At 69.1% G+C, this 54,868-nt stretch carries 58 protein-coding genes and 2 riboswitches (2 of these 60 cut by a window edge); of the genes, 24 read left to right on the top strand and 34 right to left on the bottom strand.

Translation table 11 applies throughout. The features are described 5' to 3' along the window. From V7Q42_RS02200 to V7Q42_RS02190, 3 genes are all read left to right on the top strand, one after another. A protein-coding gene (locus V7Q42_RS02200) for a M16 family metallopeptidase (RefSeq protein ID WP_333822126.1) crosses the window boundary here: on the top strand, positions 1-596 show its 3' end. Its footprint begins 673 nt before the window's first position; the window shows 596 of its 1,269 coding nt (coding positions 674-1,269); the start codon falls outside the window, past its left edge; it ends in the stop codon at positions 594-596. A gap of 13 nt (positions 597-609) precedes the next feature. Beyond that, the gene (locus V7Q42_RS02195) at positions 610-1,224 is read left to right on the top strand and encodes a GNAT family N-acetyltransferase (RefSeq protein ID WP_333822124.1); all 615 of its coding nucleotides are present in this window, start codon (positions 610-612) and stop codon (positions 1,222-1,224) included. Between the two features lie 123 nt (positions 1,225-1,347). Beyond that, on the top strand, positions 1,348-4,236 hold the full coding sequence (locus V7Q42_RS02190) for an EAL domain-containing protein (protein ID WP_442958156.1): 2,889 nt from the start codon (positions 1,348-1,350) through the stop codon (positions 4,234-4,236). A 125-nt stretch (positions 4,237-4,361) separates the two neighbouring features. On the opposite strand, the gene V7Q42_RS02185 is transcribed toward V7Q42_RS02190, so the two are convergent. The 8 genes from V7Q42_RS02185 to coxB form a co-directional block, all read right to left on the bottom strand. Further along, positions 4,362-5,111, bottom strand: coding sequence for an SURF1 family protein (locus V7Q42_RS02185; protein WP_333822123.1), 750 nt, complete (start codon positions 5,109-5,111; stop codon positions 4,362-4,364). Continuing rightward, positions 5,108-5,491, bottom strand: coding sequence for a DUF983 domain-containing protein (locus V7Q42_RS02180; RefSeq protein ID WP_333822122.1), 384 nt, complete (start codon positions 5,489-5,491; stop codon positions 5,108-5,110). Before V7Q42_RS02180 ends, V7Q42_RS02185 begins: the two co-directional genes overlap by 4 nt. Positions 5,492-5,686: 195 nt before the next feature. Beyond that, positions 5,687-6,559: a cytochrome c oxidase subunit 3 gene (locus V7Q42_RS02175; protein WP_333822120.1), complete on the bottom strand. Its 873-nt coding sequence runs from the start codon at positions 6,557-6,559 to the stop codon at positions 5,687-5,689. A gap of 20 nt (positions 6,560-6,579) precedes the next feature. Beyond that, positions 6,580-7,203 (bottom strand): cytochrome c oxidase assembly protein, encoded by a 624-nt coding sequence (locus V7Q42_RS02170; protein ID WP_333822118.1) that lies wholly within the window; start codon positions 7,201-7,203, stop codon positions 6,580-6,582. Between the two features lie 4 nt (positions 7,204-7,207). Continuing rightward, a complete protein-coding gene (locus tag V7Q42_RS02165; RefSeq protein ID WP_333822117.1) occupies positions 7,208-7,378 on the bottom strand; it encodes a hypothetical protein in 171 nt (56 codons plus the stop codon). Positions 7,379-7,393: 15 nt separating this feature from the next. Beyond that, positions 7,394-8,314 (bottom strand): heme o synthase, encoded by a 921-nt coding sequence (locus V7Q42_RS02160; RefSeq protein WP_333822116.1) that lies wholly within the window; start codon positions 8,312-8,314, stop codon positions 7,394-7,396. 290 nt (positions 8,315-8,604) lie between these two features. Beyond that, on the bottom strand, positions 8,605-10,245 hold the full coding sequence (ctaD, locus tag V7Q42_RS02155; RefSeq protein WP_333822115.1) for a cytochrome c oxidase subunit I: 1,641 nt from the start codon (positions 10,243-10,245) through the stop codon (positions 8,605-8,607). A gap of 61 nt (positions 10,246-10,306) precedes the next feature. Then, positions 10,307-11,215: a cytochrome c oxidase subunit II gene (gene coxB / locus V7Q42_RS02150; RefSeq protein WP_333822113.1), complete on the bottom strand. Its 909-nt coding sequence runs from the start codon at positions 11,213-11,215 to the stop codon at positions 10,307-10,309. 498 nt (positions 11,216-11,713) lie between these two features. Here coxB and V7Q42_RS02145 point away from each other — a divergent pair, with 498 nt between their 5' ends. Further along, positions 11,714-12,238: an invasion associated locus B family protein gene (locus V7Q42_RS02145; RefSeq protein ID WP_333822111.1), complete on the top strand. Its 525-nt coding sequence runs from the start codon at positions 11,714-11,716 to the stop codon at positions 12,236-12,238. Next, complete coding sequence (locus V7Q42_RS02140) at positions 12,235-12,783, top strand: GNAT family N-acetyltransferase (RefSeq protein WP_333822108.1); 549 nt, start codon at positions 12,235-12,237, stop codon at positions 12,781-12,783. The genes V7Q42_RS02145 and V7Q42_RS02140 overlap by 4 nt, the downstream gene beginning before the upstream one ends. Here the strand turns inward: V7Q42_RS02140 and V7Q42_RS02135 are convergent, their stop codons facing one another. Next, the gene (locus tag V7Q42_RS02135) at positions 12,784-13,392 is read right to left on the bottom strand and encodes a YqgE/AlgH family protein (protein WP_333822106.1); all 609 of its coding nucleotides are present in this window, start codon (positions 13,390-13,392) and stop codon (positions 12,784-12,786) included. Between the two features lie 260 nt (positions 13,393-13,652). Between V7Q42_RS02135 and V7Q42_RS02130 the strand changes: the two genes are divergently transcribed. After that, the gene (locus V7Q42_RS02130; protein ID WP_333822104.1) at positions 13,653-14,531 is read left to right on the top strand and encodes a protein-disulfide reductase DsbD domain-containing protein; all 879 of its coding nucleotides are present in this window, start codon (positions 13,653-13,655) and stop codon (positions 14,529-14,531) included. A gap of 110 nt (positions 14,532-14,641) precedes the next feature. Continuing rightward, positions 14,642-15,130, top strand: a complete 489-nt coding sequence (locus V7Q42_RS02125; protein WP_333822103.1) for a peroxiredoxin — start codon at positions 14,642-14,644, stop codon at positions 15,128-15,130. 55 nt (positions 15,131-15,185) lie between these two features. Here the strand turns inward: V7Q42_RS02125 and V7Q42_RS02120 are convergent, their stop codons facing one another. The 4 genes from V7Q42_RS02120 to ispH all read right to left on the bottom strand — a co-directional run bounded on the left by V7Q42_RS02120 (position 15,186) and on the right by ispH (position 18,628). Then, the gene (locus V7Q42_RS02120) at positions 15,186-16,112 is read right to left on the bottom strand and encodes a diacylglycerol/lipid kinase family protein (RefSeq protein ID WP_333822102.1); all 927 of its coding nucleotides are present in this window, start codon (positions 16,110-16,112) and stop codon (positions 15,186-15,188) included. Continuing rightward, positions 16,109-16,564, bottom strand: coding sequence for a ribonuclease HI (gene rnhA / locus V7Q42_RS02115; protein ID WP_333822212.1), 456 nt, complete (start codon positions 16,562-16,564; stop codon positions 16,109-16,111). The genes V7Q42_RS02120 and rnhA overlap by 4 nt, the downstream gene beginning before the upstream one ends. Positions 16,565-16,626: 62 nt before the next feature. Next, positions 16,627-17,619 carry a homoserine kinase gene (gene thrB, locus V7Q42_RS02110; RefSeq protein ID WP_333822101.1) on the bottom strand — a complete coding sequence of 331 codons (993 nt, stop codon included), beginning with the start codon at positions 17,617-17,619 and terminating at the stop codon, positions 16,627-16,629. Between the two features lie 4 nt (positions 17,620-17,623). Continuing rightward, on the bottom strand, positions 17,624-18,628 hold the full coding sequence (gene ispH, locus V7Q42_RS02105; RefSeq protein ID WP_333822099.1) for a 4-hydroxy-3-methylbut-2-enyl diphosphate reductase: 1,005 nt from the start codon (positions 18,626-18,628) through the stop codon (positions 17,624-17,626). 218 nt (positions 18,629-18,846) lie between these two features. On the opposite strand from ispH, the gene V7Q42_RS02100 reads away from it, so the two are divergent. From V7Q42_RS02100 to V7Q42_RS02060, 9 genes are all read left to right on the top strand, one after another. Further along, positions 18,847-19,479 (top strand): hypothetical protein, encoded by a 633-nt coding sequence (locus V7Q42_RS02100; protein WP_333822097.1) that lies wholly within the window; start codon positions 18,847-18,849, stop codon positions 19,477-19,479. 177 nt (positions 19,480-19,656) lie between these two features. Then, positions 19,657-19,773, top strand: a riboswitch (glycine riboswitch). Next, positions 19,774-19,901, top strand: a riboswitch (glycine riboswitch). Between the two features lie 57 nt (positions 19,902-19,958). Beyond that, complete coding sequence (gene gcvT, locus V7Q42_RS02095; RefSeq protein WP_333822095.1) at positions 19,959-21,083, top strand: glycine cleavage system aminomethyltransferase GcvT; 1,125 nt, start codon at positions 19,959-19,961, stop codon at positions 21,081-21,083. Between the two features lie 26 nt (positions 21,084-21,109). Further along, positions 21,110-21,478 (top strand): glycine cleavage system protein GcvH, encoded by a 369-nt coding sequence (gcvH, locus tag V7Q42_RS02090; protein ID WP_333822093.1) that lies wholly within the window; start codon positions 21,110-21,112, stop codon positions 21,476-21,478. Positions 21,479-21,728: 250 nt separating this feature from the next. After that, positions 21,729-23,069, top strand: a complete 1,341-nt coding sequence (gene gcvPA / locus V7Q42_RS02085; RefSeq protein ID WP_333822091.1) for an aminomethyl-transferring glycine dehydrogenase subunit GcvPA — start codon at positions 21,729-21,731, stop codon at positions 23,067-23,069. An 11-nt stretch (positions 23,070-23,080) separates the two neighbouring features. Then, positions 23,081-24,652 (top strand): aminomethyl-transferring glycine dehydrogenase subunit GcvPB, encoded by a 1,572-nt coding sequence (gene gcvPB, locus V7Q42_RS02080; RefSeq protein WP_442958155.1) that lies wholly within the window; start codon positions 23,081-23,083, stop codon positions 24,650-24,652. A 286-nt stretch (positions 24,653-24,938) separates the two neighbouring features. Then, on the top strand, positions 24,939-25,871 hold the full coding sequence (locus V7Q42_RS02075) for a ZIP family metal transporter (RefSeq protein WP_333822089.1): 933 nt from the start codon (positions 24,939-24,941) through the stop codon (positions 25,869-25,871). Between the two features lie 177 nt (positions 25,872-26,048). After that, positions 26,049-26,531 carry a Dps family protein gene (locus V7Q42_RS02070; RefSeq protein WP_333822087.1) on the top strand — a complete coding sequence of 161 codons (483 nt, stop codon included), beginning with the start codon at positions 26,049-26,051 and terminating at the stop codon, positions 26,529-26,531. A gap of 485 nt (positions 26,532-27,016) precedes the next feature. Next, a complete protein-coding gene (locus tag V7Q42_RS02065; RefSeq protein WP_333822084.1) occupies positions 27,017-27,595 on the top strand; it encodes a DJ-1/PfpI family protein in 579 nt (192 codons plus the stop codon). Positions 27,596-27,708: 113 nt separating this feature from the next. Continuing rightward, a complete protein-coding gene (locus V7Q42_RS02060; protein WP_333822083.1) occupies positions 27,709-28,038 on the top strand; it encodes a ribbon-helix-helix domain-containing protein in 330 nt (109 codons plus the stop codon). Positions 28,039-28,788: 750 nt separating this feature from the next. Here the strand turns inward: V7Q42_RS02060 and glyS are convergent. The 4 genes from glyS to V7Q42_RS02040 all read right to left on the bottom strand — a co-directional run bounded on the left by glyS (position 28,789) and on the right by V7Q42_RS02040 (position 33,038). Further along, positions 28,789-31,053 carry a glycine--tRNA ligase subunit beta gene (glyS, locus tag V7Q42_RS02055; RefSeq protein WP_333822082.1) on the bottom strand — a complete coding sequence of 755 codons (2,265 nt, stop codon included), beginning with the start codon at positions 31,051-31,053 and terminating at the stop codon, positions 28,789-28,791. A 159-nt stretch (positions 31,054-31,212) separates the two neighbouring features. After that, complete coding sequence (locus V7Q42_RS02050) at positions 31,213-31,452, bottom strand: CDGSH iron-sulfur domain-containing protein (RefSeq protein WP_333822081.1); 240 nt, start codon at positions 31,450-31,452, stop codon at positions 31,213-31,215. A 188-nt stretch (positions 31,453-31,640) separates the two neighbouring features. After that, complete coding sequence (locus V7Q42_RS02045; protein ID WP_333822078.1) at positions 31,641-32,579, bottom strand: glycine--tRNA ligase subunit alpha; 939 nt, start codon at positions 32,577-32,579, stop codon at positions 31,641-31,643. Between the two features lie 105 nt (positions 32,580-32,684). After that, positions 32,685-33,038: a DUF1304 domain-containing protein gene (locus tag V7Q42_RS02040; RefSeq protein WP_333822076.1), complete on the bottom strand. Its 354-nt coding sequence runs from the start codon at positions 33,036-33,038 to the stop codon at positions 32,685-32,687. 210 nt (positions 33,039-33,248) lie between these two features. On the opposite strand from V7Q42_RS02040, the gene V7Q42_RS02035 reads away from it, so the two are divergent. Together V7Q42_RS02035 and V7Q42_RS02030 are read left to right on the top strand one after the other, a co-directional pair. After that, positions 33,249-33,578 (top strand): hypothetical protein, encoded by a 330-nt coding sequence (locus tag V7Q42_RS02035; RefSeq protein ID WP_333822075.1) that lies wholly within the window; start codon positions 33,249-33,251, stop codon positions 33,576-33,578. Between the two features lie 272 nt (positions 33,579-33,850). After that, a complete protein-coding gene (locus tag V7Q42_RS02030; protein ID WP_333822073.1) occupies positions 33,851-34,150 on the top strand; it encodes a hypothetical protein in 300 nt (99 codons plus the stop codon). 6 nt (positions 34,151-34,156) lie between these two features. Here the strand turns inward: V7Q42_RS02030 and V7Q42_RS02025 are convergent, their stop codons facing one another. The 5 genes from V7Q42_RS02025 to V7Q42_RS02005 all read right to left on the bottom strand — a co-directional run bounded on the left by V7Q42_RS02025 (position 34,157) and on the right by V7Q42_RS02005 (position 37,676). Then, entirely contained in the window at positions 34,157-35,008 is an 852-nt protein-coding gene (locus V7Q42_RS02025; RefSeq protein ID WP_333822072.1) for an aminotransferase class IV, read from the bottom strand. Continuing rightward, positions 35,005-35,601: an anthranilate synthase component II gene (locus V7Q42_RS02020; RefSeq protein WP_333822071.1), complete on the bottom strand. Its 597-nt coding sequence runs from the start codon at positions 35,599-35,601 to the stop codon at positions 35,005-35,007. The genes V7Q42_RS02025 and V7Q42_RS02020 overlap by 4 nt, the downstream gene beginning before the upstream one ends. Then, positions 35,598-37,043, bottom strand: coding sequence for an aminodeoxychorismate synthase component I (gene pabB / locus V7Q42_RS02015; RefSeq protein ID WP_333822070.1), 1,446 nt, complete (start codon positions 37,041-37,043; stop codon positions 35,598-35,600). The genes V7Q42_RS02020 and pabB overlap by 4 nt, the downstream gene beginning before the upstream one ends. A 21-nt stretch (positions 37,044-37,064) precedes the next feature. Then, positions 37,065-37,244: a hypothetical protein gene (locus V7Q42_RS02010; RefSeq protein ID WP_333822069.1), complete on the bottom strand. Its 180-nt coding sequence runs from the start codon at positions 37,242-37,244 to the stop codon at positions 37,065-37,067. Positions 37,245-37,415: 171 nt separating this feature from the next. Beyond that, on the bottom strand, positions 37,416-37,676 hold the full coding sequence (locus V7Q42_RS02005; RefSeq protein ID WP_333822068.1) for a hypothetical protein: 261 nt from the start codon (positions 37,674-37,676) through the stop codon (positions 37,416-37,418). Positions 37,677-38,121: 445 nt separating this feature from the next. On the opposite strand from V7Q42_RS02005, the gene V7Q42_RS02000 reads away from it, so the two are divergent. Continuing rightward, positions 38,122-38,499, top strand: coding sequence for a hypothetical protein (locus V7Q42_RS02000; protein WP_333822067.1), 378 nt, complete (start codon positions 38,122-38,124; stop codon positions 38,497-38,499). A gap of 198 nt (positions 38,500-38,697) precedes the next feature. Here the strand turns inward: V7Q42_RS02000 and V7Q42_RS01995 are convergent, their stop codons facing one another. Next, complete coding sequence (locus V7Q42_RS01995; RefSeq protein WP_333822065.1) at positions 38,698-39,678, bottom strand: uracil-DNA glycosylase; 981 nt, start codon at positions 39,676-39,678, stop codon at positions 38,698-38,700. A gap of 224 nt (positions 39,679-39,902) precedes the next feature. On the opposite strand from V7Q42_RS01995, the gene V7Q42_RS01990 reads away from it, so the two are divergent. Then, on the top strand, positions 39,903-41,579 hold the full coding sequence (locus V7Q42_RS01990) for an electron transfer flavoprotein-ubiquinone oxidoreductase (protein ID WP_333822063.1): 1,677 nt from the start codon (positions 39,903-39,905) through the stop codon (positions 41,577-41,579). A 72-nt stretch (positions 41,580-41,651) separates the two neighbouring features. Here the strand turns inward: V7Q42_RS01990 and V7Q42_RS01985 are convergent, their stop codons facing one another. Both V7Q42_RS01985 and V7Q42_RS01980 read right to left on the bottom strand, forming a co-directional pair. Then, on the bottom strand, positions 41,652-42,281 hold the full coding sequence (locus V7Q42_RS01985; RefSeq protein WP_333822061.1) for a DedA family protein: 630 nt from the start codon (positions 42,279-42,281) through the stop codon (positions 41,652-41,654). 154 nt (positions 42,282-42,435) lie between these two features. Then, positions 42,436-43,125 carry a glycosyltransferase gene (locus tag V7Q42_RS01980; protein ID WP_333822060.1) on the bottom strand — a complete coding sequence of 230 codons (690 nt, stop codon included), beginning with the start codon at positions 43,123-43,125 and terminating at the stop codon, positions 42,436-42,438. 165 nt (positions 43,126-43,290) lie between these two features. On the opposite strand from V7Q42_RS01980, the gene V7Q42_RS01975 reads away from it, so the two are divergent. From V7Q42_RS01975 to V7Q42_RS01965, 3 genes are read left to right on the top strand one after another with little or no spacing between them, the layout of a single operon-like run. Further along, positions 43,291-44,535, top strand: a complete 1,245-nt coding sequence (locus V7Q42_RS01975; RefSeq protein WP_333822058.1) for a PA0069 family radical SAM protein — start codon at positions 43,291-43,293, stop codon at positions 44,533-44,535. A 14-nt stretch (positions 44,536-44,549) separates the two neighbouring features. Further along, on the top strand, positions 44,550-44,984 hold the full coding sequence (locus V7Q42_RS01970) for a VOC family protein (RefSeq protein ID WP_333822056.1): 435 nt from the start codon (positions 44,550-44,552) through the stop codon (positions 44,982-44,984). Next, positions 44,981-45,649, top strand: a complete 669-nt coding sequence (locus V7Q42_RS01965; protein ID WP_333822054.1) for a ribonuclease HII — start codon at positions 44,981-44,983, stop codon at positions 45,647-45,649. Before V7Q42_RS01970 ends, V7Q42_RS01965 begins: the two co-directional genes overlap by 4 nt. Before the next feature lie 126 nt (positions 45,650-45,775). Here V7Q42_RS01965 and V7Q42_RS01960 read toward each other — a convergent pair whose 3' ends face one another. The 9 genes from V7Q42_RS01960 to V7Q42_RS01920 form a co-directional block, all read right to left on the bottom strand. Further along, positions 45,776-46,432, bottom strand: coding sequence for a gamma-glutamylcyclotransferase family protein (locus V7Q42_RS01960; protein ID WP_333822052.1), 657 nt, complete (start codon positions 46,430-46,432; stop codon positions 45,776-45,778). A gap of 272 nt (positions 46,433-46,704) precedes the next feature. Further along, positions 46,705-47,196 carry a F0F1 ATP synthase subunit B family protein gene (locus V7Q42_RS01955; protein WP_333822050.1) on the bottom strand — a complete coding sequence of 164 codons (492 nt, stop codon included), beginning with the start codon at positions 47,194-47,196 and terminating at the stop codon, positions 46,705-46,707. Between the two features lie 10 nt (positions 47,197-47,206). Next, a complete protein-coding gene (locus tag V7Q42_RS01950) occupies positions 47,207-47,755 on the bottom strand; it encodes a F0F1 ATP synthase subunit B (RefSeq protein ID WP_333822048.1) in 549 nt (182 codons plus the stop codon). 113 nt (positions 47,756-47,868) lie between these two features. Continuing rightward, positions 47,869-48,093: a F0F1 ATP synthase subunit C gene (locus V7Q42_RS01945; protein ID WP_217931114.1), complete on the bottom strand. Its 225-nt coding sequence runs from the start codon at positions 48,091-48,093 to the stop codon at positions 47,869-47,871. 61 nt (positions 48,094-48,154) lie between these two features. Then, entirely contained in the window at positions 48,155-48,913 is a 759-nt protein-coding gene (locus V7Q42_RS01940; RefSeq protein ID WP_333822045.1) for a F0F1 ATP synthase subunit A, read from the bottom strand. A 126-nt stretch (positions 48,914-49,039) separates the two neighbouring features. Further along, positions 49,040-49,459: an AtpZ/AtpI family protein gene (locus V7Q42_RS01935; RefSeq protein ID WP_333822043.1), complete on the bottom strand. Its 420-nt coding sequence runs from the start codon at positions 49,457-49,459 to the stop codon at positions 49,040-49,042. A 360-nt stretch (positions 49,460-49,819) separates the two neighbouring features. After that, positions 49,820-53,278, bottom strand: a complete 3,459-nt coding sequence (locus V7Q42_RS01930) for an AAA family ATPase (protein WP_333822041.1) — start codon at positions 53,276-53,278, stop codon at positions 49,820-49,822. Between the two features lie 48 nt (positions 53,279-53,326). Then, a complete protein-coding gene (locus V7Q42_RS01925; protein ID WP_333822039.1) occupies positions 53,327-53,971 on the bottom strand; it encodes a DsbA family protein in 645 nt (214 codons plus the stop codon). 187 nt (positions 53,972-54,158) lie between these two features. Then, positions 54,159-54,701, bottom strand: a complete 543-nt coding sequence (locus tag V7Q42_RS01920; RefSeq protein WP_333822037.1) for a DUF721 domain-containing protein — start codon at positions 54,699-54,701, stop codon at positions 54,159-54,161. A gap of 94 nt (positions 54,702-54,795) precedes the next feature. On the opposite strand from V7Q42_RS01920, the gene mutY reads away from it, so the two are divergent. Further along, positions 54,796-54,868, top strand: partial view of an A/G-specific adenine glycosylase gene (gene mutY / locus V7Q42_RS01915; RefSeq protein ID WP_333822036.1) — the start only. The gene runs 1,019 nt beyond the window's last position; 73 of the gene's 1,092 nt are visible here — the first part of the coding sequence; it begins with the start codon at positions 54,796-54,798; its stop codon lies beyond the right edge, outside the window.

Below are 54,868 nucleotides of genomic sequence, written 5' to 3'. Positions count from 1 at the left end.
GCGACGTGCGCGAGACCCGCGACCTCTCCGAGGCGCAGATGACGCTCGCCTTCGAGGGGCGGCCCTATTCGTCTCCCGATCATCACGCCGCCCAGGTGCTGGCCACCGTGCTCGGCGGCGGCATGTCCTCGCGCCTCTTCCAGGAGATCCGCGAGAACCAGGGCCTGTGCTACTCGATCTCGGCCTTCCACTGGGGCTACCGCGAGACCGGCCTGTTCGGCATCCACGCCGCCACCGGCGAGGAAGACCTCGAGCGCATGATGCCGGGTATCGTCGCGGAAGTGGCGCGCCTCGCCGACGACCTCGACGAGACCGAGGTCGCCCGCGCCAAGGCACAGCTGCGCGCCGGCCTCTTGATGAGTCTCGAGAGCCCGGTGTCGCGGGCGAGCCAGATCGGCCGCCAGACCCTCATCTGGGGCCGTCCGCTGACCACCGCGGAAGTCCTCGCCAAGATCGCCGAGGTGGACGAGACCCAGGTGAAGCGTCTGGCGCGCGAGATCTTCGCCGGATCGTCGCCGACCATGGCCCTGGTCGGTCCGGTGGCCGCCGCGCCGAGCGGCGAAGAGCTGACGCGCCACCTCCGGGCGCGTGCCTGAGGAGGCCGGGGCGATGGGTTTCCTGCGCCTCGTCGCCCACGATCCCCTGCCGGTGCTGCGCTCGGCGCGTCTCCTGCTGCGCCCACCGGTGATGGGCGATCATCCGGCCTGGGCCGAGCTGCGCGCCCGCAGCCGCGCCTTCCTCGAACCGTGGGAACCGAACTGGCCCGAGGACGATCTCGAGAAATCGGCCTTTCGCCGCCGCATCCGCCGCTACGTCGGCGAGATGCGCGACGGTGTCGCCTTCCCCTGGTTCATCTTCGACGCACGCTCGCGCGAGCTTCTCGGCGGCGTCACCCTCGCCCAGATCCGTCGCGGCGTCACCCAGGCCGGCACTCTCGGCTACTGGATGGGTGCCCCCCACGCCGGCAAGGGCGTCATGACCGAGGCGGTCGGTCTCGTCGCCCGCCACGCTTTCTCGAGCCTGCATCTGCATCGCGTCGAAGCCTCCTGCCTGCCGGAGAACACGCGCTCCATCCGTCTCCTCGAAAAGGTCGGTTTCACCCGTGAGGGTGTCGCCCGACGTTATCTCTGCATCGCCGGCGACTGGCGCGACCACATCCTGTGGGGGCTCCTCGCCGACGACCCGCTCTTTCCGGTCTCGCCACCCGGTTCGACCGTGCTCTGAAGCGCTCGGATCGGTCCGGCCGGTGGGTTTCCCCGGCCGATGGCTTGTCGGGGGGCGAGGCAGCCGGTAACACTCGAATCGTCTGGCACGTTCGCGAACGTGTGCGTCGGGAAAGGATCTGATTTGAGGGGCCCGCGCGCCATCATCGCCGTCGTTCTCGCGACGCTGGTGCTCCAGCTCGGCGTCGTCGCCGCCCGCGCGGTCGAGCCGATCAACGTGCCCCTCGACGTCCCCGCCCTCGATCTCACCCACGCGGTCGAGATGCGGCTCGGCGCCGGCGAACGCCTCCAGGTGTCGACCGCCCCCGGCCTCGACGGCATCGTTCGGCGCATCGAGGTGCGCTCCAGCCAGTCCGGCGGCGGCGACTGGGTGGTCTTCGCGCTGAAGAACAACACCGACGAGCAGATCGACCGGCTGATCGTCGCGCCCTTCTTCCGCCTCGCCGATTCGGGCGTCCTCGCCCCCGACCTCGGCTCGTCGCGCATCCAGTCGATCTCGACCTCTCAAGGCAACGCCCCCGAGCGCCACGCCAGCCAGGAGGCCGACGTCTTCCTGGTCACCCTCGACCCGCGCTCGGTCGTCACTCTGGTGCTCGAACTGAAGACGCCGCGCCTGCCCAAGCTGGTGCTGTGGGAGCCAGACGCCTACAAGGACAGCGTCAACGCCTACACCCTGTTCCGCGGCATCATCCTCGGCATCTCGGGTCTACTGGCGCTGTTCCTCACCATCCTCTTCGTGGTGCGCGGCTCCGGCATGTTCCCGGCGACCGCCGCCATGGCCTGGGCGGTATTGGCCTATCTCTGCATCGATTTCGGCTTCTGGGACAAACTCTTCCGATTGGCCCCCGGCGCCGATCAGGTCTATCGCGCCGGCGCCGAGGTGATGCTGGCGACGACGCTGGTCGTCTTCCTCTACAGCTATCTCAACCTCAACCGCTGGCACGTGAGCTATTCCCACGTCACCGGCGCGGCGGTGGTGGTGCTGCTCGGTCTCGTCGGCGTCGCGGTCATCGATCCGGTGATCGCCTCCGGCATCGCCCGCATCGCGCTGGGCGTCCTCGCCGTGGTCGGCGCCGGCCTCATCGCCTATCTGGCGGCCCACGCCTACGACCGCGCCATCATGCTGATCCCGACCTGGATCCTGCTCACCGCGTGGCTGCTCGCCGCCGGCCTGACGGTCTCCGGCGGCATCGACAACGACGCGGTGCAGCCGGCGCTCGCCGCCGGCCTCGTCCTCGTCGTCATGCTGATCGGCTTCACGGTGATGCAGCACGCCTTCGCCGGCGGCGGCGTCGCGCAAGGGGCGACCGGCGAGGTCGAGCGTCGGGCGCTGGCACTGGTCGGCTCCGGCGACATGATCTGGGACTGGGACGTCTCCCGCGACCACATCTGGGCGTCGCCGGAAGTCGAGGACCTGCTCGGCCTCGAGCCCGGCGCGCTGGAGAGCGCAGCGCGCGACTGGCTGGAGATCCTCCACCCCAAGGACCGCGACCCGTTCCGCTCGACCCTCGACGCGGTGGTCGAGCAGCGCCGCGGTCGCGTCTCGGTGACCTTCCGCCTGCGCTCGCGCGACGGCCATTTCCGTTGGTTCAAGCTGCGCGCCCGGCCGGTGCTCGGCGCCGACGGCGAGGTGGTGCGCTGCGTCGGCACGCTGCTCGACGAGACCGACATCCACAACGCCGAAGAGCGGCTGCTCCACGACGCCGTCCACGACAACCTCACGGGGCTCCCCAACCGCGAACTGTTCTTCGACCGCATCGGCTCGGCCATCGTCCGCGCCCGCGCCGAGGGCATCGGCCGGCCGTCGATCATCATCGTCGACATCGATCGCTTCAAGAACGTCAACGACAGTCTCGGCCTGTCGATCGGCGACTCGATGCTGCTCACCGTCGCCCGTCGCCTCGCTCGCCAGATGAAGCCGCAGGACACGCTCGCCCGCATCGACGGCGATCAGTTCGGCGTGGTGGTCATCTCCGAGACCGAGCCGGAGCGCATCGCCGCCTTCGCCGACGGCATCCGCCGGGCGCTGAAGGCGCCGATCACGCTGGGCGAACGCGAGGTCTTCCTCACCACCTCGATCGGCGTCGCCATCTACGACATCGCCGCCAAGAAAGAGGACGATCTCGTCAAGGACGCCGAGATCGCCATGTTCCACGCCAAGCGCCTCGGCGGCGACCGCATCGAGGTGTTCCGCCCGAGCCTTCGCCAGCACGCCGTCGACATCCTGGCGGTCGAGAGCGACCTGCGTCGCGCCCTCGAGCGGGAAGAGATCAAGGTGCTGTTCCAGCCGATCATCCGGCTGGCCGACGAATCCATCGCCGGCTTCGAAGCGCTGGTGCGCTGGGATCACCCGAAGCGCGGCCGTCTCGGCGCCGGCGAGTTCATCTCCATCGCCGAACGTTCGGGCCTCATCATCCCGCTCGGCATCCTGGTGCTGGAGAAGGCGGCCCGCCAGCTCTCGGCGTGGCAGGAGGAGTTCGGCGCCGATCTCGGCATCTTCGCCTCGGTCAACGTCTCCTCGCGCCAGATCCTGCGCCACGACCTGATCAACGACGTCAAGGCGGTGCTGTCGCGGGTCGAGGTGGCGCGCGGCACGCTCAAGATCGAGGTCACCGAGAGCCTCGTCATGGAGAACCCGGAATACGCCGCCAAGGTGCTGGAGCGCATCAAGGAACTCGGTCCCTCGCTCGCCCTCGACGACTTCGGCACCGGTTATTCCTCGCTCTCCTACCTGCAGCGCTTCCCCTTCGACACCATCAAGATCGACCAGTCCTTCGTCCGCGGCAACGGCGGCACGACCAAGGACCGCCCGGTCCTGCTGCGCTCGATCGTCTCGCTCGCCCACGACCTCGGCATGGACGTGGTCGCCGAGGGCGCCGAGACCCGCGCCGACGTGTTGGAGCTTCGCGCGCTCGGTTGCGAATTCGCGCAGGGCTACGTCTTCGGCGAGCCGATGTCCGGCGAGGACGCCCGCCGCCTCCTCGCCCGCAGCTTCCGCAACGCCGCGCAGTGAACGGGGCCTTAGGGCGGAAAGAGCGAAGCGAATTCCGCCGCTCTCGACGCCCCATTTCGGAAATCCTGCTCTTTCGCCCCGGGGCTGGACCGGTGTGGTGCAATTCGCCTTCGGCTCTCTGCACCCTACGGAGCGCCTTTCCTCATCCGCCCTCGCGCGAACACCGCGAACACGCCGACGCAGGTCGCCGCCAGGCCGTACCAGGTGATGGCGTAGCCGAGGTGGTCGTTGGGGTAGGAGAGGCGGGTTTCGCCGGCTTGCGGTAGGCCCGAGGCCGGCGTCAGGCTCGCATCGGCGTCGATGGTGTAGGGCGCCACCTTCGCCGGATCGAGACCGGCGGCGGACGCCAGTACCGTGGGATCGCGCACGAACCACAGCCGATGGGCCGGATCGTCGGCCGGGGCGTAGGTGCCCCTCGGCTCGGCCCGCCGCAGGATGCCGGTGATCGTCACCTCGCCGGACGGGGCGGGCGCATGGGGCGCGAGATCGCGCTCCCGTCGCGGCACGAAGCCGCGATTGATCCACACGATCGATCCGTCGTCGCGCGCCAAGGGCGTCATCATCCACACGCCGGGACCGCCGAAGCGGCCGTGCGGTTCGCCGAGGATGGCGTGGACCGGCAGGTCGAGGCTCGCGAGAAAATGCCCGGTGAGCCGCACCGGCGTCCAATCGATCGCCTCCGGTGAGTTGGCCCGCGCTTCGGCGAGCGACGGCGCGGCGATCGGCGCGGCCCTGGTGCGCGCCGTCAGGGTGGCGATCAACTCGTTCTTCCAGGCGAGCCGGCCGACCTGCCAGGTGCCGAGCGACAGCAGGATCGCGGTGACCACCGTCGCGGCGATGCCGGGTCCGATCAGGCTGCGCGCCGCCGGGCTCATCGCCGCGTCTCCCGTTCGGCGAGGCGACCCTCGCGCGCCTTGTGGCGATATTGCAGGCCGATCATCGCCGTCTTCAGCGGTCGGAGGAGCCCCGGCGACAGGATCAGGATCATCGGCACCCACAGCACCGCGTGGACCCAGTAGGGCGGCGCGTATTTCACCTCGACGATCAGCGCCGCCGCCACCACCACGAAGCCGACCACCAGGATGACGAACACCGCCGGCCCGTCGCCGGAATCGACGAAGCGATAGTCGAGATCGCAAGCCTCGCAGCGCGGCGCCGGCGTCAGGAACCCGGCGAACAGCCGCCCCTTGCCGCAACGCGGACAGCGGCAGAAGAGGGCGGAGCGCAGCAGCGAGGGAGACGTCGCTTCGGTCATGGGTGGAACATAGCCTGATCGGGTCGGGTGTATGCGGGATTTCAGCGGCGTCGACGTGGCGCGCATCGCGCGCCCTCGAACCATCGCGCACGACGTCCGCCGATGGCGATGGCCGGCGCGCCGAACGACGAACCCTGAAAAACGCCACCGGCCCGGACGAGGCGCGTCCGGGCCGGTGAGTGGTCGATCGTCCGATCAGTGGCCCGCGACCATGCCGCGGCCAAGGACGTAGATGCAGACGAAGAGGAACAACCACACCACGTCGACGAAGTGCCAGTACCAGGTCGCCGCTTCGAAGCCGAAGTGCTGCTTCGGCGTGAAGTGGCCGGCCGAGGCTCGGATCAGGCAGACGGCGAGGAAGATCGTGCCGACGATGACGTGGAAGCCGTGGAAGCCCGTCGCCATGAAGAAGCTCGCGCCGTAGATCGACCCCGAGAAGCCGAAATGGGCGTGGGCGTATTCGTAGGCCTGCAGGCAGGTGAACAGGAAGCCGAGCACCACGGTGAGGCCGAGACCCTGCTTCAGGCTCTGCCGGTCGCCCTCGATCAGGGCGTGGTGCGCCCAGGTGACCGTGGTGCCGGAGAGCAGCAGGATCATCGTGTTGAGGAGCGGCAGGTGCCAGGGATCGAAGGTCTCCACCCCGTGCGGCGGCCATACGCCCCCGGTGAAGGCCGCGCGCATCACCTGCTTGGCCTCGTTCGGATAGAGCGCGGCGTCGAACCACGCCCAGAACCAGGCGACGAAGAACATCACCTCCGAGGCGATGAACAGGATCATGCCGTAGCGCAGGTGCAGGCCGACGACGGGCGTGTGATGGCCCTCGTGCGCCTCCTTGACCACGTCGGTCCACCACGCGCCCATGCAATAGAGCAGCACGACGAGCGACGCCACGAACAGCCACGGCTGGGCCAGATCGATCCCGCCGAGGACGAGCTCCTGGCCGACGCGCCACTTGAAGAGGCCGATGGCGCCGATCGCCAGGACGAAGGCGGCGGCGGAAGTGACGATCGGCCAGGGGCTGGGATCGAGGATGTGATAGTCGTGGGTCTTGCCGTGTGCCTCTGCCATGGTTTCCCCCTCGGCGGACGTCAATTCTGGGCGGTCGTCGCCGTCCCGGCGAGCGCCGCCGACGTGGCGCGCGCGGCCGGCTTCTCGGCGGCGAAGAAAGTGTAGGAGAGCGTGATCGCCGTGAGCCCCTTGAGGTTCTTGTCGGCGTCGGCGTCCGGATCGACGAAGAACGTCACCGGCGCTTCGATCACCTCGTGCGGCTTCAACACCTGTTCGGTGAAGCAGAAGCAGGCGAGCTTGTTGAAGTAGCCGCCGGCGAGATCGGGCGTGACGTTGAAGGCCGCTGTGCCGCGCGTCTCGCGATCGGAGAGGTTCTCGATCCGATAGAGGATCGTCGCCACTTCGCCGGCCTTCACCGTGATGCTCTTCGTCTCCGGCCGGAAATCCCAGGGGAGCCCGGCGTGGACGTTGGCGTCGAAGCGCACCTCGAAGACCCGGTCGATCACCCGGTCGGGTGCGATCGTGGCGACCGCCGGGGTTCCCGAATAGCCGGTCGTCCTGCAGAACCACGTGTAGAACGGCACCGCGGCGAAGGCCGCCCCGAGCATACCGCCGGTGAGCACGAAGAGCATCACCGCGACGCGGCCGTTGGCACGCGCCGACGCTGTCCCTCGCATGTCTCGGGCCGGGCGGGGTGCCGTCATCGTCTCAACCCTTGAACGGCAGGTGCAGGCCGAGCTTGGCCAGCGTCACCACGTAGAACAGGGCGACGAGCCCAGCGAGCGCCAGCCCGATGGCGCGGTTGCGCGAGCTGCGCGCGCGCCGTTCGGCTTCGGTGAGGCGGATGCCGGTCTCGGCGGGGATGGAGGTCGGCGTCATGTCGGTCTCCCGGGCTCAGAAGGCGGCGGCCACCAGCCGTTCACCGGCCAGCACCGCGAAGAGGGTGAAGAGATGGAGGATCGAGAAGCCGAAGAGCCGGCCGCAGGCCTTGCGCGCCGGCGCGCCCTCGCGGCGGACGAAGACCACCGCGGCGAGGCCGACGAAGATCGCGCCGCCGACGGCCGCGGCGATCCCGTGCACCGTCCCGGCGAAGCCGAGGCCCCACGGCATCAGCCCGACCGGGAAGAGCAGCAGCGAATAGAGCAGGATCTGCAGCCGCGTCGCATCCTCGCCGGCGACGACCGGCAGCATCGGCACGCCGGCCCGCGCGTAGTCTTCGGACTTCAGGAGCGCCAGCGCCCAGAAGTGCGGCGGCGTCCACACGAAGATGATGGCGAAGAGCACGATCGGCGGCCACGCCAGCGTCCCCGTCACCGCCGCCCAGGCGACGACGGGGGGGAGCGCGCCGGCCGCACCGCCGATGACGATGTTCTGCGCCGTGCGCCGCTTCAGTACCATCGAATAGACGACGACGTAGAAGAAGATGGTGAAGGCGAGGAGACCGGCCGCGAGCCAGTTGGCGGCGAGGCCGAGGGTCATCACCGAGAAGGCCGAGAGCGTCAGACCGTAGGTCAGCGTCTCCGCGCCGGTGACCCGTCCCGCCGGGATCGGTCGAGACCGGGTCCGGGTCATGATCGCGTCGATGTCGGCGTCCCACCACTGGTTCAGTGCGCCCGAGGCCCCGGCGCCCACCGCGATGGCGAGCAGCGACACGAGGCCGAGCACCGGATCGATCGGACCGGGCGCGGCGATCATGCCGACGAAGGCGGTGAAGACGACGAGCGACATCACCCGCGGCTTGAGGAGCCGCCAGTAGTCGCCGGGCTCGGCGAGCGAGATCCGAACTTCACTCTGGCGCCATCCGATGTCGGTCATGCGATCCGTCCTTCACCACGGGGAGCGCCCGGCTCCGATCGTTCGTCCATTCCGGCGCGGAGGCCTTCGTCGGTGGAGCCGCCGAGCCCCTCTCTGTCTCTCCCCCTCGAGGGGGGAGAGGACGATGGGGAGAGGGCCTTCGTCCATCGATCTCGGTGCAGGCAGCGCCCTCCGAAGGGGGCATTCCGTTCCGAAGGCCGGTTCCTCCTGCGTCCCCTCCCCCCGGCGGGGGAGGGACAGGGAGGGGGGCTCGGCGTCGCCGGATGCCACCGCCCCTCCGAGCCGATCCCTCAGTGCCCGTCGTCTTCGGCGATGACCGGCAGGGTCTCGAACTGATGGAACGGCGGCGGCGACGACAGCGTCCACTCGAGGGTCGTGGCGCCGACGCCCCACGGGTTGTCGCCGGCCGGGATCTTGTCGCGGAACGCCTTGATCATCCCGTAGAAGAAGATCAGCACCGCGACGCCCGAGATGTAGGAGCCGAGCGACGACACGTAGTTCCACCCGGCGAAGGCGTCGGGATAGTCGACGTAGCGGCGCGGCATCCCGGCGAGACCGAGGAAGTGCTGCGGGAAGAAGATCATGTTCACGCCGATGAACGCGACCCAGAAGTGCAGCTTGCCGATGGTCTCGGAGTACATGTAGCCGCTCATCTTCGGGAACCAGTAGTACCAGCCCGCGAAGATGGCGAAGACCGCGCCGAGCGACATCGTGTAGTGGAAGTGGGCGACGACGTAATAGGTGTCGTGCAGCACCCGGTCGAAGCCGGCGTTGGAGAGCTGCACGCCGGTGACGCCGCCGACGGTGAACAGGAAGATGAAGCCGATCGCCCAGTACATCGGGGTGCGGAACTCGATCGAGCCGCCCCACATCGTCGCGATCCAGGAGAAGATCTTCACACCCGTCGGCACCGCGATGACCATGGTCGCCGCGACGAAATAGGCCTGGGTGTCGACGTCGAGGCCGACCGTGTACATGTGGTGCGCCCACACCACGAAGCCGACGACGCCGATCGCCACCATCGCGTAGGCCATGCCGAGGTAACCGAAGATCGGCTTCTTCGAGAAGGTCGAGATGATGTGGGAGATGATACCGAAGCCCGGCAGGATCAGGATGTAGACCTCGGGGTGGCCGAAGAACCAGAACAGGTGCTGGAACAGGATGACGTCGCCGCCGCCCTCCGGCTTGAAGAAGGTGGTGCCGAAGTTGCGGTCGGTGAGCAGCATGGTGATCGCACCGGCGAGCACCGGCAGCGACAGCAAGAGCAGGAAGGCGGTCACCAGCACCGACCACGCGAACAGCGGCATCTTGTGCATGGTCATGCCGGGCGCGCGCATGTTGAAGATGGTGGTGATGAAGTTGATCGCGCCGAGGATCGACGAGGCGCCGGCGACGTGCAGCGCCAGAATGCCGAAGTCGACCGCCGGCCCGGGATGCCCGGCCGTCGACGACAGCGGCGGATAGGCGGTCCAGCCGCCGCCGAAGCCGTTGGAACCCGGCGGGCCCTGGACGAACATCGACAGCACCAGCAGCGTCAGCGCCGGCGGCAGCAGCCAGAACGAGATGTTGTTCATGCGCGGGAACGCCATGTCCGGCGCTCCGATCATGATCGGCACGAACCAGTTGCCGAAGCCCGTCAGTGCCGGCATCACCAGGAAGAACACCATGATCAGGCCATGGCCGGTGGTGAACACGTTGAACTGGTGGGTGTCGTGGAAGAACTGGACGCCCGGGTTCTGCAGCTCCATGCGGATGCCGATCGACAACAGGCCGCCGATGACGCCGGCGACCAGCGCGAAGATCAGATAGAGCGTTCCGATGTCCTTGTGATTGGTGGACATGAGCCAACGCCGCCACCCGGTCGGGTGATCATGGTGATGGGCGTGGGCTTCAATCGATTCGGTCTCGGAATAGGCGTGAACGTGAGCCATCGGAGGTCCCTCGGGCGCGGGTGACGGGGGCTCCTTCGCCGCGCCGTCGCGTGTGTCTTGATCAGCGGGCGGCGAGACGGGTCTGTTCGCCTTCGGCGTCGACCGCGGCGGCGAGCTGGCGATAGGCGGCGTCGAGGTCCGTCTTGGCGGTCTTCGCCCAGGCGTCGAACTTGTCCGGCGTCACCACGTTGACCGCGATCGGCATGAAGGCGTGGTCGCGCCCGCACAGTTCCGAACACTGGCCGTAGAACACGCCGGTCTTCTCGGCCTTGAACCAGGTCTCGTTGAGCCGGCCCGGATTGGCGTCCATCTTCACGCCGAACGCCGGCAGCGCCCAGGAGTGGATGACGTCGGCGCCGGTGAGCTGCAGGCGGACGACCTTGCCGACCGGGACGATCACCTCGTTGTCGACGGCCAGGAGGCGCGGCTGGCGCACCGGATCCTTGCGCTTGGTGTCGTCGAGCATCACCGAGTCGAAAGAGAGCGCCTTCTTCTTGTCGTCGACGAGGTCGGTGTACTCGTAGCCCCAGTACCACTGGTAGCCCGTGACCTTGATGGTCACGTCGGCCGGCGGCACCACCATCTCCTCGTAGAGCAGGCGGAAGGACGGGATCGCCAGCGCCACCAGGATGAGGATAGGCACCACCGTCCAGGCGATTTCGAGCCCGGTGTGGTGGGTGGTCTTGGAGGGAACCGGGTTCGCCTTGGCGTTGAACTTCACCATCACCCAGATCAGCAGGCCGAGCACGAACAACGTGATCGGGATGATGATCCAGAAAGTGAAGGCGGCGAAGCTCTCGATGTGATCGCGCACCGCCGAGGCGCCGGGCTGGAGCCCGATCTGCCAGGGCACCGGCTGCGACGCCGCGGCGAGCGACGTCGAGGCGGCGAGCCCGGCGGCGGCGGTGAGCCCGCCGACGAGCGTGCGGGCAGGCGAGGCGACGGACGGCACTGTCGTCTTCGAAATCATGTTTCGAGACCCCTTTTCCTCATCCGTCACCCGCTCGGCCGGTGAGCGCGAGGCGACGGTCGGCTTCCCCCTCGGGACCGTCGGCTCGTCGAAACGCCATCGTTTCGCGCGCCGATCGGTCGGCCTCAGTACGATTCCGCACTGCGACATCCCGCCCCATCACAATTGATGTAGATCAAGGACGAACACAGGATGTGCACAGCTCGCGACCGTCCGCAACCACCCCGTGGGGATGAACTGCGACATTTCATCCCCCCGTGACCGCTATTCGGCCGGCCTGCCCGAGGAACGCCACGATCGCGCGCGACGAACGCGATCGTGTGATCGGGCTCCGCGACGGCGGATTCGCGCCGACCCTCTGGTCTCCACACCACGGCTCGGGCAGGGTCGGAGGAGAGGGGGGCGAGACGATTCGTCGCGCCCCCGTGAAGCCCGGAGAATCATTAGGGTTTTTGCATGAATCGGTCGCCGGGGATCCCGGCCGCAAGGAGTGAGACGATGACCCATCCGACGATTTCGCCGCGCCGCGCCGGCTTCGCTCTCGCCATCGGCGCGGGTCTGGCGGCCGCGGTCGCCGCGGCGCCGGCCTTCGCGCAGGGAGCGGTCAAGTCGCAACACGCCGACTGGCAGATCCGCTGCGACACGCCGCCGGGGGCGAAGTCGGAGCAGTGCGCCCTCATCCAGAACGTCACCGCCGAGGATCGCCCCAACGTCGGCCTGTCGGTGATCGTGCTGAAGACCGCCGACAAGAAGCAGCGCATCCTGCGCGTCCTCGCTCCCCTCGGGGTGCTGCTGCCCTCCGGCCTCGGCCTCAAGGTCGACCAGACCGACGTCGGCCGCACGCCCTTCGTGCGCTGCCTGCCCAACGGTTGCGTCGCCGAGGTGGTCATGGACGACAAGCTCGCCGACCAGATGAAGAAGGGCTCCACCGCAACCTTCATCGTCTTCCAGACGCCGGAAGAGGGTATCGGCATCCCGATCGCGCTCAAGGGCTTCACCGAGGGTTTCGACAAGCTGCCGTGACCGACGCTCCCGCCGCCGACGGCCCGGTCGCCGTCACCGCCGCCGACGTCGCCGAAGACGGGGCGCTCCGCGACGCCCTCGTCGGCCTGAACAACGCCCATGCCGTCGAACTGTCGTGGCTCGAGCCGGATCGATTCGGTCGGCTGGTGGCGGAGGCTTTCGCGGCGATGCGGATCGGCGACGGCGACGCCCTGCTTCTCGCCTTCGACCATGACGCGGACTACGACAGCCCCAATTTTCTGTGGTTCCGGTCGCGCTTCGACCGCTTCGTCTACGTCGACCGCATCGTGGTCGCGTCCCGGGCGCGCGGTCGAGGTCACGCGCGCCGTCTCTACCGTCGCCTCTTCGACCGAGCCGCCCGCGCCGGACACGGCCGCATCGTCTGCGAGGTCAATTCCGATCCGCCGAACCCCGAATCGGACGCCTTCCACGCCGCCCTCGGTTTCGAGGTGGTCGGTGTGGCGACGATCCATGGTGGCGCCAAGACGGTGCGCTATCTGGTTCGCGATCTCCGCGCCGAGGATCGGGACGCGGTCTCGGGATGATCAGCCGTGCCCGGCGTCGCGGGACAGGAGGCCGATGTCGATGCCGAGCTTCTTCAGCGCCCGGTCGTATTTGGCGTCGAGGTCGCGGTCGAACACCAGAATCGGGTCGGCCGGGCAGTGCAGCCAGCCGTTCCACTGGATCTCGCTCTCGAGCTGGCCGGCGCCCCAGCCGGCATAGCCGAGCGTCATGATCGCGTCCTTCGGGCCGCGGCCCTCGGCGATCGCCTTGAGCACCTCGAGCGTCGTCGTCAGCGAGAAATGGTCGTCGATCGGCAGCGTCGCGTTCTCGATGAAATAGTCCGAGGAGTGCAGCACGAAGCCGCGCGTCGTCTCCACCGGGCCGCCGTTCTGCACCGTCATCGATCGGGCGAGCGGCGACAGAGTGCCGCTCTCGTCCTCGCCGACGATGTCGAGCTGGACCAGCAGTTCGGCGAAGGAGGACGCCGACGGCGCCGGCTGGTTGAGGATGATGCCCATCGCCCCGTCGCTCGAATGCGCACACAGATAGACCAGCGATCGGGCGAACCGCTTGTCCTCCATGCCCGGCATGGCGATCAGGATCTTCCCCGCCAGGGAATCGGGCTCGCGCGCCGTCTCTTCGTTCGACATCTCCGGCCCCTCGTCGTCCGTGTGTCTGCGACCCGGACCGCGGTACTCTCGTCCGTCGCCCCTCTCCCGTGAGTGGCGGCGGGTCTCACCTGATGCCGAAGATAGGGATGGCCGAGGCGTTTCGAAAGGGTGGTGTCGGACGATCGTCCGAATTCGGTGACGCCGATCACGCGCTCTCGAGGCTAAGGTGCACGACCGTGACGAGACGATCGGCGCACGAACGGCTAGTGTCGCGCCACCTGGAACCGATCGGGAAGTCCATGTTTCGTCGTCTCCGTGCGCACCCGTCCGCGGGTCGCCTCGCCCTCGTCGCAGCCCTTCTCGCCGGCCTACCGGCCGCGGTCGCCGCCGCGTCGACACCGTCGAAGCCCGGCGCCGCGGTGCGCCTCGTCGTCGCCGGCATCGTCGACGGCCGTCCCGAGCTCGGCATCGAGATCGCCCTCGAACCCGGTTGGAAGACCTACTGGCGCACTCCCGGCGACGCCGGCATCCCGCCGGTCGTCGACTGGTCGAAGTCGACCGGCGCGACCGCCTTCGACCTGCGCTTTCCCGCTCCCGTCCGCTTCGGCGAAGAGGGCGTCACCTCGATCGGCTACACCGGCCCGGTGGTCCTGCCGATCGACCTCGCCCTCGCCGATCCGACGAAGCCGGCGCAGCTCGATCTCGACGTCCAGATCGGCCTGTGCCGCGAGATCTGCGTGCCGGTGTCGGCGCATCTGACCGGCGCCGTCGTCCCCGACATGGCCGTCGATGCCGCCGCCCTCGACCGTCTGCGCGACGCCCGCAGCCGATTGCCGACGCCCGCGGTCAGCGGCACGGCCCCCTGGGTGATGTCGCTCGAGCGCGATCGCGACGGCGACAGCATCGCCGGCGCCGTCCTCGTCCGGGTGAAGACGCCGGAGGGTGCCGCCGCCGCGGAGCCGCGCGACGTGCTCGTCGAAGGGCCGACGGCGGAATGGGCGCTGCCCCTGCCGACCCGGGTCGGCGGCGGGTCCGGCAGCGAGGTCTGGCGCTTCGAGCTCGACGGCGTGCCGCGCGACGCGAAGCTCGAGGGCGCCGAGCTGCGCTTCACCCTGCGTCTCGGCGACCGCGTGGTCGAGCAGAACGTCACCCTCGACGCCACCGTCGCGAAGCCCTAGATCGGAAGTGATCCGTCCCGGCGCGTCGAGCGCCTCTTCCGTTCTCGTGCGTCCCGCGCCACTTCCGTTCCCGCGCGTCCCGCGCCTCATCGCCCGTCAGGAGACCACCCATGACCATCGCCGTCGGCGACCGCCTGCCCGCAGCCACCTTCAAGACCATGACCGTCGAAGGCGTGAAGGAGATCTCCACCGCCGACGTCTTCGCGGGCAAGAAGGTCGTGCTCTTCGCCGTCCCCGGCGCCTTCACCCCGACCTGCTCCAAGGCGCACCTGCCGGGTTATCTCGCCAATCGCGAGGCGATCCTCGCCAAGGGCGTCGACACCATCGCCGTCGTCGCGGTCAACGACGTCTTCGTCATGGACGCCTGGTCCAAGGCCAACGACGCCGACGGCAAGATCCTCTTCCTCGCCGACGGCGCCGCCGCCTTCACCACCGCGGTCGGCCTCACCCTCGATCTCACCGCCGCCGGCATGGGGATCCGGTCGCAGCGCTGGTCGATGCTGGTCGACGACGGCGTGGTGAAGGAGATCAACTTCGAAGAGAAGCCCGGCGTCGCCGACCTCACCGGCGGGTCCTGCATGCTGAGCCACCTCGGCTGACGGCGAAGGCGGGAGACCCGGCGCGGCCTCTCCCGCCGACCGTCCCCGGTCCGGTTCACGCTTCCGCGACGATCAGCTCGAGGACGTGCGGCGCGGCGTTCACCTCCACGGGTGTCGCGCCGTGCGGTTCGCCGTCGATCTGCACCGCGACGGGTCCTCCGTCCGCGGTGGTCACGGTGGCCGAGACGACGTCGACGACGGTCACGCCCGCCATGCGCTCGAGCCGTCGTGTCGCCACGCCCCAGGCGGCCCGCATCAGGGCCGCCGGGCGATCGTCGGCGAGCGCCACCAGCCTCAACCCCGGCCGATCCATCGCCACGCCGTCGACCAGGACGAACGGGCCGCCGTAGTGGCGCGCCTTGGTCACCACCGCCAGCGCGCAGTCGAAGGCGAGACGCTCGCCGCGCGCGGTGACGGCGGCGACGTGGAGCCGCGACCGCCGGCCGAAGCCGCGGCGCACCGCTTCGAGGGCGAAGACGACTTTCTTGAACCGGCGCGGAGACCTGTCCTCGACCGCCCGCACCACCTCGGCGTCGAAGCCGATCGAGGTCATCAGGAAGAACGGCCGTGGGCCTTCGCCGTCGAGCTGCGCCGTGCCGAGATGCAGCGGTCGCGTCCGTCCCCGGCTGATCGCTTCGGCGATCGCCTCGATGTGTCGCGGCAGCCGATATTCGTGGGCGAGAACGTTGGCGGTGCCGTCGGGCACGACCGCCAACTGCGGCATCCGTCCGGATCGGGCGACGAGCGCGCCCACCACCTCGTTGATGGTGCCGTCGCCGCCCGACACCGCCACCACGTCCGCCTCGACCTCGCAGAGGCGCTGCGCCAGATCGCCCGGCGATCGGCTGACCACCACCTCGGTCTCGAGGCCGCGCCCCACCAACGCCTCCGCCAATCGATCGAGCCTCGCCGGGTCGTGCCGCCCGGCGGCGGGGTTGATCAGCAGGGCGACGCGCCGGCGGGGCGGAGAGGCGGCGCTCATGACCCGATCGGGGCCTCGCCGCCGCGCCGTTTGAACGGCTCCATGCCCTCGCGCGCCAGCGTGTCGGCGCGTTCGTTCTCGACGTGGCCGGCGTGGCCCTTGAGCCAGTGCCAGGAGACGGTGTGGCGCTCCAGCGCCGCCTCCAGCCGCTGCCACAGATCGACGTTCTTCACCGGCTTCTTGTCGGCGGTCTTCCAGCCGTTCTTCTTCCAGCCGTGGATCCAGCCGGTGATGCCGCCCTTGAGGTAGTTGGAGTCGGTCCACAATTCGATGGTGCAGGGCCGCGTCAACGCTTCCAGCGCCGCGATCGCCGCCATCATCTCCATGCGGTTGTTGGTGGTGTCGGCTTCGCCGCCCTTCAGTTCCTTGACGTGGTCGCCCCACTCGAGCAGAGCCCCCCAACCGCCGGGGCCGGGATTGCCCGAACACGCCCCGTCGGTGTGGATCACCACCGTGCCCGAAGGGCGCTCGCGCCTCTTGCGCGCGGGGGAGGCGGGGGCGTCCGTCTCCTCGCTCACGGCGACACCTCGTAGGGTCGGCCGCCGAGGGCGAAGACATAGCCCGAGGCGTCGGTGACGCCGCGGTGGAAGCGCAGCTTGCGGTGATACTCGAGCGGGTCCTTCGGCTTCACCAGTGCCCCCGGCGGCACGTTGAGCCAGTCGTAGAGGCGGGTCAGCAGGAAGCGCAGCGCCGAGCCGCGGGCGAAGATCGGCAGCGCCGCCAGTTCCGCCGACGACAGCGGCCGGACGCGCATGTAGCCGTCGAGCAGCGCCTGACCCTTGGTCAGGTTGAACGACAGGTCCTGTTCGAAGCACCAGGAATTGAGGCAGATCGCCACGTCGTAGGCGAGGAAGTCGTCGCAGGCGAAATAGAAGTCGATCAGGCCGGAGAGCTCGCCACCGAGGAAGAAGACGTTGTCGGGGAAGAGGTCGGCGTGGATGACGCCTTGCGGAAGATCCTTCGGCCAGAGCGCTTCGAGCTGATCGAGTTCGGCTTCGATGTCGGCGGCGAGCCCCGGAGCGACTTCGTCGGCGCGCGCCCGCGACTTCTCCCACAGCGGCCGCCACGACGGCATCGACAGCGCATTGGGGCGGCGGATGTCGAAGTCGGCGCCGGCCAGATGCATCCGTGCCAGCGCCTCGCCGAGCAGCCCGCAGTGATGCGCCGTCGGTCGCCGCACCCACATGCCTTCGAGGAAGGTGACGACCGCTGCCGGCCGCCCGGCGAGCGTGCCGAGGCTTCGCCCCTCGCGGTCGTGGACCGGCAGCGGGCAGCCGAGGCCGTGCTCGGCGAGATGTTCCATCAGGCCGAGGAAGAACGGCAGATCGTTCGGGTTCACCCGCTTCTCGTAGAGAGTGAGGATGAACTGCCCCTCGCTCGTCCTCAGCAGGTAGTTGGAGTTCTCCACCCCTTCGGCGATGCCCTTGAAGGAGAGCACGTTGCCGATGTCGTAGCCGGCGACGAAGGCTTCCAGCTCCTCGTCGGAGACTTCGGTGTAGACGGCCATGATCTCATTTCCCCGCGTCGCCGCGCGGCTCCCGCACCAGTTTGCTCGTCGTCGTCGCCGCCACGTCGCGCAGCTCGCGCGGCAGGTTGAAGGCGACGGTCTCCTCGGCCGTGACGATCGGTTTCACCCGCACCTCCCAGCGCGTGGCGAAGGCCTCGATCACCTCTTCCACCAGCACCTCCGGGGCCGAGGCGCCGGCGGTGATGCCGATGCGCGAGAGACCGGCGAAGGCATCGAGATCGAGGTCCTCGGCGCGCTGCAACAGCACCGCCCGCGGACAGCCCTCGCGCTCCGCCACCTCGCGCAGACGCTGCGAATTGGACGAATTGGGCGCCCCGACGACGATCATCGCCTGAACTCGAGGCGCCACCTGCTTCACCACTTCCTGGCGGTTGGTGGTGGCGTAGCAGATGTCCTGCTTGTGCGGCGCGACGATGTCGGGGAAGCGCTCGGTCAGCACCGCGACGATGGCCGAGGTGTCGTCGAGCGACAGCGTCGTCTGCGTCGTGTAGGCGAGGGCGCCCGGCGGTGGGGTGACGGTACGGGCGTCGTCGGCGCTGGTCACCAGCGTCACCGCGCCCTCCGGCAACTGCCCCATGGTGCCGATCACCTCGGGGTGGCCGGTGTGGCCGATGAGCAGCACGTGGCGGCCGTGCTTGTGGTGGATCTGCGCCTCGCGATGCACCTTGGTGACCAGCGGACAGGTGGCGTCGAGCGAGAACAGCTTCAGGTCCGCCGCCGCCGCCGGCACCGACTTCGGCACACCGTGGGCCGAGAAGATCACGGGACGCGAGCGATCGGCGATCTCGTCGAGCTCCTCGACGAACACCGCGCCCTCCGCCTTGAGGCTCTCGACCACGAAGCGATTGTGCACGATCTCGTGGCGCACGTAGACCGGCGCGCCGTATTTGGCGAGCGTCAGTTCGACGATGCGGATCGCCCGATCGACGCCGGCGCAGAAGCCGCGCGGCGCGCACATCAGGATGTCGAGAGGGGGCTTCGCCGCCATGGGTCGGGATCGCCGCGAGAAGAGGACGGGGATCGTGGGAATAGAGGAAGGGGAGGGGGGAGTGTCAAGCACGCGCCGCCGCCTTTCTCTCGCCGCGAGGTCGCTTCACGCCGTCGTTCCGCCCGATTGGCCTGGAAGAAGCCGTGGCGACGGGCGGGAAACGCTGCTATGGATGGCGCTCTCCACCAGGATCGATGTCGGGAAATTCGAGGGATCTCATGGTTTGGCGCGTTTCGGGTCGGCCCGCCTCGGCCGCGGTCTTCGCTCACGGTCTGCGAGCGGCGGTTCTCGCCCTGCCGCTGGCCCTCGCCGGTTGCGGCGCCGCCGAGGGCATCGGCGGCAACATCATGAGCGTCGTCGCGCCCAAGCCGAAGGAGATGGATCCGGCCGTCTACGCCGCCACGCCCGTGTGCCCCAATGTCGAGATCCGTGACGGCACCGAATTCATGCCGGTGTTCAAGCCCGGCAAGTTCGGCGACCCCTCGCAGATCATGTACCAGGCTTCGGTGCAGCGCATCGCCCGCGATTGTGACATGGAAGGCGACATGCTGCGCGTCCGTATCGGCGTCGCCGGCCGTGTCCTCTCCGGCCCGACCGGCGCCACCGGCGCCTCGACCGTTCCGGTCCGCATCGCCGTCGTCGTCGGCGACAAGGTCACCTACTCCAAGCTCCATCAGGCCGCCGTCGACGTCCAGGCGCCCGACTATTCGGCCCTGTGGTCGGTGGTCGACGACGCCGTCCTCCTGTCGATCGCCGACAGCAAGGAGGCGACCATCTATGCCGGCCTCGACGGCAAGGGTGATCCCAAGGGCGGCAAGGACAAGCCGAAGAAGAAGACCACCAAGGGCTGAGACGGCGCATCGCCGCGCGCACGATCGCATCGCGAACTTGTGTGGACGGGCGCGAGCCGTGATGCAGCTCCGCCTTCGGATCGGTTGACGCTGTCGGGCGATCCATCTAACCATCGACGTGCCGGGTCGGAGTCGCGCCCGGTATGACGTGTGACGGGGGTCCCGCCGCGCGTCATCTGCTGCCCCGGCGGGAGAGCCCGGGCCGACGGTGGATCCCCGGGATCCACGATCGGTGCCGGCGCCGAAGGAGAAACCGCCCCGGAAACTCTCAGGTCCCAGGACCGCGGGGGCGAGCGACACTCTGGAAAGCGATCGGCGGCATCCGGCCGTCGATCCACCGAAGGAGCAACCGGCTCGTTCGTCGCGCCTCTCGCGGGACCGAACACCGGAAATCTCTCAGGTCTTCCGACAGAGGGGGCGCGAACGGATCGTTTCGATCCGGACGCCGCCACGCCTCGACCGGACCGGAGTGATCCGCCATGACGACCGACGCCACCCTCCGCACCCCCCTCTACGACGCCCACGTCGCCCTCGGCGCGCGCATGGTGCCCTTCGCCGGCTACGACATGCCGGTGCAGTATCCCGCCGGCATCCTCGCCGAGCACACGTGGACCCGTGAACACGCCGGCCTCTTCGACGTCTCCCACATGGGTCAGGCCTTCCTCGTCGGCCCCGATCACGCCACCACGGCGGCCGCGCTCGAGGCGCTGATCCCGGCGGCGATCGTCGAACTCGCCCCCGGCCGCCAGCGCTATTCGCAGCTGACCGACGCCGACGGCGGTATCCTCGACGACCTCATGGTCTCCCGACCGACCGACGCGCCCGACGGCACCCTCTTCCTCGTCGTCAACGCCGCCTGCAAGGACGCCGACTACGCCCACATCGCCGCCGCCCTGCCGGCGAACGTGAGCCTGCGCCCGCTCGACGATCGCGCCCTCCTCGCGCTCCAGGGGCCCGAGGCGGAAGCGGTGATGGTGGCGCTCGGCGCGCCGGTCGCGGCGATGAAGTTCATGGACACCGCCCCGGTGACCGTCGCCGGTCTCGACGTCCACGTCTCGCGCTCCGGCTACACCGGCGAGGACGGCTTCGAGGTCTCGGTCGCCGCCGCCGACGCCCCGCGCCTGTGGGACTCGCTCCTCGCCGATCCCAGGGTGAAGCCGATCGGCCTCGGCGCCCGCGACAGCCTGCGGCTCGAGGGTGGCCTCTGCCTCTACGGCCACGACATCGACACCACGACCAGCCCGGTCGAAGGCGCGCTCGAATGGTCGATCCAGAAGCGCCGTCGGGTCGACGGCGGCTTCCCCGGCGCGGCGCGCGTCCAGGCGGAACTGGCGAACGGTCCCGCCCGTCGCCGCGTCGGCTTGACCTTCGACGGCCGCCAGCCGGCCCGCGAGGGCGCCGAGATCGCCACGAAGGACGGCCGCATCGTCGGCCGCGTCACCTCCGGTGGCTTCGGCCCGACCCTCCAGGCGCCGGTCGCCATGGGTCTGGTCGAGACCGCATTCGCCGCCCCCGGCACCGAACTCGACGTCCTCGTCCGCGGCAAGGCGCTTCCCGCCCGCGTCGCGACCCTTCCCTTCGTCCCCGCCGGCTTCCGGCGCTGATCCCCGACAAGACCAGGAGAACGCCCGTGAAGCTCTACACCAAGGACCACGAATGGGTGGTGATCGAAGGTGACACCGCCACCTTCGGCATCACCGACCACGCCCAGAGCCAGCTCGGCGACATCGTCTTCGTCGAGGTGCCCGAGGTCGGCAAGTCGGTCGACAAGGGCGGCGAGGCCGCGGTGGTGGAATCGGTCAAGGCCGCGAGCGAGGTCTACGCGCCGCTCGCCGGCGAGGTGATCGAGGCCAACACCAAGCTCGCCGACGATCCCGGTCTGGTGAACCTCGAGCCGGAGACCGGCGGTTGGTTCGCCAAGCTGAAGATCGCGGCCGGCGCCGATACCTCCGACCTGATGGACGAGGCGGCGTATCAGGCCTTCGTCGCGAGCCTGTGAGGCGAGGGGGCGAGGCCCCGCGCGCCCACGAGATCGACGGAGGGCGGCATGGTCCGTCCTCTGCCGTCGTCCCCGGCGAGCGAAGCGAGGGAAGGGGACCCATGGACCCTTTCCCCGCGGCGAGGCTCCTGGATCCCCTTCCCCTTCGCTGCGCTTCGGCCGGGGATGACGGGGAGAGAGAGTGGCGAGCCCGCCGCCCCCGACCGGCTCCGCATCCAACATCCCGACCGATCGATCGAAAGGTCCCATCATGCGCTACCTGCCGCTGACCGACACCGACCGCGCCGACATGCTCGCCCGCATCGGCGTCGCGACCGTCGATGCCCTCTATGCCGACGTGCCCCTCGGCGAACGGCTGACCGGCCTTCTCGACCTGCCGAAGGCGAAAGGCGAGATCGAGGTCGAGCGGGCGATGTCGCGCATGGCGGCGAAGAACACCGTGGCGGGGAACGTGCCCTTCTTCGTCGGCGCCGGCGCCTATCGCCATCACGTGCCGGCGAGCGTCGATCACCTGATCCAGCGCTCCGAGTTCCTGACCTCCTACACGCCCTATCAGCCCGAGATCACCCAAGGGACGCTCCAGGTCCTCTTCGAGTTCCAGACCCAGGTCTCGGAATTGACCGGCATGGAGGTCGCCAACGCCTCGATGTACGACGGCTCGACCGGCGCGGCTGAAGCCGTGTTGATGGCCCACCGCATCACCAAGCGGAGAAGAGCGGTGCTCTCCGGCGGCCTCCACCCGCACTACGCGGCGACCATCGCCACCCTCTCCGATCTCGCCGAGGACAGGATCGACGCCCTCGCCCCCGACCCGACCGGCACCGAGGATATCCTCGCGGCGATCGACGCCGAGACCTCCTGCGTCGTCGTCCAGTCGCCGTCGGTCTTCGGCCATCTGATCGACCTCGCCCCGATCGCCGAGAAGGCCCACGCCGTCGGCGCGCTCCTCGTGGCGGTGGTCACCGAAGTCGTGGCGCTCGGCGCCATCGAGCCGCCGGGCGCGCAAGGCGCGGACATCGTCGTGGCGGAAGGCCAGAGCCTCGGCAACCCGCTCGGCTTCGGCGGCCCCTATGTCGGGCTCTTCGCCACCCGCTCGAAATACGTCCGCCAGATGCCCGGACGCCTCTGCGGCGAGACCGTCGATGCCGAGGGCAAGCGCGGCTTCGTCCTGACGCTGTCGACCCGCGAGCAGCACATCCGCCGCGAGAAGGCGACGTCCAACATCTGCACCAACTCCGGCCTCTGCGCGCTCGCCTTCTCGATCCACGCCACGCTGCTCGGCGAGGCTGGGCTCACCCGGCTCGCGGCACTCAACCACGAGGCGGCGGTCGAGACCGCCGAGGCGCTGGCGAACCTGCCGGGCGTCGAGGTGCTCAACGACACCTTCTTCAACGAATTCACCGTGCGCCTGCCGGTCCCGGCCGCACCTCTCGTCGAGAAGCTCGCCGCCGACGGCATCCTCGCCGGTGTTCCGGTGTCGCGCCTGCTGCCGGGCGCCGGCCTCGACGACCTGCTGATCGTCGCCGTCACCGAGACCGTCACCGCCGACGACCGCGCCGCGCTCGTCGCCGACATCTCCGCCGCGATCTGAGGAGAGACCCGATGCTCAACGACAAGGGCCGCCCCACCCGCCCCAACGCGCCGGAAACCGAGACGTCCGAGATGACCGCTTCCCCGACCTTCACCGGCAACCGTGGCCTCGACCAGGAAGAAGCGCTGATCTTCGAGATCGGCCGTGCCGAGACGACCGGGGTCGACCTGCCCGCGCCCAAGGGCACGAAGTCCCGCCTCGGCTCTCACGCCCGCAAGGCCGCGCCGAAGCTCCCGGGTCTCACCGAACCCGAGGCGGTGCGCCACTACGTCCGCCTGTCGCGCAAGAACTACGCGATCGACGCCGGGCTCTACCCGCTCGGCTCCTGCACCATGAAGCACAACCCGCGCCTCAACGAGAAGATGGCGCGGCTCCCCGGTTTCGCCGACATCCACCCGCTGCAGCCGACCTCGACGGTGCCCGGCGCGCTCGAGCTGATCGCCGAAGTCGGCCGCTGGCTCACCGAGGCGACCGGCATGAAGGCCGTCGCCATGTCGCCGAAGGCCGGCGCCCACGGCGAACTCGCCGGCATGGCGGCGATCAAGGCGGCGCTGCGCGCTCGCGGCGCGGACAAGCCGGTGGTGCTCGTCCCCGACAGCGCCCACGGCACCAACCCGGCGACCGCGGCGCTGCTCGGCATGGTGGTGAAGTCGGTGCCGGCGCGGCCCGACGGCACGGTGGGCGTCGCCGACGTCAAAGCGGCGATCGACGATCGCGTCGGCGCCATCATGCTGACCAACCCCAACACCTGCGGCATCTTCGAGCCCGAGGTCGCCGAGATCGCCGCCGCGATCCACGCCGCCGGCGGCTATTTCTACGGCGATGGCGCCAACTTCAACGCCATCGTCGGCAAGGTCCGGCCGGGCGACCTCGGCATCGACGCCATGCACATCAACCTGCACAAGACCTTCTCCACCCCCCACGGCGGTGGTGGTCCCGGTGCCGGTCCGGTGGTGCTGTCCGAGCGCCTCGCCCCCTTCGCTCCCTATCCCTTCGTGCGCATGGAGGGTGGCCGCGCCGTGCTGGTCGAGGACGAGACCGGGCTGGTGGCGGGCGAGCAGCCCTTCGGCCGCTTGACCGCCTTCCACGGCCAGATGGGCATGTTCACCCGCGCCTACGCCTACATGCTGTCGCACGGCTCGGACGGGTTGAAACAGGCTTCCGAAGACGCGGTGCTCTCGGCCAACTACCTGCGCGCCTGCCTGTCGGATCTGATGACGGTCGCTTTCCCCGATCACCCGTCGATGCACGAGGTGCTGTTCGACGATCGCTTCCTGGAGGGAACCGGGGTCACCACTCTCGACTTCGCCAAGGCGATGATCGACGAGGGTTATCACCCGATGACCATGTACTTCCCGCTGGTCGTCCACGGGGCGATGCTGATCGAGCCGACCGAGAGCGAGTCCAAGGCCTCGCTCGACCTCTTCGCCGCGACGCTGCGCGATCTCGTCCTGTCGGCCAAGAAGGGCGACACCGAACGCTTCACCCAGGCGCCGCGTTTCGCGCCCCGCCGCCGCCTCGACGAGACCCGCGCCGCCCGCGCCCCGAAGCTGCGCTGGGAGGCGCCGAAGCCGGTCGCCTGAGGCCGTCGAGGATCGGCGACGGCCCGACCGGGGACGCTCCGGGGCGCGGCACGAGAAGCCCCGCCCCGACTTCGGTCCTGCGCATCTCGATCCCCTGCGCCTCGGCCCTACGGGCGAAGCGCAGGGGCCGTTTGCTTCAGTTGCTATTGCAAATTAATCGCATTATGATCTTCGCGGTGTTCGGATCGTCACCGTCGTCGTCGGAAGCATCACCTCTCGAGTCGCCGACATGTGGAGGGGAGGGGCCACCGGCCGCCGTCCGTCTCGATCCGCGAGGAGATGACGCATGACCGCCGAAACCGCCCCGTCCCTGCCCGATCGTCGGGGAGCGCTCATCCGCCACATCCGCAGCCATCGACCGCAGGCGGTCGGGCTCACGCTGGCGATGGCGGCGGTCGTCGGCCTCATCCTTCTCTCCAACTGGCGCATCCTCACCGGTGAGCCGATCCCCGGCCTGGGTCTGGCGCTCGCCGGCGGTCTCGCCGCCTTCGCCGCCACCGCCCTCGGCGGCGTGCCGGCTCTGGCGGTGCGCGCCCTGCCGCAGAAGCTCGAGGACAGCCTGCTCGGCGCGGCGGCCGGCATGATGCTGGCGGCGAGCGCATTCTCGCTGATCCTGCCGGGCCTCGCGGCCTCGGAGAAGATCGTCGGCCACGGCGTCTTCTCCGCTCTGATCGTCGTCGTCGGCATGGCCTTCGGCGTGCTGCTGATGCTCGGCCTCGAGGCCTTCACCCCGCATCTCCACCCCGCCGCCGGGTCCTTCGGTCCCGGCGCCGAGCGCTGGAGCCGCATCTGGCTCTTCGTCTTCGCCATCACCCTGCACAACCTGCCGGAGGGCATGGCGATCGGCGTCGCCTTCTCCCATGCCGATCTCGGCGTCGGTGTGCCGCTGACCACCGCCATCGCGCTGCAGGACATGCCGGAAGGGCTGGCGGTGGCGCTCGCCCTGCGCGGCGGTGGCATGAAGCCGCTCGCCGCCGTGCTCGTCGCCGCGGCCAGCGGCTTCGTCGAGCCGCTCGGCGCGCTGGTCGGCATCGGGCTCACCGGCGGGCTGGCGATCGCCTACCCGATCGGCCTGGGGCTCGCCGCCGGCGCGATGATCTTCGTCGTCTCGCACGAGGTCATCCCCGAGACCCACCGCAACGGCCACCAGACCCCGGCCACCGTCGGCCTGATGTTCGGCTTCGCTCTGATGATGGTGCTCGACACCGCGCTCGGTTGAAGCCCTTCGGCCGAAGCCGCCGGCCGTTGAACGGGCGCGAAGAGGTCATATCTATCGGAAGTAGGAGGATTTCGCGCGAAGCCCCCGACGGTCGTGGCGATCGTCGGAACGCCGTGCTCGCGCTCCACCGCCGCGTCTCCCGAAGCGCGGCACCCACCCTCGAACCCGGAGTGACACATGAGCAAGAAATCGAAGATCGACATCGGCATCGACGAATCCGCCCGCAAGGCGATCGCCGACGGGCTCTCCGCCCTGCTCGCCGACAGCTACACCCTCTATCTGATGACCCACAACTTCCATTGGAACGTGACGGGTCCGATGTTCAACACGCTCCATCTGATGTTCATGGACCAGTACACCGAGCAGTGGAACGCCCTCGACCTGATCGCCGAGCGCATCCGCGCCCTCGGCTTCCCGGCGCCGGGCACCTACAAGGAGTTCGTCGCCCGCGCCTCGATCGAGGAAGTGGAGGGCGTGCCGAAGGCAACCGAGATGATCCGCCATCTGGTGAAGGCCCAGGAAGCCACCGCCCGCACCGCCCGCAAGCTCTTCAAGGTCGTCGACGAGGCCAACGATCAGCCGACGGCGGACCTCCTCACCCAGCGTCTCGACGTCCACGAGAAGACCGCCTGGATGCTGCGGAGCCTGCTCGAGGAGTGAGGAGTGAGGAGCGATCGGAGATCGTCACGGGCGATCTCCGACCAAGAGCTCCGGCGGACCTTTTCGAGCGACGAACGCCGGAGCGCGAGCGAAGGGCAGCAGCCGGTCACGGACGGAGATACCCCCTCCCACCATCGTCCCCGGCGAGCCCGTAGGGCGAGGGAAGGGGACCCATCTGCTGCGCGACCCGGCGAAAGGCGAGTGGATCCCCGTCCCCTCCGCGTCGCTTAGGCCGGGGATGACGGTCGCGGAGGCTCTGGAGGGCGACCGAGGATTCGTGGGCCGCGAGCGAAAGACGAAGGCCCGCCGGATCGCTCCGGCGGGCTTCATCGTCTCGTCCCCGCGCCGGGGCGAGGCGAGGGCGGGCGTAGTAGCCGGGTGTTACCTCGCCGTCGTCGTTTCGTCCGATCCTGCCGCACGACCCCCGGGGCTCGCCGCGACGCCGCGCGAGCCGACGAAAGAGGGGCATCCAGGGAGGAAACGACATGTCCAAGAAGATCCTGATGCTCGTCGGCGACTTCGTCGAGGATTACGAGGCGATGGTGCCGTTCCAGACGCTCCTCGCAGTCGGCCATCGTGTCGACACCGTCTGCCCGGGCAAGAACCCCGGCGATGCCGTCGCCACCTCGATCCACGACTTCGAAGGTCACCAGACCTATTCCGAGAAGCGCGGCCACAATTTCGCGATCAACGCCGCCTTCCCGGCCTCCGCCGCGAGCTACGACGCCCTCGTCATCCCCGGCGGCCGGGCGCCGGAGTACCTCCGTCTCGACGCCGCCGTGATCGCGCTGGTCAAGGAGTTCGCCGCGAGCGGTAAACCGATCGCCGCCATCTGCCACGGCGCCCAGATCCTCGCCGCCGCCGACGTCCTCGCCGGACGCACGGCGTCGGCCTATCCGGCCTGTGCGCCGGAGGTTCGCTCGGCCGGCGGAACCTATGCCGACATCCCCATCGACGGCGCGTTCACCGATGGTAATCTGGTGACGGCGCCCGCCTGGCCCGCCCATCCCGCGTGGATGGCGCAGTTCCTGGCGGTTCTCGGCACGCGGATCACCCACGCCTGAGCCGCCCACGGGCGCCACGACCGAGCGTCGGGTCTCGCGATCTTCCTCGGACCGTCCTCGGGACGGTCCGAGGTGGCGAGGGGCGACGCATCCTGGGAGGGAGGTCCAATCCCGTGTGCCACGTCTTCGCGTCCACCGATCCGGAACTCTTCGAACCACAGACACGCTCGGTGCGCATCGCCGGCGTCGTCACCAGCCTGCGGCTCGAGACCGCCTTCTGGCGCATCGTCGACGACATCGCCCGCGCCTCGGACATGACCACCGGGCGCTTCCTCTCCTCGCTCTACGACGAGGTGGTGGAGTTGCGCGGCGAGGTCGGCAACTTCGCCTCGTTGTTGCGCGTCGTCGCGCTCCGATGGGTGTCCGGCGAGGTCACCGGCGTCCCCCAACCGAGCCTCTTCGCCGCCGCGACCGAACCGGCACGGCGGACGGCCGACGCCTGAGCGGACCCTCGGCGACGGCGGTTCCGGAGGCGAACGTTCATTTTCCCCTACGAATTGCCGCCGCCGGAGGATGACGGCTCATGGTTCGATCGGCTTCACCGGCATTTCCGGATCCGCACGACGGCGCCGCCGGAGGATGACGGCAATCCGGTTCACGGCGGCGCGCGACGCGTGCCCCTCCCTTCTCCCCTTGCGGGAGAAGGTGGCCCGTAGGGCCGGATGAGGGGATCTGCCTCTCGGCACGGTAGAAACTCCCGGCTTCCCCCCGCGCGCCGTCGCGCGCACCCCCTCATCCGCCCTTCGGGCACCTTCTCCCGCGAGGGGAGAAGGGGAGGCTCCGCGCCGGTGGCGAGCCCGCCGACGACGGGGACGAGAAGCCGAGGCGACGCGCCCTCCGTGTCCGCAGTCGAGGCCAATTCGAGGTTCGTGCGATCCGGCGGGAGAACGGACCCTTCGCTCCGGACTCCGCCGTCGTCCCCGGCGAGCGAAGCGAGGGAAGGGGACCCATCGGCCTCTCGACCCGCTGAAAAGCCGATGGATCCCGTTCCCCGCCGCTTCGCGTCGGCCGGAGGATGACGGCTCATGGTTCGATCGGCTTCACCGGCATTTCCGGATCCGCACGACGGCGCCGCCGGCCGTCACGAGGTCTCGTGTCGGCGATAGGGATGGGTGCTCTGCCGGAACGCGAAACGCCCCGAGGTGTCCCTCGAGGCGCTCGCAGCATGCATGTTTCATGCGTTTTTGTGCTTGTCAGCCGATCCGCGAGAAGTCGGCGACGGCGTGGCAGGCGGCGCGGATCTGCGTCAAGAGCTTCAGCCGGTTCTCGCGCACCGCCGCATCGGGCGCGTTGACCAGGATCGCCTCGAAGAAGGCGTCGACCGGCGCGCGCAGGCTCGCCAGCGCCGACATCGCGCCGGCGAAGTCTTCCGCGGCGACCGAGGCCGAAGCGGCGGCTCGCGCCGTGGCGACGGCGGCGGCCAGCGCCTTCTCGGCCGGTTCGGCCAAGAGCGCCGCGTCGGGCTCGCCGTCGAACGTCTTGCCGTCCTTCTTCTCCTCCGCCTTGAGGATGTTGGCGGCGCGGGTGTAGCCGGCGAGCAGAGCCTTGCCGTCCTCGCTGCCGAGGAAGCCGGCGAGCGCCTCGACCCGCTTCACCACCAGCACGAGATCGTCCTGCGACCCGAGCGCGAAGACCGCGTCGACCAGATCAAAGCGCGCGCCGGCGTCACGCAGCTGTACCTTGAGGCGATCGGCAAAGAAGCCGAGGAGGTCGGCGCTTCGAGATAGCTCCCAATCCTGAGGGGGAACCATCTTATTGTCGCCTCCAAGCAATTCGGATGCGCTCTTTGAAAGCGCAACTAATTGCTGAACTTCTTCAGTCTTATAAATGTTCACTGCGGTTTCAAGAGATGCATTCATATCCGCCTTTAGCGCGGACTCAAGCTGGTCCGACATGATCTTTCGACCAGCGAATACCAGTATTTCCCTCAAAGGAAGCCGCACCCCGTTCTCGGTGAGGATACGGATGACGCCCAGCGCCGCGCGGCGCAGCGCGAAGGGGTCCTTCGAGCCGGTCGGCTTCTCGTCCACCGCCCAGAAGCCGACGAGTACGTCGAGCTTGTCGGCGAGCGCCACGGCGATCGACACCGGCTCGATCGGCACCCGGTCCGACGGGCCCTGCGGCTTGTAGTGATCCTCGATCGCCTGGGCGACGGCCGGATCCTCGCCCTGCGCCAGCGCATAGGTACGACCCATCAGGCCCTGCACCTCGGGGAACTCGCCGACGACTTCCGTCATCAGATCCGCCTTGGCCAGCGTCGCGGCGCGCGCCGCCTTGTCGGGATCGGCACCGACGAGGGGGGCCAGCTCGCGGGCGAGGCGGACGATCCGGTCGATGCGCGCGCCCTGTGTGCCGAGCTTCTCGTGGAAGACGACGTTGAGCGCCCTGAGCTTGGCGAGGCGTTGATCGAGCGGCTTGCCGGCCGACTTGTAGTCCGGCAGGTCGGCGAGATCGGTGTGGAAGAAGTGGCGGGCGTCGGAGAGGCGGGCGCGGATGACCCGGCCGTTGCCGGCGACGATCTTCTGGCCGCCGTCCTTGGCCTCGAGGTTGGAGACCAGCAGGAACTTGTTGGCGAGCTTCTGGTCGACGTGGTGCGAGCGCAGCACGAAACACTTCTGGTTCGCCCGGATGGTGGCGCGGATCACCTCCGCCGGCACCTCGAGGAACTCCTCCTCGAACGAGCCCATCAGCGTCACCGGCCATTCGACGAGGCCCGCGACCTCCTCGAGCAGCCCCTCGTCGTGGACGAGTTCGAGGCCCGAGGCGAAGGCCGCGGTCTTGGCGTCCTCGAGGATGATGTGCCTGCGTCGCTCCGGATCGAGCACGACCTTGGCATTTTGAAGCTTCTGGTCGTAGTCGTCGAAGCGCTTCACCGAGAAGGCGGCCGGCGCCATGAAGCGATGGCCGCGGGTGATGTTGGAGGCATGGATGCCGTCGACCTCGAAGGGAACGATCTCCGGCTCTTCGGTCTCGGTGCCGAAGGTGCAGACGATCGAATGCAGCGGCCGCACCCAGCGCAGGGTGCCGGTGCCCCAGCGCTGCGACTTCGGCCAGGGAAAGGCGCGGATGGTGGCGGGCACCAGCTCCGACAGCACGTCGACGGTCCTGCGGCCCGGACGCGAGATCTTGGCGACGTAGTAGTCGCCCTTCTTGTCGGAAACGACGGTCGCCTGATCGAGCGAGGCGAGGCCGGCGCCCTCGAGGAAGCCCTGGAGGGCGCGTTCCGGCGCGCCGACGCGCGGCCCCTTCTTCTCCTCGTGGACGTCCATGCCCTTGGGCGGCACGCCGACGACATGGAGAGCGAGCCGACGCGGGGTCGCATAGGCCTTCGCCGCTTCATAGGTGATACCGGCCGCCACCAGCCCGTCGGTGATCATCTTCTTCAGATCCTCCGATGCCTTGCGCTGCATGCGGGCGGGGATCTCTTCGGAAAAGAGTTCGAGAAGCAGTTCGGGCATGGGCGGGCTCGGAAGGTCCAACGATTTCGTCGGCCCTTTCGATAGGTCGGCGAGAGCCCCCTGTCGAGAGACAAAACGTACGACCGCCGCTCCTGGTCGAGCGGCGGTCGCCGGATTTCTCGTCGTTCGATTGGCGGTATGGCGTCGTCGTCCGCCCGCTCACAGCGCCTTGTGCGAGCCGTCGCAGAGCTGCGGCGTCTTGGAGTGCTTGCAGCCGCAGAAGAAGGCCTTGCCGTCCTTCTCGGCGACGTACTTCACCGGGGTGAAGCCGGAGCCCTTGTGCGAGCCGTCGCAGAACGGCTGGTTCTTCGACTGCCCGCAGGAGCACCAGAAATAGGACTCGCCGGCCTTCACCTCGACGGGATAGGGCGCCTTCTGCGCGATCACGGGTTCGCTCATGGGAAATCTCCTCCTCTCGACGGCCGACCGGCCGTGTCGGCGTGGAGATTAGAGGTGTTCGAAAGCACTTTGTAGGGGTAACCCCTTACGTCACCGGAAACGCATCGTTCGATGACGGTGAACGTCGGAGGCATACGAGAGTGCCGTAGGGCGGAACAGGCGAAGCCGGTTTCAGCCCGACCCCGTCTTCACGCCGCACCGCCGCCGTCGGTCGCCAGCCAGGCCTTGCCGCAGGCCTTGGCCAGTTCGCGGACGCGAAGGATGTAGTTCTGCCGCTCGGTGACCGAGATGACGCCGCGCGCGTCGAGCAGATTGAAGACGTGGGACGCCTTGATGCACTGGTCGTAGGCCGGCAGCGCCATCAGGTGACGCTTCTCTTCCGGGCTCTCCCAGCCGGCGGCGACGTACTTCTGCGCCGCGTTCGCCGCCATCTCGAACTGTTTGAACAGCATGTCGGTGTCGGCGTGCTCGAAGTTGTGGCGCGAGTACTCCTGCTCCGCCTGGAGGAAGACGTCGCCGTAGGTGACCTTGTCGTGGCCGTCGCGGCCGTTGAAGTTGAGGTCGTAGACGTTGTCGACGCCCTGGACGTACATCGCCAGACGCTCGAGGCCGTAGGTCAGTTCACCGGCCACCGGCGAACACTCGAAGCCGGCGACCTGCTGGAAGTAGGTGAACTGGCTCACCTCCATGCCGTCGCACCAGCACTCCCAGCCGAGACCCCAGGCGCCGAGCGTCGGGCTCTCCCAGTCGTCCTCGACGAAGCGGATGTCGTGGGTCTTGGGGTCGATGCCGATGGCGTAGAGGCTCTTCAGGTAGAGGTCCTGGAGATCGGCCGGCGACGGCTTCAGGATCACCTGGAACTGGTAGTAGTGCTGGAGCCGGTTGGGATTCTCGCCGTAGCGCCCGTCCTTCGGCCGCCGCGACGGCTGGACGTAGGCGGCGTTCCACGGCTTCGGACCGAGGGCGCGCAGGGTGGTCGCCGGATGGAAGGTGCCGGCGCCGACCTCCATGTCGTAGGGCTGCAGCACCACGCAACCGTAGTCGGCCCAGAAGCGCTGGAGGGTGAGGATCAGCCCCTGGAAGGAGCGATCGGGGCGCATGTGGGCGGGGGTCGCGGGGTCGATCATGGCGAGGCTCGAGCGTTGAAAATCGTGCCGGACCCTAGCCATGGGGCCGCCGCGGGTCAACGGCCGCGACGCGAGCCCGGACCGCATCCCCGCTCGATCCTCGCCTCAGATCTTCGCCGCCAGCGCGGCGAGCGCGATGCCGGCCGGCAGTGCCTGGACGAAGAGGATGCGCCGGCTCGCCGTCGCAGCGCCGTAGAGCCCGGCGACGAGCACGCAGACGAGGAAGAAGGCGACGGTCGGCCGCCCGGCGGCGCCCTGGGCGACGCCCCATACGAGGCCGGCGGCGAGGAAGCCGTTGTAGAGCCCCTGGTTGGCGGCGAGCACCTTCGTCGCCGCGGCGAATTCCTCGGTGGTGCCGAAGGACTTCCTGACCCGCGGCGTCTCCCACAGGAACATCTCCATCACCAGGATCCAGACGTGGAGCGCGGCGATGGCGAGGGCGAGGATCGTGGCGATCATCGGCGTCGGGGCCTCCGGCGGACCGTATCCCTTGGCCGCGCACCCACTGTGGCGGTTCGCGCCGAAGTCGGCAATCGGGCGCGGCTTCGACCGCCCGGAACTTTTTTCGTCGTGCGGCGATTTTTCTTTGAACCGGTCGTCGGGCTGCCGCGACCCACGATCGAGAGGCGGGAAACTCCCCGCCCGGAGGATCGAAGAAGGAGAGCCCCCATGTCGACCATCAGCCGCGCTCATCGCATCCAGCTCACCATCGCCGCCGCTTCCCTCGCGGTCGCCCTCGTCGGCGGCATCGCCTCCGCCTTCGCCCAGACCGCCGGTGGCGGCAACGGCGGCCCGGCCGGTGGCTCGAGCCCCGGCAACGGCTCGAGTGGCAGCAGCGCCGTCCTCGTCTACGGTCTGCCCGGCAACTGCCCGCCGACCATCGCCTGTGGCCCGGGTCGCCCTCATCGTCCGCTGCCCGTCCGTGTCAAGCGCTACGATCCCTGCGGCGACTTCCAGCCCGGCAGCCGGCTCTACAACCAGTGCCGCAAGGAACTGTGATCCCGCGGTGCGAGAGAGCCTCGAGTGACGCGCGGTTCGTGGTCGCCCCGGCGACTGCGGGCCGCGACGTCCGTTCCGGTCCGGGCGCGCCCGATCGTGCGGCACATCGTCCTCCCGCCGTGAGCCGTCGATCGCCGACATGATCTGAAAAGATGCATCGACATCGCCATGAATGCCGATGGACCGGCGGTGGTTCAGCCTCGGTTCAGCCGTGCGTGTTAAAATTTCCAAACATGAAGATCTCCCTCCGAAGACGTGAAAAGGAGGATGCCATGTTCTTCAGGTCGAGCATTCTCACAGGCGCGGCGCTCGCCACGGCGCTCGTGCTCGCATCGACGGGCGCGGCTCTCGCCCAGGCCGCCGGTCGCGGTGGGGGCGGTGGCGCGTCGTCCGAGGGATCGGACGAAACCAGGGTTCTGACCTACGGCCTGCCGGGCAACTGCCCGCCGACGGTCGCCGGATGCGGCGAGGTCCGGAGGCCCAAGCCGGTGATCACGAAGAAGAGGTACGATCCGTGCGGCGATTTCGCCGAAGGGTCGGCCGCCTATCGCGAATGCAAGCGCAAGAAGTGATCGCCATCATCCGGCGCGCGGATCGCGGCCACATTCGGCGGCGATCCGCGCGCCGATCGCGTCCGCCAGTCGCGCCACCGTCGGATGATCGGTCGGGTAACGCCGCCGGTCGAGGCCGGCGATCGGCGCGACGAGCCGCACCGAATTGGTGACGAACAGCGCCTGCGTCGCCGCGAATTCGAGCGGCGCCAGCGACATCTCCTTGGTGCGCAGGCCGAGTTCGCGCGCCGTCTCGAGTACGACGGCGCGGATCGTCCCGTCGAGGATGCCGTCGTCCGGCTGCGGCGTGAGGATCACGTCACCGTCGACGGCGAAGACGTTGCCGGTCGTCGAACAGGCGACCGCACCGCGCATGTTGAAGAGCAGGGCGTCGTCGGCGCCCTTCGCCTCCGCCTCGGCGAGGGCCGCCCCGGCGTCGACGTAACCGAGCGTCTTGTGGCGCGAGGTGGGTGAGGTCTCGTTGCGGCGGATGGTCGAGGTGACGAGGCGCAACGGCCGCATCACGGTCTCTTTCGGCCAGGCCGCATGGGTGGCCAGCACCGTCGGTCGGGCGACGTCCGGCCGTCGCGCCCCTCGCGCCCCGGGGCCACGGGTCAGCGTCAGGCGGACCACCGCTTCACCCCGAGGCAACGTCCCGACGAGGAGGTCGAGATCGGTCTCCAGCCGCGCCCGGTCGATCGGGATCGCCAGCGCCGCCGCCCCGGCGATCATCCGGCCGAGATGCGCGTCGCGGCGGAAGACGCGGCCGTCGACCGCGAGCATGGTCTCGAACAGCCCGTCGGCGAGCGTCAGACCGCGATCCGAGACGTCGAACAGGACCTTCTCGCTCTCCTCGAGCCGTCCATCGATGACGATCATGCCGTTTTCCTCTCGTTGGCATCGAAGGCGCGGGCGATCGCCAGGAAGTTGTCGAAGAGCGCCGCCCCCTGTGGGGTCAGCACCGATTCCGGGTGGAATTGGACGCCGTGGGTCGGATGGACGCGGTGACGGAGCCCCATGATCTCGCCCGCTTCGCTGCGGGCGGTGACGATCAGATCCGGTGCGTCGTCGACCTCGACGATCAACGAATGATAGCGCCCGACCGTCGTCGGTCGAGGCAACTTCGCGAAGAGGCCGTCGCCGTCGTGGTCGATCGGCGAGGCGCGTCCGTGCATCGGTTCGCGGGCGCGCGCGATGCGGCCGCCGAAGACCTCGCCGATCGCCTGATGGCCGAGGCAGATGCCGAGGATCGGCACCCGCCCCGAGAAGCGGCGGATCAGCGCTTCGGACACGCCCGCCTCACGCGGCCGGCCGGGGCCGGGCGAGATCACCAGGGCCCGCGGGGCGAGGCGTTCGACCTCGTCGACGGTGATCGCGTCATTGCGCACCTCCACCGTCGAGGCGCCGAGATTGCGGAAGTAACGGCCGATGTTGGCGACGAAACTGTCGTAGTTGTCGAGGACGAGGATCACGCCGCCGCCTCCCGCCGACCGGCTTCCGGGAGCGTCCCGGTCGCCGTCGTCTCGCTGGACGCGGCGACGAGGATACGGGCCGCCTTGGTCAGCGTCTCCTCGTATTCCGCCGAAGGCTCCGACAGGGCGGTGATGCCGCCGCCGACCGAGAAGGTCGCCTCGCCGGCGCGGAAGATCACGGTGCGGATGGCGATGTCGAGGTCCATGGCGCCATCGTGGCCGATCCAGCCGATCGAGCCGCAATAGACGCCGCGGCCGTGGCCCTCGAGCGCGGTGATGATCTCCTGCGCCCGGATCTTCGGCGCTCCGGTGATCGAGCCGCCGGGGAAGGCCGCCGCCAGCGCGTCGATCGCGTCGCGCCCCTCGGCCAACCGTCCGGTCACCACCGACACCAGATGGTGGAGGCCGGCATAGCTCTCGATGCCGCACAGCACCGGCACCTCGATCGATGCGTCGTCGCAGACCTTCGACAGGTCGTTGCGCATCAGATCGACGATCATGACGTTCTCGGCTCGATCCTTCTCGCTGGCGACGAGCCGCGCCGCGGCGAGGGCGTCCTCCGTCGGGTCGTCGGACCGGCGCGCCGTCCCCTTGATCGGGCGGGCTTCGATGCGCCCGCCGCGCAGCTCGAGGAAGCGCTCCGGCGACGACGAGGCGACGCGGAGCTCGTCGAAATCGAGATAGGCGGAGAACGGCGCCGGGTTCGCCGTCCGCAGCCGCCCGTGGAAGGCGAGGGCGTCGAACCCCTCGGGCAGCGGCGCGGCGAAGCGTTGCGCCAGATTGACCTGGAACACATCGCCGGCGAGCACGTGCTCGATCGCCGCCGCCACCCGCGCTTCGTGCGTCTCCCGGGGGATCGTCGGGCGGAAATCGAGCCGCGTCACCGAGCCGGTGCGATGTTCGGCCGACCGCTCCAGGCGCATCAGGAAGACGTCCATCCGAGCCTGCGCCCGCCGACGGCGTGCTTCCGGCGTCGTCTCCGGCCGCCCGCTGGAGATCAGCCGGGCGCGGTTCTCCGTGTGGTCGAAGGCGAGCACCACGTCGTAGACGCCGAAGATCGCCTCCGCCACCGGCTCGCTCTCCGCCGGCTCCGGCAACCGTTCGAGCCGGCGACCGAAATCGTAGCCGATATAGCCGATCGCTCCGCCTGCGAACGGCGGTGGATCGGCGATCGCGTCGGCGAGGTCTTCGAAGGCGAGAAGCGCGCGCAATTCGTCCAGCGGCGCGCCGGGGAGTTCGACGCCGTCGCGGAAGGCGCGGCCGTTGCGCACGCCGAAGGTCGTCCACGGATCGGCGGCGACGAAGGACCATCGGCCGAGGCGGGCGTGTTCGCCGAGCGCCTCGGGCCGCATGGAACTGTCGAGGAAGACGAGGCCCGGCAGATCCGCGAGGCGGCGGGCCGCCTCGAACGCATCGAGCGGGGCGAGGTCACGGACGATCATCGACGGATCGACCGGGTGGGATCAGCGCTCGGGTCGATAGACGCCGTCGGCGCCGCGCACCAGTCGCGCCGTCGTATCGCGCTCGGGCGAGACGCGCACCTCGGCGAGACGTGCCGAGACCCGGGTCATCTCGCGGCGGAGCACCCGATAGGCGGTGTAGGCCGCCGCACCGGCGGCGGCGACCAGCAGGAACTGCGGCATGAACCCTCCCTTCCCGGCGGTGATCGGCACCACTCCGGTCTCACCCTCTCATCGATACGACGAGATGGGGTCGACGGGAACCGTTGTCGAGAGCGGTCTCGCCGTCGTGATGCGAGGATCCTGACGAAGGATCGCGGCAGGAGCGAGGCGCTCCGGCGCCGCCACCTCGTCTCAGTGGCCGGCGTAGGCGCGAGCCGCGGCATGCGGCGCCGGCGGCGACGAGTGGTTCTCCTGCGTCTTGACGAGGAGTGCCCGCAACTCGTCGGCGACGCTCGGCTTGGCCGAGCCCGACGCCTGGGGTGCGGACGCCGCGGCCGATCCGGTCGCGGCCGACGCGATGCTCTCCTCCGAGACCGCTGCGGCGGACGTTTCGCGTGCCGCCGCTTCCGGGCGGATGTAGGAGAAGGACGATCCGATCGAGGTGATGGTCATGAGTCTCCCCGGAAGTTCTGTCGGGATCGGGTGAGAATCTTCCCGATCGTGCGAAAATGCGCCGGAAGTCTCGAGATTGCTTTAGCCGGAAACTTCGAATTGGAACGATCTCGCCGATATCGGCCGTGGCGGCGTGGCCGTGGACCTCGGAATACCGGGATGTTCCGCCGCATCTCTTCCCATCTCCGATATTCGTGAAGCGGAGGGGGCGATGATCTTCGCTGTCGCTCCGAGTCTCCGCGCAGATCTCGCGACGAGGTATTTGATATTCATGTTCCGAGAAAGATATTGAAAATCAACATCACGAATGTATTCGTATTGATATAGTATTGAAATTACTCGGAGCGGTACCCATATATCACATGTCCTCCCGAGCGACTGCCGAAGTATCGGCGGCCGGAGGGGAAAGGAGGTTGTCATGTTCAAACTGCTCAGGAAGACAGGCATGACGACTCTCGCTCTCACGACGCTTCTGCTGAGCGGCGTCGCCTATGCGGACAGCGCCGTCATCGTCTATGGCACGCCGGGCAACTGCCCGGTCGGCGAGGTCTGCACCGTGCCGAAGACCAAACTCTTCCTGACCGATCATGACCACGACACCGCGCTCACCGCCGAAGTCGCGCCCGTCGACGACGGTAACGGCTACGGTGGTGGCCATGGCTACGGCTACGGCGGGCCCGGTCGACACGGGTATCGTTGGGCCACGGCGGGACCGCACGGTCATGCCTACGGCGAGGACGGACAACACGGCTACGGCTACGCCGGTGGCCACGGTGAAGGTGGCTTCGGTGGTAGCGGCGGTGGCGGAGGTCACGGCAAGTAGCAACTCGTCGAACGGCGAGATGCCGCTGTGACGTCGAAGACCGAGGGCCGGGGCGATCCCGGCCCTTCTTCCGTTGGCATCGACGCGGCGGTCGCGGTCGAGGCGGCGCGCTCATACCATCGGCCATTGGAAATGGCCGATGGTATTCCTGACGCGAATTTTTCATGCCTCTGACGCAAATGAGAAATTCGCGTGTGTTCAGGCGGGTGCGTCGGCACCTTCGGGCTTTGGTATCAGTCTGCGCCGGATCTCCAGGAGATCGCGCCAAGCCAATCGCTTGTGGATCGGTTGGCGCAACAGATAGGCGGGATGCAGGGTCGGCATGGCGGCGATGCCGCGATGTCCGGTCTCGTAGGTCATCCAACGGCCGCGCAGACGCAGAATACCCTCGCCGGTGCCGGTGAGCGCCGCCGCCGCCGCCCCGCCGAGAAAGACCAGCACGTCCGGGTCGACCAGTTCGATCTGCCGAGCGATGAACGGCTTGCAGATCTCGGTCTCCTGCGGCGTCGGCGTGCGGTTGCCCGGCGGCCGCCACGGCACCACGTTGGCGATGTAGACCGAGCTCCGGTCGAGCCCGATCGCCGCCAGCATGCGATCGAGGAGCCGCCCCGAGCGGCCGACGAAGGGCAGGCCCTGTTCATCCTCCTCGCGCCCCGGCGCCTCGCCGACCAGCATCAGGCGCGCCTGCGGGTCGCCGTCGGCGAAGACCAGCCGCTTGGCGGTGGTTCTCAGGTTGCAGCCGTCGAAGGCGGTAAGCGCCGAGCGCAGGTCGTCGAGCGTCGCGGCGCCGCGCGCCGCCTCGCGCGCCGCTCCGACCGCCGCATCGCCCGGCACCGCGGCTCCGATCGTCGCCCGCGCCACCGGCTGCGGCGGCGGCTCGAAACGAGGGCGCTCCGGTGGTGTCTCCACCCGGCGCGCCGGCGTGCCGCGTACCTCGCCGCTCGGACGCGGGGTGGGGCGGTCCGGGCTCGCATCGACCTCGAAGGGCGGCCCGAGAGCCGTCGCCTCCGCCCCGGTCGGTTTCGCCGATGCCGCCTCGCGTCCGCGCGCCTGCCGTTCCTCCGCCTCGCGCATCGATTCGAGGAAGCGGTCGACCGGCTCGTCACCGAGCCCGACGTCGACGCCGGCGGCCACGTACCAGTCGAGGAGGGCGGTCAGTTCATCGATCTGCACGGACATGCGGCATCATGACCTATACGACACTTTATTCCACCTTGGCGGAAGGTGCGAAAGCGTCTAAGTGGTGCTGTGCAACATAGCGATGGGCGCCCTTTCTGGCGAGACCGAAGCGTGTTCTCCCGTCGCATCGGCGGTGCGAACCGGTTCGCAGGCCAAGTCGGTGGGGCGACGGGCCGCAGAGCGCGGCGCGGCCGATCGGCCGGCATGACGAGGAGTTCGACGGCATGAGCGAGGCAGCGGTGCTTCCCGAGCGCGATGCGATGGAATTCGACGTGGTGATCGTCGGTGCCGGTCCCGCGGGCCTGTGCGCCGCCATCCGTCTGAAGGAGATCGCCGCCGAGACGGGCCGGGAGATCTCGGTCGTGGTGTTGGAGAAGGGCTCCGAGGTCGGTGCCCACATCCTCTCCGGCGCCATCGTCGACCCGATCGCCATCGACAAGATCTTCCCCGATTGGCGCGACGACCCGACCCATCCGTTCAAGACGCCGGTCACCAACGACCACTTCCAGGTCCTCGGCCCCGCCGGCGCCATCACCCTGCCGAACTTCATGATGCCCAAGCTCATGAACAACCACGGCAACTACATCGTCTCCCTCGGCAACGTCTGCCGCTGGCTCGCGGCAAAAGCGGAAGGGCTCGGCGTCGAGATCTACCCGGGCTTCGCCGCCTCCGAGATCCTCTACGACGATGCGGGCAACGTGATCGGCGTCGCCACCGGCGACATGGGTGTCGGCCGCGACGGCGAACCCAAGGACAGCTTCACCCGCGGCATGGCGTTGCTCGCCAAGTACACCCTGATCGGTGAAGGCGTGCGCGGTTCGCTCGCCAAGCAATTGATCTCTCGGTACAAGCTCGACGAGGACTGCGACGTGCCGAAGTTCGGCATCGGCATCAAGGAGCTGTGGCAGGTCGATCCGAAGAAGCACAAGCCGGGCTCGGTGCGCCATTCTTTCGGCTGGCCGCTCGACCTCAAGACCGGCGGTGGTTCGTTCCTCTATCACATGGAGGACAATCAGGTCGTCGTCGGCTTCGTGGTGCATCTCAACTACGAGAACCCGTACCTGTCGCCCTTCGAGGAGTTCCAGCGCTTCAAGACCCATCCGGCGATCCGCGACGTCTTCGAAGGCGGCAAGCGCCTCGCCTACGGCGCGCGGGCCATCACGGAAGGTGGGTACCAGTCGGTGCCGAAGTTGACCTTCCCGGGCGGCGCGCTGATCGGCTGCTCGGCCGGTTTCGTCAACGTGCCGCGCATCAAGGGCAGCCACAACGCCATGCTCTCCGGCGAACTGGCGGCCGAAGTGATCGCCGATTGCCTCGCCGCCGGCCGCGCCCACGACGAGCCGATCGAATACGAGACCGGCTGGCGCAAGAGCCTCGTCGGCAAGGATCTGGTGAAGGTCCGCAACGTCAAGCCGCTGTGGTCGAAGCTCGGCACCGTCCTCGGCGTCGCCCTCGGCGGCCTCGACATGTGGACCAACGAGCTCTTCGGCTTCTCCTTCTTCGGCACGCTGAAGCACGGCAAGTCGGACGCCAAGTCGCTCAAACCCGCCGACCGGTGCAAGCCGATCGTCTATCCCAAGCCCGACGGCAAGATCTCCTTCGACCGTCTCTCCTCGGTGTTCCTGTCGAACACCAACCACGAGGAGGACCAGCCGATCCACCTGAAGCTCGCCGATCCGGCCCTTCAGAAGTCGTCCGAGCTCGGTACCTACGCCGGCCCGTCGACCCGCTACTGCCCGGCCGGCGTCTACGAGTGGATGGAGAAGGACGGCGACAAGGTCTTCGTCATCAACTCGCAGAACTGCGTCCACTGCAAGACCTGCGACATCAAGGACCCCAACGGCAACATCACCTGGACGACGCCGGAAGGCGCCGGTGGGCCGAACTATCCGAACATGTGATCGCGGCCGGGACGAGACGGACCTTCCGAAACGCGCTCGAGGGAAACCTCGGGCGCGTTTCATATTTCGTCGTCACTTCATCTTCCGCGGCATCCACCGCCTGAGCACCCACAACGCCGCGACGATGCCCGCCAGCGCGACGATCGTGACGATCGTGCCGGTCACGCTGTCGCCCCTGTCGAACAGGTCCCAGGCGATCGCGCCCATCGAGCCGGGGAAGATCAGCACCGGGATCCAGACGATCGCCGAGCCGATGTTGGCGGCCTGGAAGACGCCGTGCCGCATCGCGGTGATGCCGGCCACCGTCGGCACACTCGCCCTGAGTGGCCCGATGAAGCGGCCGACGACGACCGCCATCCAGCCCCAGTGGGCGAAGACGTTGCGGGCCGCCGCGAGCGTCTCGGGATGGCGCGAGAACGGCCACAGCCGGTCGACGCCGGGGCCGAGCTTGCGGCCGACCCAATAGGAGACCGTGTCGCCCGCCGCCGCGCCGATCGCCCCGCCGATCCACACGTCGAGGAACGGCACGGTGCCCGCTCCGACCAGCGCCCCGGTCGCCATCATCACCCCCGTCGCCGGGATCAACACCCCGACGATGACGAGGCTCTCGCCGAAGGCCATGAGCCCGTAGATCACCCCCGCCCAGGCGCGGTGGGTCTCGATCAGACGGAGGGCGGCGTCGAAGAAGGCGGCGAAATCCATGGGGCCATCATGGGTGAACCGCGACCCGGCGTCGACGGCGAAGAGGGACGTCGGCGACGCTGGCGGACGACTGCGGCGGAGTGAAGACGTCCGGCCGGTCGACCTGCGCGCGGAAGGTCCACGGCGCGGCGGAGCGAGACCGCCGCCGGCACCCTCACTCCTCGGTCCAGTCGCCGGTCGGCGTCGGAAAGCCGAGACCGGAGGAGGTGATGCGCATGAGCCGCGACAGGCTCGGCGCGGCGCGCCCACCGTGAACCGGCGGCAGCACCACCGCATCGGCGCGCAGCGTGTGGATGTCCGCCCGCGACATCCGCCCGACGAGGTCGCCGTGGCCGGCGAACCGGTCGGGGATGCGCGACGTCAGCGCCTCGAGATGGTGGCGCGAGATGATCAGCCCCTGTTCCCGGAGAGGCCGCCCGAAGAGCGCCCCGGCGACGCCCACCACCCGCTCGGCGACCCGTGGGCGCCAGCCGAACTCGTCGTAGACGATGCGGAAGGTGCCGACATGGGAGTCGGCCCGGCCCGCCCGTTCGCTGCGGTCGACGAAGGTGGCGGCCTCGCGGTACCAGTCGCTGTCGAGATGGACGTTGGGTGCCAGAATCAGGAACCACGGCGCCCGCCGCGCCATGTGGACGCCGGCACTGACGCGCGTCAGCCAACCGCCGGAACTCTCCACCAGCGAACAGCCGGCGGCGTCGGCGACGATCCGCGTGCCGTCGCTCGACGCGGCATCCGCCACCACCACCTCGCGGACGATCCCCTCCGCCGCCGCCGGCACCAGCGACGCCAGCGTGCGCGCGAGACCTTCCTCGGAGTTCTGGGTGGGGATGACGACGGACAGCATGGATCTCGGGATCCTCGGGTGACGGACCGCGACCGCGGACGCTCACGGCTCGGTTCCGTCTCTTACACGCCCCCCGACCCGGCGACCAGCCGGAACAGGCTGGCGAATCGACGAATTTCAGAGCATGTTCTTGTAATGTTCCAGAGAACGTTCCAAGATCGGATCATGAGACGCGCCGCCCCCCGTAGACAGAGTCCCAGCGAAGCCTCGCCGGAGGGGAGCGAAGGCGAGCGCCCCGCTCGCGACATCTCCGCCGATCGTTTCGTCGAGAGATCCGAGATCGCCGTGCCGCGCTTCGGCGAATGCGAGGGCGGCGGCGCGGTGGTGCTCGATGCGCGCATCGAGGCCGAGCGCCGTCGCGGCCGCGGCGCCATCGCCAATCCCTCCGGCCGCTACGAGAGCGAGAGCCGCGTCGCCTTCGACGACGGCTGGGGCTCGCTCGACGAACTGCCGCCCTTCTCGACCGAGGTGACGATCGAGAAGCCGAAGACCATCCTCACCCGCAATTCTTCGCCCGACGTCCCCTTCGATCGCTCGATCAACCCCTACCGCGGCTGCGAGCACGGCTGCTCCTATTGTTTCGCCCGCCCGACCCACGCCTACATGGGCCTCTCGCCCGGCCTCGATTTCGAGAGCCGCCTCTTCGTCAAGCCCGACGCGGCGCGGCTGCTCGAGCGCGAACTCGGCGTCGCCGGTTACGCCTGCCGGCCGGTCGCCATCGGCACCAACACCGACCCCTATCAGCCGATCGAGCGGCGGTTTCGGCTGATGCGCGAGATCCTCGAGGTGCTGGAGCGCTGCGGCCATCCGGTCACCATCGTCACCAAGTCGGTGCTGGTGCTGCGCGACGCCGACATCCTCGGCCGCATGGGCGAGCGGGGACTGGCCAAGGTGGCGCTTTCGGTGACCAGCCTCGACCGCCGCCTGTCGCGCTCGATGGAGCCGCGCGCCTCGGCGCCGGAGAAGCGGCTCGCCGCCATCCGCGGTCTCGCCGCCGCCGGCGTGCCCGTCGGCGTCATGGTGGCGCCGGTGGTCCCCGCCCTCAACGATGCCGAACTGGAACGCATCCTCGAGGCGGCGGCCGAGGCCGGAGCGCGCGAGGCCGGCTATATCCTGCTGCGCCTGCCGCTCGAAGTGTCGGAGATCTTCAAACAATGGCTGCTCGAGCACCATCCCGATCGCTATCGTCATGTCCTGTCGCTGCTGCGCTCGATGCGCGAGGGCAAGGACTACGATGCGGTCTGGGGGCGGCGGATGCGCGGCCTCGGCCCCTATGCCGCCACCTTGCGCAAGCGTTTCGAAGCGGCGACGCGCCGTCTCGGCCTCGAGGCCGGACGCACGGTCGCCACCCTGCGCACCGATCTCTTCGTGCCGCCGCTCGGCGACGGCCGGCAACTGTCGCTCTTCTGACCAAGGGTCCTTCGATGAAACTGCGCCTCTCCCTCGTCACCCTCGGCGTCGCCGACATCGCCCGCGCCCGCGCCTTCTACGAGGCTCTCGGTCTCGAAGCCGGCGGGTCGAGCAACGAGAACGTCGTCTTCTTCGACATGGACGGGGTGATCCTCGCCCTCTACGGCCGCGAGGCGCTCGCCGACGATGCTCGTGTCGCCGCGGCCGGCGAGGGCTTCGCCGGCGTCACGCTGGCGTGGAATCTTCCGAGCGAGACGGCGGTCGACGCCGCCTTCGCCGCGGCGCTCGCTGCCGGGGCGAGCTCGGTGAAGCCGCCGGAGAAGGTGTTCTGGGGCGGCTATTCGGGCTATGTCCGCGATCTCGACGGCCACCTCTGGGAGGTCGCCCACAACCCCTTCTTCCCGCTCGACGCAAAGGGCGTCACCCGCCTGCCGGAGACCGCCCGATGAGAGGCCGCCCGAAGAAGTCCGCGACCGGGGCCGCGTCGCCGAAGGCCGGACCCGACGACAGCAACGAACGCGCCCACGGCTTTCCGGCCGCCCGCATCGCCGGGGTCGACGAGGTCGGCCGCGGGCCGATCGCCGGACCGGTGGTCGCCGCCGCGGTGATCCTCGATCCGGCGCGCGTGCCGGAAGGGCTGAACGATTCGAAGAAGCTGAGCGAGAAGGTGCGTGAGCGTCTGTTCGACGAGATCTGCGCCCACCACGCGGTGGCGATCGCCCTCGGCTCGGTCGAGCGCATCGATGCGACCGACATCCGCGCCGCCACGCTCGACGCCATGCGCCGCGCCGTCAACGGCCTCGCCGAAACGCCCGATCACGTGCTCGTCGACGGTGTCGACGTGCCGCCGGGGCTACCGTGCGCGGGTACCGCGGTCAAGGGCGGCGACGGCCGATCGGTCTCCATCGCCGCCGCCTCGATCGTCGCCAAGGTGGTGCGTGACCGGCTGATGACCCTGGCGGCGCAGGAGCATCCCGGCTACGGCTTCGAGCGTCACAAGGGCTACGGCGTCGAGGCCCACATGTCGGCGCTCGACGACCTCGGCGCCTCGCCGCTGCATCGCACCAGCTTCGCGCCCGTGGCGCGCGCGGTGGCGGCGAAGCGCGGCGGCTAGAGCCGGTACGAACCGGATCGAAGCGGCCCGATCGGGAACCGCCGATTCGAGACCGACGCGAAGGTCCATCGATGCCGCGGGGACCTCCGGAGTTCGGGACCGCACCGTCGGGCGCGGGAGATCGCCTCACAGGCCCGAGATCGCCTCGGCCACCGCTTTCTCGGCGACCGCATCGACCGCCGCTTTCGCCGCCTTGGGGGCGCGATCGTTCGCCGGCGCCGCGGTGCCGCCGCCACAGGCCTTGGCGAGTTCGGAGAAGCCCGCCTTCTCGAGCACCGTCAGCGCCTCGCGCCGGGTGCGCCGGGTCGGCAACGGGTCGGGGAGGGCCGGGGTCACGGCCAGCGCCGCCACGTCCCCCGCCGGCAGCCCCGCCTGCATGCCGCCGGCGACGATCAGGGCCCGATACCAGTCCCACGGCGCCAGCGCCGGGGTCTCCTCGCGGGCGAGGTAGACCGAGACATCGGAGATGATCTCGCCTTCGGCGCCGGTGACGACGAAATCGTCGTGGCGCAGATAGACCGGCGGATCGCGGTCGACCCCTTCGGCCTTGTCGAGCGCGTCGCGCTCGCCGACCGGGATCTCGTAGAGCCGTCCGTGGACGACGTCGCTCTCCTCGCCGCGGATCAGCGTCGCCTTGCCCGAGCCGTCGAAGGACTTGGAATGGAAGGCGAGCCGCCATCCGGCGACATGGACGACACCTTTCGGTTCGGCGCTCGGGCAGCGCGCGGCGAGCCGTTCGGCGAGCAGATTGGAGCCGTAGGCGAAGTACAGAAAACGCGGCATGGTCACCTCGGTTCGGCCGTTCCAGCCCGGCAAGCTGACTCGAGAAGCCGGCGACAAGGCGGCGAGGAGATGGCGAGGCCGGGCAGGGGCGCCGCGCCCCCATCCCCCGATCATCCTCGGGTCCCACGGATCGACGGATCGTCGCCCCCAGCCTACTGCCCGGTCCCCGAGAGGCCCCACCCACACGAGGTGCGGCCGACGCGAGGCCGAAAAAGACGAACCCCGCGTCTCCTTCGAGACGCGGGGTTCCGATCTGGTGAAGGGCGCGCGGCTCAGTTGAGCTTGGCGGCCACTTCGGCGATGCCCTTGGCGACGAGGTCGGCGCCGGTCTTGCCCGCCACCCGGGTGGCCAGCAGCTTCTCGGCGGCGGCCACGGCGACGTCGGCGGCGCGCGAACGCACCTCGGCGACGGCCTGGGCTTCGGCTTGAGCGATCTTGGCTTCGGCCGCCTTGGTGCGGCGAGCGATCAGCTCGTCCAGCGCCTTGTTGGCTTCCGCCGTGGCGATGTCGGCGAGCTGCTTGGCTTCCGCGACGATCGACTGCGCCTCGAGCTCGGCGTCGGCGGCCTTCTGCTTGTAGGCGGCGAGCAGGCTCGCGGCTTCCTCGCGCAGGCGCTTGGCCTCGGAGAGTTCGCTTTCGATCGCGGCGACCTTGCCGTCGAGCGCGGCGGTGATCTTGCCCGGAACGCCCAGGTAGGCGATCACGCCGAAGAAGATCAGCAGCGCGACGAAGGCCCACAGGGTGGCGAGAGAGGTTGCGTCCATCGGTCCCTCCTCACTTGGCCGTGACGGCGGCGATCGCCGCGGCGACGTCCGAACGAGAGATGCTCTCGCCGGTCAGGGTGGAGACCAGGGTCTCCGCCGTCTCCGTGGCGATCCCGTCGACCTCGGCCAGTGCCTTGGCCTTGATGCCGGCGATGGTCGTCTCGGCCGCGGCGATCTTGGCCGAGAGACCGGCCTCCGCCTCGTGACGCTTGGCGTCGAGCGAAGCATTGAGCGCCGAACGGGTTTCCGAGGCGATCGCCTGGGCCTTCTGGCGGGCTTCGGCGAGCGACTTCTCGTAGGCCGCACCGGCGGCTTCGGAGTCGGCCTTCAGCCGGTTCGCCTCTTCGAGATCCTTGGCGATCTTGTCGTGGCGCGCCTCGAGGATGCCGCCGATACGCGGCAGCACGACCTTCGACATCAGCACGTAGAAGAGGCCGAAGGTGATCGCGAGCCAGAGGATCTGCGACGCGAAGGTCGAGCTGTCGAACGGGGGGAAAGCCCCGCCGTGCTCGGCGCCCGCGTGTTGCACCTCGGCCGTGGTGTTGACGTTGCTTGCCATCTCGACCGTCCCGGATGATCCGACCCCGCACGATCGCGCGGGATCCACGGAAGATCACCGGCCGTCCGCTCGGGACGGCCGGAGATTCGTGATGTTCTCTTCGGCCCGAAGGATCAGGCGAAGAGCAGGATCAGCGCGACGAGCAGCGAGAAGATGCCGAGCGCTTCGGTCACGGCGAAGCCGAAGATCAGGCGGCCGAACTGGCCGTCGGCAGCCGCCGGATTGCGCAGCGCGCCGGCGAGGTAGTTGCCGAAGATGGTGCCGAGGCCGATGCCCGCACCGGCCATGCCGAGGGTGGCGATACCGGCGCCGAGGTACTTCGCAGCTTGCGGATCCATGGGAGTGCTCCTTCGGTGGGATAGAGTTGAACTTTCGGATTTCGTCCGCGTCCGACCGGGCTCAGTGGCCCGGATGGATCGCGTCGTTCAGGTACATGCAGGTCAGCACGGTGAAGACGTAGGCCTGCAGGAAAGCGACCAGGAACTCGAGCGCGGTCAGCGCCACGGCCATCGCCAGCGGCAGCACCGAGCCCGCCATGCCGGCGACGCCGGCGGCCGAGAGCGTCACGACGAAGCCCGCGAAGACCTTCAGCGTGATGTGGCCGGCCAGCATGTTGGCGAAGAGACGGACGGAGAGGCTGATCGGCCGGGAGAGGAACGAGATCACCTCGATCATCGTCACCAGCGGCACCAGCGCGGCCGGCACGCCCGACGGCACGAACAGGCCGAAGAAGTGGAAGCCGTGCTTCCAGATGCCGTAGATCACCACCGTCGAGATCACCAGCATCGCCAGGCAGAAGGTGACGATGATGTGCGACGTGATGGTGAAGAAGTACGGGATCATGCCCAGCAGGTTGGCCACCAGCACGAACATGAACAGCGAGAACACCAGCGGGAAGAACTGCATGCCGGCCTTGCCGGCGGCGTCGCGCAGAGTGTTCGCCACGAAGGAGTAGGACATCTCGGCGACGAGCTGCCAGCGGTTCGGCACCATCGACCGGCCCGACGAGGCCATGACGAGGAACAGCGTCGCGACGATCACCGTCGCCGCCATGAACAGCGACGAGTTGGTGAAGGAGACGTCGTAGTGGCCGAGATTGATCGGCACGAGCTTGGTGATGTGAAACTGATGGATCGGATCGACCTTGTCGGCAGCCACCTGTCAGTCCCCGTCTCTTGTTGGCGCTCGATCGAACGATCGACCGCCGCACGCGCCCCCGATCGGGCCGCCCCCTTCGGATCCGCGGCCCCGTGGAGCCCGACCCGTTCGAATTCCGCAGCTCCCTCAGGGAGCCGACCGATCGCCGTCGCGATTCGGCCGCTGCGTCTCTTGCCCCGAAGGCTCGCGCAACCGCGCGCCGGCCTCCGCCACCTTCCCCTCGGCGCGCAGGACGTTGAGCACGCCCGCGGCGAAGCCGAGAAGGAGAAACACGATCAGCGCCCAGGGAGTGGTCCCCGCCGCCTTGTCGATCCCCCACCCGATGCCGGCGCCGACGATCACGCCGGCGACGAATTCGGAGGCGACCTTGGTCGCCTGCGCGAAACCGGAGGATTTTCCCCGCCGGTTCGCCGCTTCCTCCGCCGCCCGATGCGCCTCGAGGCTCTCGCCGAGACGCTCCAGCCGCTGCTGAAGCCGCGCTTCGTTGTCGTCCTTCGGCGGAAGCCGCGATCCCGCGGGGTTCGCATCGGTCGGTCGTTCGACCATGTCCGGCACCCCCGCATTTCGCGCCCACGCCTCGAAACGCGGGAACGTGACCGCCCCACCCCGAAGTCGGGCGCACCATAGTGGCGGCGGGATAACGTGTCAAGGACACCAGACTTTAGTTCAAGCAATTGAAAAGAAAAGAGAAATACCGCTCCCCGAAAGAGGGTTGCGCCGCTTCGTCACAGCCTTTCGGAGGGGGTGGCGTCGCGAAGCCGGCGCGACGGGTCGCTTGCACCTCATGAGGCATTCGGATGGGCTCATCCGAACGGCTCGTTCCGTTCGTGAGTAAGGCCCTGTCCATACGAGGGCCTTTCCGACGGGATGAACCCGGCATCGCGAAGCGATCTGCCGGATTCCGTATCAAGCGGTCTCGAGAATTCGCTCGGCGCGTTCGAGATCGACCGAGACGAGCTGCGAGATGCCCCGTTCCGACATGGTGACGCCGAACAGCCGATTCATCCGCGCCATGGTGATCGGGTTGTGGGTGATGACGACGAAGCGGGTGTCGGTGACGCTCGCCATCCGGTCGAGAAGGTCGCAGTAACGCTCGACATTGGCGTCGTCGAGCGGCGCGTCGACCTCGTCGAGCACGCAGATCGGCGCCGGGTTGGTGAGGAACACCGCGAAGATCAGGGCGAGGGCGGTGAGCGCCTGTTCGCCGCCGGACAGGAGCGTCATCGTCGTCGGCTTCTTGCCCGGCGGCTTGGCGACGATCTCGAGGCCCGCCTCCAGCGGATCCTCCGATTCGATCAGCTGCAGCTCGGCTTCGCCGCCGCCGAAGAGATGGGTGAAGAGCGAGCGGAAATGGCCGTCGACCGTGTCGAAGGCCGCCATCAGCCGTTCGCGCGCCTCGCGGTTGAGGTTGGAGATGCCGGTCCTGAGCCGGCGGATCGCCTCGACCAACTCGTCGCGCTCGCCGGCCAGCACGTCGCGCCGCTCCTCGACCTCCTGCGCCTCGTCGTCGGCGCGGAGATTGACCGCGCCGAGCCGCTCCCGCTCGACCTTCAGCCGCTCGAGCCGCCGCTCGACCGCGATCTCCTCGGGCAACGGCGCTTCCATGTCGATCCCAGCGAGGCCGGCGAGGCCGATCGGCTGCACCTCGAAGGTCTCGGCGATCCCCGATTCGATCTCCATCCGCCGGGCCCGCGCCGCGGCATGACGTTCCTCGGCGCGGCCCTTGGCCTCGCGCGCCGCCGACAACGCCTCGAGCGCCGTGCGGGCGACGCGATCGGCTTCGCCCTGCGTCCGCTCGCCGGCGGCGAGCGCCTCGGCCGCAGCCGAGCGATTCGCGTCCGCCGTACCGATCTCGTCGAGAAGGCGACGTCGCGCCTCCTCGATGTCGGCGGGCCGTTCGGTCAGCGTCTCCTGCTCGGCTTCGGCCTCGGCTCGCCGTTCGGCGAGAACGGCGATCTGCGACGTCGCGGCGGCGGCGCGCGCCGACCAGCCGGCACGCTCCCGGCCGATCGCCTCGAGCCGGCGCACCCGCATCTCCACCTCGCGTGCCAGCCCCTGGCGAGCGGCGCGCAGTTCGGCGGCCACCGCCCGGTCGCGCGCCACGACGCCCTGCGCAGTGAGGATCTCCTGGTCCAACCGCGAGGTGTCGGGCAGTTCGGCTTCCGCATCCGCCGCCTCGCGCCCACGCGCTTCCGCCTCGTCGACTTCGCCGGCGAGGCGGGCGAGCGTCGCATCGAGAGCGGCGAGCCGGGTGGCGGCGAGTTCGGCCTCGCGCTCCAGCCGGGCTGCCCGGTCGCGCGCCTCGGCCTCGGTGCGCTGCGCCCGCCGCGAGGTCTCGCGGGTGGCGCGCTCGGCTTCTTCCGCCTCGCGCAGGAGGCGTTGCGCCTGTTCGAGCGACGCGCGGCGGGACGTGAGGTCGCGTCGCGCCTCGACGATCTGCACCTCGACCTCGTGGAGCCGATTGCGGCTGGACAGGCGACGCGCCGCGGCGGTCGGGGCTTCCGCCGCAGCGGCGAGCCCGTCCCAACGCCACAGATCACCCTCCCGCGACACCAGCCGTTGCCCCGGCGCCAATTGCTTCTGCAAACGTGGTCCGTCGGCGCGATCGACGAGGCCGATCTGGGCGAGACGGCGGGCGATCACCGCCGGTCCGTCGACGTAGCGCCACATCGGCGTCGCCCCGCCGGGCAGTGACGGATCGCCGGCGGCACTGCCGGGCTCCGACCAGTGGACCGGCGCCGCCTCGTCGGTGGAGACCTCGAGATCGTCGCCGAGCGCCGCGCCGAGCGCCGTCTCGTAACCGGCGTCGACCCGTAGCCGGTCGATGATCGGCGGCCACAGCGTTCCGGCTGCGACGTCGAGGATCTTGGCCAGCGTCTTGGCTTCCGCCTCCAGCCGCGACACCTCGCGTTCACGCTCCGCCAGCGCCCCGCGCCCGCCTTCGAAGGCGTCGCGTGCCGTGAGCACCCGCTCTTCCGCTTCCGCCACCGCGGCGTCCGCCTCGACGCTCGCCGCCGCCGCGTCCTCGACCGCGAAACGCGCCGCCTCCAGCGCCTCGCCGTCGCCGAGCCCCTCGGCGAATCGGTCGCGTTCGACGCGCGCCGTCTCTTGTTCCCTGAGCAGGCGACCGAGCCGCTCGGACGCTTCCGCCTTGGCCCGTTCGAAGGCCCGCCGCCGCGCCTGGGCGTCCGCCGCCCGTGCCTGGATCTCGGCGAGCACCGCTTCCGTCTCGGCCGCCTTGGCCTCCGCTTCCGCCAGCCGGTCCTCGGCCTCGGCGACCGAGGCCGCGACGTCCTCGTTCTCGGCGGAAAGAACCGCCTCCTCTTCGGCGAGCCGATCGAGCGCCGCCGCCATGTCGGCGCCGAGCCGGTCCTCGCGGGCGCGGTCCTCGTCGATCTGACGGATGCGGCGCTCGAGCTCGCCGAGCCGGTCGCGCACCCGCCGCTCCTCGGCGTCGAGTTCCGCCGCCGCCAGCCTGAGGCGTTGCAGCGCCGCCGACGCGGCGGCTTCGGCGTCGCGCAGCCGCGGCAGGTCGTGCGCCGCCACCGCCTGATCGCGCGCCGCCCGCGCCTGGACCTCCGCCGTCTCGCCGACCGCTTTGTCGGCCTGGAGGAGATCGCGTTCGGCCTCGCTCACCCGCTCGCGCGCCTCGATGAGACGCAACAATGCGATCGTCGCCTCGGCCTGACGGATCTCGGCGGAGAGGTTGCGATAGCGCGCCGCCTGCCGCGCTTGGCGTTTGAGGCTTTCCAGCCGCGTCTCGAACTCGGTGAGCACGTCCTCGACGCGCTCGAGGTTCTGCGAAGCGGCCTTGAGGCGGATCTCCGCCTCGTTGCGGCGCGAGTGCAGGCCGGAGATGCCGGCGGCCTCTTCCAGGATGGCGCGTCGCGCCGTCGGCTTGGCCGAGATCAACTCGCCGATCTGGCCCTGGCGCACCATCGCCGGCGAACGCGATCCCGTCGAGGCGTCGGCGAACAGCAGCTGGACGTCGCGGGCGCGTACCTCGCGGCCGTTGATCCGATAGTTCGATCCCGCTTCGCGCTCGATCCGCCGCGTCACCTCGAGGATGTCGGCGTCGGCGTGCGGCGCGGTGACCCGCCGCTCGCGATTGTCGAGGAAGAGCGTGACTTCGGCGGTGTTGCGCGCCGCCCGCCGTGTGCTTCCGGAGAAGATCACGTCGTCCATGCCGGAGGCGCGCATGCTCTTGTAGGAGTTCTCGCCCATGACCCAGCGCAGGGCCTCGACGAGATTGGACTTGCCGCAGCCGTTGGGGCCGACGACGCCGGTCAGCCCCGGCTCGATCATGAACTCGGTCGAGTCGACGAAGGTCTTGAAGCCGAGCAGCTTGAGCCGGGTGAAGCGCACCTCACCCTCCGCCGCCGTCGATCGAACCCGCGTCGCTCACCATCGGCCTCACTTCAGGTAGGGCGCCAGAGCCTTGTCGAGCTCCTCCTTGGTGGAGATGCCCTTGGAGGCGCGACCGTTGATGAAGAAGGTCGGGGTGCCGTCGATCTTGAACACCTCCGAGCCGCGCTTGCGGATCTCGCTGAGGTCGTCGAGCAGCTTCTGATCGGTGAGGCACGCCTTGAAGCTCTCGTCGGTGAAGCCGATCTGGCGCGTCAGATTGCGCAGCGCCGTCACCGGATCGTCGGTCCTCACCCACACCGTCTGCTGCTCGAAGAACAGCCCCAGCATGTCGAAGTACTTTTCCTTCGGCGAGCACCGGACCAGCATCGACGCCGCTGCGGCCAGCGGGTCGAGCGGGAACTCGCGATGGATGAAGCGGACCTTACCGGTGTCGATGTACTTCTCTTTGAGATAGTGGAAGACATTCTTGTGGAAGTTGGCGCAGTGGCCACAGGTCATCGACGAATATTCGACCACCGTGACCGGAGCATCGGCATTGCCGAGGATCATGTCCGGCAGCGGGCCGGGCTTCAACATCTCGGCCATGTCGTAGGCGCCCTGCGCGGCGGCCGGGCCGGCGGCGAGCGCGGCGGATCCGAAAGCGAGGAGCGCGGCGGAGCTTTCCAGGAAGCGGCGGCGGGAGGGCGTCACGGGCGAAATGTCCTCGAGTTGTCCGAAGGCTCGGAAAAAAGGCGGGACCTGTCCGTCCGGGCTCGTCCGAGAAGGTGCGGCCCGACACGTCGGCTCGCTCAATCAATAGCCCGATTGTGGCGAGACGTCGCCCCTCGCGCCGACCTCGCGCGATCGTTATCCGGGGAAAACCCGCGGTTTGCGCCCGTCATTTCGGCTTGCGCGAGCCCAACACCGCCCGGCCGAGGTCGATCAGCGCCCGTTTCAGGCCCTCGTCCTCGATCTCGGCGGTGATCTCGGCGACATGCGCCTCTTGGGCGGCGGAAAGGGCGGCGAGCCGCGGCGGCCGGGCGACCGCCGGCCGGTGGATCGGCTTCTGCACGATCTTCAGCCGCGCGACGGCGGGAAAGCCGAAGACGGCGTTGATCCGTTCGACGACGGTCGGCGCTTCGTGCTGCAACAAGAGCGCCCGCGAGCCCTCGCAGCGCACGATCAGGACAGCCGGTTCGAACCCCTGCTCGCCGCCGTCGTCGAGGCGGCGCGGCCAGGAGAGCCGCTCCGGCTGCGTCACCTGGGCGAACACCGGCCCGACGATGTCGGCCCAGTTGCGAAAGAGATCGGTGGAGGCGAAGCCGCGCTTCTTCGCCGCCGGCTTCAGCGCATCGCCGACGAGATCGGCGACGGCGCGCGCTCCGCGCCGGCCGCGCGGGCGAGGAGAAACGTCGTCGGTCGGATCGTGGGGTGTCGACATGGGGCGGACGATGGACGCGGTCTCTGCCGGAAACAAGGCCGCGGTTCCGCCTCACCCCCTTTTCCCCGCGCCGTCCCCACGTTACCTCCGATCCATGCCCGCCTTCGACCCCGCCCACCTCCTCGCCTGGTACGACCGCCATCACCGCCGCCTGCCGTGGCGGGTGA

It is taken from the genome of Pinisolibacter sp. (genome assembly GCF_036782435.1).
Taxonomy (GTDB): Bacteria; Pseudomonadota; Alphaproteobacteria; order Rhizobiales; family Ancalomicrobiaceae; genus CALBKH01.
Note: the sequence above shows the minus strand (reverse complement) of the source record. Positions and strands in the feature narration are given on the sequence as shown.

Excerpts from the sequence above, each read along its gene's own strand:
- V7Q42_RS02195 (WP_333822124.1), top strand. The coding sequence starts at position 610 with ATGGGTTTCCTGCGCCTCGTCGCCCACGATCCCCTGCCGGTGCTGCGC.
- V7Q42_RS02185 (WP_333822123.1), bottom strand. The coding sequence starts at position 5,111 with ATGAGCCCGGCGGCGCGCAGCCTGATCGGACCCGGCATCGCCGCGACG.
- V7Q42_RS02180 (WP_333822122.1), bottom strand. The coding sequence starts at position 5,491 with ATGACCGAAGCGACGTCTCCCTCGCTGCTGCGCTCCGCCCTCTTCTGC.
- V7Q42_RS02175 (WP_333822120.1), bottom strand. The coding sequence starts at position 6,559 with ATGGCAGAGGCACACGGCAAGACCCACGACTATCACATCCTCGATCCC.
- V7Q42_RS02170 (WP_333822118.1), bottom strand. The coding sequence starts at position 7,203 with ATGACGGCACCCCGCCCGGCCCGAGACATGCGAGGGACAGCGTCGGCG.
- V7Q42_RS02165 (WP_333822117.1), bottom strand. The coding sequence starts at position 7,378 with ATGACGCCGACCTCCATCCCCGCCGAGACCGGCATCCGCCTCACCGAA.
- V7Q42_RS02160 (WP_333822116.1), bottom strand. The coding sequence starts at position 8,314 with ATGACCGACATCGGATGGCGCCAGAGTGAAGTTCGGATCTCGCTCGCC.
- ctaD (WP_333822115.1), bottom strand. The coding sequence starts at position 10,245 with ATGGCTCACGTTCACGCCTATTCCGAGACCGAATCGATTGAAGCCCAC.
- coxB (WP_333822113.1), bottom strand. The coding sequence starts at position 11,215 with ATGATTTCGAAGACGACAGTGCCGTCCGTCGCCTCGCCTGCCCGCACG.
- V7Q42_RS02145 (WP_333822111.1), top strand. The coding sequence starts at position 11,714 with ATGACCCATCCGACGATTTCGCCGCGCCGCGCCGGCTTCGCTCTCGCC.
- V7Q42_RS02135 (WP_333822106.1), bottom strand. The coding sequence starts at position 13,392 with ATGTCGAACGAAGAGACGGCGCGCGAGCCCGATTCCCTGGCGGGGAAG.
- V7Q42_RS02130 (WP_333822104.1), top strand. The coding sequence starts at position 13,653 with ATGTTTCGTCGTCTCCGTGCGCACCCGTCCGCGGGTCGCCTCGCCCTC.
- V7Q42_RS02125 (WP_333822103.1), top strand. The coding sequence starts at position 14,642 with ATGACCATCGCCGTCGGCGACCGCCTGCCCGCAGCCACCTTCAAGACC.
- V7Q42_RS02120 (WP_333822102.1), bottom strand. The coding sequence starts at position 16,112 with ATGAGCGCCGCCTCTCCGCCCCGCCGGCGCGTCGCCCTGCTGATCAAC.
- thrB (WP_333822101.1), bottom strand. The coding sequence starts at position 17,619 with ATGGCCGTCTACACCGAAGTCTCCGACGAGGAGCTGGAAGCCTTCGTC.
- ispH (WP_333822099.1), bottom strand. The coding sequence starts at position 18,628 with ATGGCGGCGAAGCCCCCTCTCGACATCCTGATGTGCGCGCCGCGCGGC.
- V7Q42_RS02100 (WP_333822097.1), top strand. The coding sequence starts at position 18,847 with ATGGTTTGGCGCGTTTCGGGTCGGCCCGCCTCGGCCGCGGTCTTCGCT.
- gcvT (WP_333822095.1), top strand. The coding sequence starts at position 19,959 with ATGACGACCGACGCCACCCTCCGCACCCCCCTCTACGACGCCCACGTC.
- gcvPA (WP_333822091.1), top strand. The coding sequence starts at position 21,729 with ATGCGCTACCTGCCGCTGACCGACACCGACCGCGCCGACATGCTCGCC.
- gcvPB (WP_442958155.1), top strand. The coding sequence starts at position 23,081 with ATGCTCAACGACAAGGGCCGCCCCACCCGCCCCAACGCGCCGGAAACC.
- V7Q42_RS02075 (WP_333822089.1), top strand. The coding sequence starts at position 24,939 with ATGACCGCCGAAACCGCCCCGTCCCTGCCCGATCGTCGGGGAGCGCTC.
- V7Q42_RS02070 (WP_333822087.1), top strand. The coding sequence starts at position 26,049 with ATGAGCAAGAAATCGAAGATCGACATCGGCATCGACGAATCCGCCCGC.
- V7Q42_RS02065 (WP_333822084.1), top strand. The coding sequence starts at position 27,017 with ATGTCCAAGAAGATCCTGATGCTCGTCGGCGACTTCGTCGAGGATTAC.
- glyS (WP_333822082.1), bottom strand. The coding sequence starts at position 31,053 with ATGCCCGAACTGCTTCTCGAACTCTTTTCCGAAGAGATCCCCGCCCGC.
- V7Q42_RS02050 (WP_333822081.1), bottom strand. The coding sequence starts at position 31,452 with ATGAGCGAACCCGTGATCGCGCAGAAGGCGCCCTATCCCGTCGAGGTG.
- V7Q42_RS02045 (WP_333822078.1), bottom strand. The coding sequence starts at position 32,579 with ATGATCGACCCCGCGACCCCCGCCCACATGCGCCCCGATCGCTCCTTC.
- V7Q42_RS02040 (WP_333822076.1), bottom strand. The coding sequence starts at position 33,038 with ATGATCGCCACGATCCTCGCCCTCGCCATCGCCGCGCTCCACGTCTGG.
- V7Q42_RS02035 (WP_333822075.1), top strand. The coding sequence starts at position 33,249 with ATGTCGACCATCAGCCGCGCTCATCGCATCCAGCTCACCATCGCCGCC.
- V7Q42_RS02030 (WP_333822073.1), top strand. The coding sequence starts at position 33,851 with ATGTTCTTCAGGTCGAGCATTCTCACAGGCGCGGCGCTCGCCACGGCG.
- V7Q42_RS02025 (WP_333822072.1), bottom strand. The coding sequence starts at position 35,008 with ATGATCGTCATCGATGGACGGCTCGAGGAGAGCGAGAAGGTCCTGTTC.
- pabB (WP_333822070.1), bottom strand. The coding sequence starts at position 37,043 with ATGATCGTCCGTGACCTCGCCCCGCTCGATGCGTTCGAGGCGGCCCGC.
- V7Q42_RS02010 (WP_333822069.1), bottom strand. The coding sequence starts at position 37,244 with ATGCCGCAGTTCCTGCTGGTCGCCGCCGCCGGTGCGGCGGCCTACACC.
- V7Q42_RS02005 (WP_333822068.1), bottom strand. The coding sequence starts at position 37,676 with ATGACCATCACCTCGATCGGATCGTCCTTCTCCTACATCCGCCCGGAA.
- V7Q42_RS02000 (WP_333822067.1), top strand. The coding sequence starts at position 38,122 with ATGACGACTCTCGCTCTCACGACGCTTCTGCTGAGCGGCGTCGCCTAT.
- V7Q42_RS01995 (WP_333822065.1), bottom strand. The coding sequence starts at position 39,678 with ATGTCCGTGCAGATCGATGAACTGACCGCCCTCCTCGACTGGTACGTG.
- V7Q42_RS01990 (WP_333822063.1), top strand. The coding sequence starts at position 39,903 with ATGAGCGAGGCAGCGGTGCTTCCCGAGCGCGATGCGATGGAATTCGAC.
- V7Q42_RS01985 (WP_333822061.1), bottom strand. The coding sequence starts at position 42,281 with ATGGATTTCGCCGCCTTCTTCGACGCCGCCCTCCGTCTGATCGAGACC.
- V7Q42_RS01980 (WP_333822060.1), bottom strand. The coding sequence starts at position 43,125 with ATGCTGTCCGTCGTCATCCCCACCCAGAACTCCGAGGAAGGTCTCGCG.
- V7Q42_RS01975 (WP_333822058.1), top strand. The coding sequence starts at position 43,291 with ATGAGACGCGCCGCCCCCCGTAGACAGAGTCCCAGCGAAGCCTCGCCG.
- V7Q42_RS01970 (WP_333822056.1), top strand. The coding sequence starts at position 44,550 with ATGAAACTGCGCCTCTCCCTCGTCACCCTCGGCGTCGCCGACATCGCC.
- V7Q42_RS01965 (WP_333822054.1), top strand. The coding sequence starts at position 44,981 with ATGAGAGGCCGCCCGAAGAAGTCCGCGACCGGGGCCGCGTCGCCGAAG.
- V7Q42_RS01960 (WP_333822052.1), bottom strand. The coding sequence starts at position 46,432 with ATGCCGCGTTTTCTGTACTTCGCCTACGGCTCCAATCTGCTCGCCGAA.
- V7Q42_RS01955 (WP_333822050.1), bottom strand. The coding sequence starts at position 47,196 with ATGGACGCAACCTCTCTCGCCACCCTGTGGGCCTTCGTCGCGCTGCTG.
- V7Q42_RS01950 (WP_333822048.1), bottom strand. The coding sequence starts at position 47,755 with ATGGCAAGCAACGTCAACACCACGGCCGAGGTGCAACACGCGGGCGCC.
- V7Q42_RS01945 (WP_217931114.1), bottom strand. The coding sequence starts at position 48,093 with ATGGATCCGCAAGCTGCGAAGTACCTCGGCGCCGGTATCGCCACCCTC.
- V7Q42_RS01935 (WP_333822043.1), bottom strand. The coding sequence starts at position 49,459 with ATGGTCGAACGACCGACCGATGCGAACCCCGCGGGATCGCGGCTTCCG.
- V7Q42_RS01920 (WP_333822037.1), bottom strand. The coding sequence starts at position 54,701 with ATGTCGACACCCCACGATCCGACCGACGACGTTTCTCCTCGCCCGCGC.